The sequence below is a fragment of the Aestuariivirga sp. genome (assembly GCF_020252405.1).
Lineage (GTDB): Bacteria > Pseudomonadota > Alphaproteobacteria > Rhizobiales > Aestuariivirgaceae > Aestuariivirga.
This window is the reverse complement of sequence record NZ_JADCDA010000033.1, coordinates 1-57671: the sequence shown is the minus strand read 5'-3', so window position 1 is coordinate 57671 and position 57671 is coordinate 1. Positions and strand designations below refer to the sequence as shown.

Here is a 57671-nt window from a genome sequence, read left to right as displayed (position 1 = left end):
GGACACTGGCGTCTCCTCGAAGCCGCTCGCCGGGGCCGCATCGCGGCCTCCATCTTACGATTATTCGAAATCCTACCAGGCGCCCCAGTATCGCCAGCCCGCAGCGCCCGCGGTGGCTGCCGCTGGCGGCACTGTCACGGTCGGCCCGGGCATGACGCTTTACTCGGTGGCCCGCGCCAACAATCTCTCGGTGGCCGAACTCGCGGCGGCCAATGGCATCCAGGCGCCTTACTCGGTGCATACGGGCCAGTTGCTTAAGCTTCCCGGCGCCGCCGCAGGGGCCGCACCGCGCGTGGCCTCGCAGAACGGCATCCCGCCGGACAACACCAGCTTCGCCGAGCCCTCGACCACGCCGATCGCGCCGAAGCCCGGAACACCCGCCTCCACCGCCGCCGCCAAGCCCTTCAAAACCGGCCCGTCGGTCGCCGCCACCTCCACCGGCGAGATGCACACGGTTGCCTCCGGCGAAACGCTTTTCTCGCTCGGCCGCAAATTCGGCCTTTCGCCCTATGCCATCGCCGATGCCAACGGCCTGCCGCACAATGCCCAGCTGGCGCTGGGCCAGAAGGTGCGCATCCCCGCCGGCGGCGAGGCTGCTCCGGCGGTTGCCGACGCAAAACCCGCGGCACCCAGCGCCACCACCGCGGCTGCCGGCGCCATGCCCGCCGCCACGGGCGAGGAAGGCACGGGCCAGAAGACCGCCGCAACCACCGCCGCACCCGCGCCGCAGCCGATCCCCGGCCCGGACCAGAATGCGGCCGCCTCCGCTCCGCCCCCCGCGCCTGAAGCCGGTGGCCAGCAGGTGGCCGAAGGCGCGCCGATTGCCGGCACCCCCGGCATGCGCTGGCCGGTGCGCGGCAAGATCATCTCGGGCTTCGGGCCCAAGGCCAACGGGCTGAAGAACGAGGGCATCAACATCGCCGTGCCGGAGGGCACCTCGATCCGCGCCGCCGCCGATGGCGTGGTCGCCTATTCCGGCAACGAGCTGAAGGGCTATGGCAACCTCGTGCTCATCCGCCACGAGGATGGCTACGTCACGGCCTATGCCCATGCCAGCGAGCTGTTCGTCAAGCGCGGCGACACGGTGAAGCGCGGCGACGTGATCGCTAAGGCGGGCCAGACCGGCTCTGTGTCCAGCCCGCAGCTCCACTTCGAGGTGCGCAAGGGCGCGGTGGCGCTGGACCCGATGAAGTTCCTCTCGCAGAACACCGCGTCCGCCAACTGAATTTTTGCTCCCGGTTGAACCGGAGGCCCGGAGGCTGCTCCGGGCCTCTTGTTTTTGCGCGGCGATGGCGCCTGCTCGAGGCCCAGCCAAGGAGCATGGCCATGATCACCGTGAGGGGGCGGCGCAATTCCGTCAATGTCCAGAAGGTGCTGTGGGCGCTGGAGGAACTGGATGTGCCCCACGCCCGCGAGAATGTCGGCGGCAGCTTCGGCGACATCGTGATGGGCGCATTGCCGTGGCGCGACAGGGGCGTCCTCTTCGCAACGCAAGAAAAGGATGCGCGGGTCAAGCCCGCGCAAGGTGAGTGGTGCGGCGGGTATGAATGCGGACCGCCTTTTTGGGGAGGTAGCTCGAGTTTTTTGCAGAAGTTTTCACCTTGCCCCGGCTTGACCGGGGCATCCTTTTCGCGCCCACTCGGAGCATGCCGAGTGGTTTCTGCTACATCATGACCAACCGTCCCCGGGGCGTCCTCTACGTCGGCGCGACGACTGACCTGCCGCGCCGCGCCTACGAGCATCGCATGGGCTTCAGGGATGGCTTCACAAGCAGATACGGGCTGATACGCCTTGTGTTCTTCGAGGAGTACCAGCTTTTCATGGGTGCTTTCGGGCGGGAGAAAGCGATCAAGCATTGGTCCCGGCAATGGAAGATCGAACTTGTGGAGAAGAACAATCCGGAGTGGCTGGATCTGTATGATCATCTGATATGACGGCTGACCTCTGGATCATGCTCAAGCTATCGAGCCGACGCATGTTCTTATCGATCAGGTCATTCCTCCCGATCAGAACATGCGCTGGTTCTTCCGCGATCCCATCCAATCACCTTGCGCGGGCTTGACCCGCGCATCCTTTGCTGGTGGCGCCAAAAGGATGCCCCGGTCAAGCCGTGGCAAGGTGAACCCACGGCGGCGGCCCCGGGCCTACTCCAGCCGCTGTCCCAGCCTGCCCGCCAAATCCTGGATATACTGCCACGCCACGCGGCCCGAGCGGCTGCCGCGGGTGGCCTGCCATTCGATGGCGCCGGCGCGCAGCGTTTCCGCGTCCACCTTCAGGCCGTAATGCGCCGCATAGCCCGCGATCATCTCCAGGAACTCGTCCTGCGAGCAATTGTGGAAGCCGAGCCACAGGCCGAAGCGGTCTGACAGCGAGACCTTCTCCTGCACCGCTTCGGAGGGGTTGATGGCGGTCGAACGCTCGTTCTCGATCATGTCGCGCGGCAGCAGGTGGCGGCGGTTGGACGTCGCATAGAAGATCATGTTGGAGGGTCTGCCCTCGATGCCGCCGTCAAGCGCCGCCTTCAGCGACTTGTAGGAGGTGTCACCGGCATCGAAGGACAGGTCGTCGCAGAATACGATGAAGCGGTAATCTGGCCTCTTGCGGATCATGTTCATCAGAACGGGAAGGCTCTCGATATCCTCGCGGTGGATTTCGACGAGCCTGAGCATGCCGCCCGAGGCCTCGTTGATGGCGTGATGGGCCGCCTTGACGAGGGACGACTTGCCCATGCCGCGCGCCCCCCAGAGCAGCGCATTGTTGGCGGGCAGGCCCTTCGCGAAGCGCCCGGTGTTCTCGATCAGGATATCGCGCGTCAGGTCGATGCCGCGCAGCAGCGACAGGTCCACCCGGTTGACGCGGGGGACGGGCTCCAGTTCTGGCGGCGCGGCATGCCAGACGAAGGCGGAAGCGCCCTGAAGGTCGGGCTCCCGCGGCCTGGCGGGCGCCAGCCGTTCCAGCGCCTCGGCGATGCGGGTGAGCGGCGAATGATCGATTTCCTGTGCCATTGTGCAGTCTTAGCCGAGGGGCCTGGGGCCGTAAAGAAGCGCCAATCGATTGGTTGCAATAGGGGCAACCATCGCTATATTCCGCCCAAACTTCGGTTCGGGAGACTCCCTTGTTCATCACTCCGGCCTTTGCCCAGGCCGCCGGCGCCCCCGCCGGCGCGGGCGACCTCATCGGCATGGTGCTGCCGCTCGTCCTCATCATGGGCGTGTTCTATTTCCTGCTCATCCGCCCGCAGCAGCGGAAAATGAAGGAGCATCAGGAGATGCTCAAGAAGGTGGGCAAGGGCGACACCATCATCACCAATGGCGGCCTGATCGGCCGCGTCGTCAAGGTGATCGACGACAACGAGCTGCAGGTGGAGATCGGCGAGAACATCAAGGTGCGCGTGCTGCGCACCGGCATCGCCGACGTGCGCGCCAAGGGCGAGCCCGTCAAGACCGAAGCCAAGTAAGCCCCGATGCTGCATTTCAGCAAGTGGAAGCAGCTGGGCATTCTGCTCGCGGTGCTGATCTCCGTCATCATGGCGCTGCCCAACGTGCTGCCCGCCAGGTATCAGGACATGCTGCGCCCCTATGGCCTGCGGCCCATCACGCTGGGCCTCGATCTGCAGGGCGGCGTCAACATCCTGCTCGAGATCGACCGTGAAGATCTGAAGAAGCGGCTGACCGAGCAGCTGGTGGGCGACATCCGGTCCACGCTGCGCGAGGCCAAGATCGGCTACAACGGCATCAACCGCGGGCCTGATGGCGTGCGCGTGCGCATCACCAGGCCGGAAGACATGGACAGGGCCGTGACCGGCCTGCGCAAGCTCGCGCAGCCCGTCGAAGCGGGCGGCCTGTTCGGCGCGGGCGCCGCCACCGCGCTGTTCGACGTCGGCATCGACGGCCAGCAGGTGAACTTCACCTTCAACGAACAGGGCATCGACAACAAGATCCAGCAGGCGGTCAGCCAGTCGATCAAGATCGTCGAAAAGCGCGTCAACCCCGATGGCGTGGTGGAAGCGACGATCCAGCAGCAGGGCAAGGACCGCATCGTGGTGCAGCTCCCCGGCGTGCAGGACAGCCAGGAAGTGAAGAGCCGGCTGGACCGCACCGCCAAGCTCACCTTCCAGCTGGTGTGCGAGGCTCAGCCGTCAGCGGCGGGCCAGAACCCGCCGCCGGAATGCAAGGCGCTGCCGATGAAGGACGATCCGAACAACATCCTGTGGGTCCAGACATCGAGCCGCGCCACCGTGGACGGCGCGGACCTCACCGATGCGCGCGGCGCCTTCGACCAGAACAACAGTCCCGTCGTCTCCTTCCGCTTCAACCAGAAAGGGGCGGAGCGCTTCGGCAAGATGACGCGCGACAATGTCGGCAAGCCCTTCGCCATCGTGCTGGACGAGATGGTGATGAGCGCGCCGCGCATCAACGAGCCCATTCTGGGCGGCTCCGGCCAGATTTCCGGCAGCTTCACGGTGGAGGAGACCAACAACCTCGCGGTGGTGCTGCGCTCCGGCGCGCTTCCCGCCAGGCTTTCCATCGTCGAGGAGCGCACCGTGGGTCCGAGCCTCGGCTCGGACTCGATCAAGGCCGGCGTCAATGCATCGATCATCGGCCTCGTCCTGGTCGTCGGCTTCATGATCATGTCCTACGGCCTGTTCGGCGTCTTCGCCAATATTGCGCTGCTGGTGAACCTCATCATGCTGATCGCCGTCATGAGCTTCTTCGGCTTCACCATGACGCTGCCGGGCATCGCGGCCATCGTGCTCACCATGGGCATGGCGGTCGACTCCAACGTCATCATCTTCGAGCGCATGCGCGAGGAGTGGCGGAACGGCCGCTCGGCGATGAGCGCCATCGAGACCGGCTTCAAGTCGGCCTTCGGCACGATTTTCGACTCGAACTTCACCGCCCTCATCGCCGCCGTGGTGCTGTTCGGCGTCGGTTCCGGCCCGGTGAGGGGCTTCGCCATCACCCACGCCATCGGCATCCTCACCACGGTGTTCACCGCCTATACGGTGACGCGCTACATCGTGTCGCTGTGGGTCGCCCGGACGAAGCCCAGGGAGGTTCCGCTCTGAGGGCGGAGGTCACACCATGAAATTCAAGCCCATCCGCTTCATTCCGGACGACACCCGCTTCCCAATCATGCGATTGAGCCGCTTCGGCTTCTTCGTCTCGGGCCTCCTGTCGCTCGCCTCGGTGCTGCTCTTCATCTTCGTCGGCCTCAATGTCGGCGTCGATTTCAAGGGCGGCACGGTGATGACCATCCGCACCGCCCAGCCCGCCAACATCGAGCAGCTGCGTGCCCAGGTGAATTCGCTCGGCCTCGGCAATGCCGAAATCCAGGAATTCGGCTCGCCCAACGACGTGCTGATCCGCCTGCCCGCCGCGGAGGGCGGCGAGGATGCCCAGCAGACGGCGATCGCGAGGGTCAAGCAGGCGCTGGGCTCCGGCGTCGAGTTCCGCTCCGTCGAGGTCGTGGGCCCCAAGGTCTCGGCGGAACTCGCCGAGCAGGGCATCATCGCGGTGGTCTCGGCCATCATCGGCATCCTGCTTTATGTGTGGTTCCGCTTCGAGTGGCAGTTCGCGGCGGGCGCGGTGCTGTCGCTGCTGCATGACGTGCTGATCACCATCGGCGTGTTCTGCCTGCTCAGAATCGAGTTCAACCTTCAGATCATCGCGGCGATCCTGACGATCGTCGGCTATTCGCTGAACGACACCGTGGTGGTGTTCGACCGCATCCGCGAATACATGCGCAAGTATAAGTCGATGAACCTCGCCGACCTGATCGACTTCTCGATCAACTCGGTCTTCCCGCGCACCATCCTCACCTCGGTGACCACGATGCTGGCGCTGATCGCGCTTTACATTTTCGGCGGCGAGGTGCTCCGCGGCTTCACCTTCACCATGATCCTCGGCGTGCTGATCGGCACCTATTCCTCGATCTTCATCGCGTCCCCCGTGCTGATCCTCCTCGGCACGGTGATGAGCGAGAAGAAGGCGCCGGACGCGCGCGCCAGGGCCGCGGCCGCCCGGCCGTGACCGCGCATTATCCGGGCCGCGCCGCCATCGAAACCTACGGTGCGGGCGGCTTCGGCTTCGCGGGCATGTCGCACCGCGGTTCGATTCTGGCGCTGCCCTCGGGGATTTATGCCTGGCGCGCGGATCCGCGGGCGCTCAGCCCAGCGGACTTCGACATGGCAATCGCCGAGAAGGCCGGGATCGACCTTTTGCTCATCGGCATGGGCGCTGTCATGGCGCGCCCCCCGAAGCCGGTGCGCGCCGCGCTGGAGGCCGCCGGCCTGATGTATGATCCGATGGCCACGGGCCACGCGGTCTCCACCTACAACCTGCTGCTGGAAGAGAAACGCCGCGTCGCGGCCGCCTTCATTGCCGTTGATTTCAGCGCATGAGCGGGGTGGAGGACATCGTCCGTGCGCGGGACCGCGACCGCTATCTCTCGACCTTCTTCGCGCCCGACGACAAGCGCCTGCATCTCCTCGCACTTTACGCCTTCAACGCCGAAGTCCTGAAGGTGCGCGACACGGTGAGCGAACCCCACCTCGGCATGATCCGCCTGCAATGGTGGCGCGATGCCATCGACAGCATTTATTCCGGCAACGCCGCGCCCGGCCATCCGGTGGCGGAGGCGCTGGCGCTTGCCATCGCCGAAGGCAGGCTGCCGCGGCAGGCGCTCATCGATCTCATCACCGCGCATGAGTTCGACCTGTTCGATGACCGGATGCCGGGCCTCGCCGACCTCGAAGCCTGTCTGGGCGAGGTCTGTTCGCGCCTTATCCTGATGGCGGCGATGATCCTCGACCGCGATCAGGCTCCGAAGGCCAGCGAATGCGCAGGCCTTGCGGGCGTCGCGCAGGGGCTGGCGCTGGTGCTGGGCGATCCCGCCCACCGCGATCCCTTCCTGCCCGAAGGCATGGACGTGAGGGGGGCCATCGCCCACGCGCAGAACCGCCTCGCGCAGGCGATGACGCTGCTGCCCGGCCTGCCGACATCCGTGCTGCCGGCCTTCCTGCCGCTGAGCCTGACGGGGATGTATCTGCGGGCGGTGGAGAGGCACCCCGATCGCCCACTGGCGATTTCACCGCTCAGGCGGCTGCTCACCATGTGGTGGACGGCGCGGCGCTGGGGCTGATGTTTCCGCTTTCCCTTCTCCAACTGCGTCGCAACGGGAGAAGGGAATTTATTCGGCGGCCTTCAGTGCGGCGCTTCCGAGCCAGCGGTCGAAATCCGCCATGGCCCGCGCGGTATAGGCGCGCTTGCGGTCCACTGCCTGTTCGGCGTGCCTGATGCGCCTGCCGTCCCTGATCTTCACCTTGTCGATGGGCGGGAAGAGGCCGAAATTCACGTTCATCGGCTGGAAGGACGATTTCTGGCCGTCGGAGGTCTCGATATGGCCGCCGGTGATGTGATTGATGAGGGCCCCATGCGCCGTGGTGGGCGGCGGCGCGCGGAAGGGCATTCCCAGCGCCTCCGCCGCGGCCATGCGGCCCGCCATCAGCCCCATGGCGGCGCTTTCGACATAGCCTTCGACTCCGGTCACCTGGCCGGCAAAGCGCAGCCGCGGCTGCGCCTTTAGCCGCAGCATCCCATCGAGCACGCGCGGGCTGTTGAGGAAGCTGTTGCGGTGCAGGCCCCCGAGCCTCGCGAACTCCGCATTCTCCAGCCCCGGAATGCTGCGGAACACCTTCACCTGCCCGGCGTATTTCAGCTTCGTCTGGAAGCCCACCATGTTGTAGAGCGTGCCGAGCTTGTTGTCCTGGCGCAGCTGGACGACGGCATAGGGCTTCTCGTCGGGCTTGTGCGCATTGGTGAGGCCCCTGGGCTTCATCGGACCGTGGCGCAGCGTCTCGGGGCCGCGCTCCGCCATCACCTCGATGGGCAGGCAGCCGTCGAAATAGGGGGTGGATTTCTCCCACTCCCTGAAGTCCGTCTTCTCGCCATCCATCAGTGCACGGACGAAATCCTCGTACTGCGCGCGGTTCATCGGGCAGTTGATATAGTCCTTGCCGGTGCCGCCCGGCCCCGCCTTGTCATAGCGGGACTGGAACCACGCCGTTGCCATGTCGATCGTCTCGCGGTGCACGATGGGCGCTATGGCGTCGAAGAAGGCGAGCTGATCCTCGCCCGTCAACGACCGGATCGCCTGCGCCAGCGCGGGCGACGTCAAGGGCCCGGTGGCGATGATGACGCTTGTCCACGCCTCCGGCGGAAGCGCGGCCACTTCGCCTTCCACCACGGTGACCAGCGGGTGGCTTCTCAGCGTCTCCGTCACCCCGGCCGAAAAGGCGTCGCGGTCCACCGCCAGCGCGCCGCCGGCCGGCACCTGGTGGCGGTCGGCCATCGCCATGATGAGCGAACCGCAGCGCCGCATCTCCCAGTGCAGCAGCCCCACCGCATTCTGCTGGGCATCGTCCGAGCGGAAGGAGTTGGAGCAGACGAGTTCGGCAAAGCCCGCCGTGCGGTGCGCTTCGGTGCCAACCTTCGGGCGCATCTCGTGCAGGATCACGGGCACGCCGAGCCTCACCGCCTGCCAGGCGGCTTCGGCGCCCGCCATGCCGGCGCCGATGATGTGGATGGGCTTTGTCATGGCGCCGCTGGTAGCACGCCGTGGCGGGGCCTTCAAATCAAGTCGGGTGTGCGCCCGCGAGTCCTTCTCCCGTTGGCGACGCCAATGGGAGAAGGTGCCCGAAGGGCGGATGAGGGCCTCTCTCCGCGGGTGCTTCCGCCAGACGTCCTGCCATGCCGAACCAGCCCTCATCCGGCCTGTTGGCCACCTTCTCCCATCGCGCCGCGACGGGAGAAGGACTCCGGTGAAAGACTTCGACCCTTCTTTGCCGGCCCGGACCGGGCTAGCATCCGGTCATGAGCAGCACCCTTCACGACATTTCATCCGAACTCGACGCCATCCGCGCCCAGTCGCTGTGGAAGCTGGAGCGCCCCATCCTCGGCCGCCAGTCCGCCCATATCCGCGTGAACAGCGGCGAGGTGCTGAACTTCTGCGCCAACAATTATCTGGGGCTCGCGGACCATCCGGACCTGGTGAAGGCGGCGCATGAGGCGCTGGATACCCACGGCCTCGGCATGGCCTCCGTGCGCTTCATCTGCGGCACGTCGGACCTCCACCTCGCGCTGGAGCGCCGCCTCGCGGACTATCTCGGCTTGGATGACTCGATCCTCTTCGCCGCCTGCTTCGATGCCAATGGCGCGGTGTTCGAGCCCCTGTTCGGCGAGCAGGACGCGATCGTCTCGGACGCGCTCAACCATGCCTCCATCATCGATGGCATCAGGCTTTCGAAGGCCAGGCGCTTGCGCTTCGCCAATGGCGACATGAACGAGCTCGAGGCCCAGCTCAGGGCGGCGCGCGAGGGAGGCGCCCGGCGCATCGTCATCGTCACCGATGGCGTGTTCTCGATGGACGGCTATTTCGCGAAGCTGGCCGAGATCCGCGCGCTGGCCGACCGCTTCGACGCGCTGGTCATGGTGGATGACTGCCACGCCACCGGCTTCATAGGCCCTGAAGGCCGCGGCACGCCGCAGCGCGCCGGGGTGAAGGCCGATATCCTCACCGGCACGCTGGGCAAGGCTTTGGGCGGCTCGGCCGGGGGCTACATCGCCGCGAGCCAGCCCATCGTGGACCTGATGCGCCAGCGCGCCAGGCCCTATCTCTTCTCCAACGCGCTGCCGCCGCCCATCGTGGCGGCCGGTATCAAGGCCATCGACATGGCGGAGCGGGGCGATGATCTGCGGGCGAAACTTTCCGACAATGCCAGGCGCTTCCGCGCGGGCATGGGTGCGGCGGGCTTCACGCTGCTTCCCGGAGAGCACCCGATCATTCCCGTCATGCTGGGCGAGGCGAAGCTGGCGCAGGACATGGCGGCGAAGCTCTATGACAAGGGCGTCTACGTCACGGGTTTCTTTTTCCCCGTGGTGCCCAGGGGCCAGGCGCGCATCCGCACCCAGATGTCGGCGGCGCATTCCCCGCAGGACATCGACACGGCGATTGCCGCCTTCACGGCGGCGGGCCGCGAACTGGGAGTGATCTGACATGCGGGCACTGGTGAAGGCCGAGCGCGCCGAAGGCCTGGTGATGCGGGACGAGCCCGTGCCGCGGATCGGGCCGGACGACATCCTGATCAAGGTGGCGAAAACCGGCATCTGCGGCACCGATCTCCACATCTGGAAGTGGGACGAATGGGCGGAGAAGACCATCCCCGTGCCCATGGTGGTGGGCCATGAATTCGCCGGCGTGGTGACGGAGGTCGGTTCCCACGTGCGCAGCGTGAAGGTGGGCGACCGCGTCTCTGGCGAGGGTCACCTGATCGGCATGAAGAGCCGCATGGCGCGGGCCGGGCACTTCCACCTCGATCCGGAAACCAGGGGCATCGGCGTCAACCTGCCCGGCGCCTTCGCGGACTACCTCAGGATCCCCGCCTTCAATGCCATCCATCTGCCGCCGGAGGTGGACGACGAGATCGGCGCCATCCTCGATCCGCTGGGCAATGCGGTGCACACGGCCCTGTCCTTCGATCTCGTGGGCGAGGACGTGCTGATCACCGGGGCGGGTCCCATCGGCATCATGGCCGCCGCCGTCTGCCGCCACGCCGGCGCGCGCCATATCGTGGTGACGGACATCAACGATTACCGCCTCGATCTCTGCGGCAAGGTGACGGATGCGGTGACGGTCAATGTCTCCCGCGAGGATTTGGGCGATGTGATGCACCGCCTGCGCATGAGCGAGGGCTTCGACATCGGCCTTGAAATGTCAGGCGCGCCCAAGGCCCTCGACCAGATGGTGGACCGCATGATCATGGGCGGCAGGATCGCCATGCTGGGCATTCCCTCGGGCCCCACCACGGTCGACTGGAACCGGGTGATCTTCAAATCCCTCACCATCAAGGGCATCTACGGCCGCGAGATGTTCGAGACCTGGTACAAGATGATCGCCATGCTGCAGTCCGGCCTCGACGTGCGCAAAGTGATCACCCACCGCATGAAGGCCGCCGATTACGCGCAGGGCTTCGCGCTGATGAAGCAGGGAAGCTGCGGCAAGGTGGTGCTGGACTGGGGTTGAAGTCCGCTCCGGCCCCACGGGTTCTTCTCCCGTTGGCGAAGCCAATGGGAGAAGGGGCCCGAAGGGCGGATGAGGGCCTCCATCCGCATTGCCGGGCCGCCGGTTCAGGGAGACGTCGGCCTCTCCAGCACGGCCACCGACAGTCCTTGCGGCGCAGCCGAGGCGAGACGGCTCACTGCGAGCTTAAGCGCGGCAAGTTCGGCTTCGAACTTCGCCTCCGCCGCTGTCAACCTCGCCTCCGCCGCTGAAAGCTTGGCCTTCGTGGCCTCCAGTTCCCGCGCCTGCTTCTGATATTCGTTGAGCAGCAGGCTGGGCAGGATTTCGTAGGACACCGAGTCCGGACGGCCCTGTTCGTCATAGACCACGAGGGCGGGCATTACCTTGTCCACTTCCTCGGCGATCAGGCCATACTGCACAGGCTTGCTGCCGTCAGCCTCGGCCTGTTTGTAGCGGTAGGTGACGGGGCGGAGGCCCATCAGCGCATTGCTGGCATCGCCCATGCTGTGGACGTCTTCCTTGTAGCGCAAGGAGCTCCGCGAGGTGGCGAGCTGGCCATTGGCGTCCACCAGCACCGGGCGCGAGCCCTTGGCCGCCTTCGTGGCGAAAATGCCGGCCACGAAGGCGCGGGTCTGCGTCGTGCCGCCGATGCGGATGGTGTTCGACTCGTCCGCCACGCCCACATTGCCGATGGCGATGTTGTTCGCGCCGCTGGTCCAGCTCTTGCCCGCCTCATAGCCCAGCGCGGTGTTGTTGGAGCCCGTGGTGTTGGCGGACATCGCGCCGGCACCGCTGGCGGTGTTGTTGCCGCCGGTGGTGTTCTGGTTCAGCGCGTTGACGCCCGACGCGGTGTTGTTGTTGCCGGTGGTGTTCTTGTTCAGCGCGTTGACGCCCGAGGTCGTGTTATTGCTGCCCGTGGTGTTCTGCTGCAGCGACAAGGCGCCCGAGGCGGTGTTGTTGCCGCCGGTGGTGTTCTGGTTCAGCGCATTCATGCCAGCCGCCGTGTTGTTGATGCCGCCCGCCTGGTTGCTGGCGAGCGCGCCCGCGCCGATCATGGTGATGTTCTCGCCGGGAATGACCGGCGCGACGCCAAGCTGGCCGTTCCCGTTGATCATCACCGTCCGGCCATCGGCGATCGAATTGCCGACAACACCCGCCATGAAAGCCCGGGTCTGCGTGCCAGCCGTGCCGATGCGGATCGTCTTGTCGTCACCCGCCACGCCCGCATTGCCGAGCGCGATGTTGTTCGAGCCCGTGGTCAACTGCGAACCGGCCTGATAGCCCACGGCGATATTGTTGCTGCCCGTGGTGTTGTTTTGGAGCGCATAAGTCCCGGTGGCGATGTTGTTGCTGCCCGTGGTGTTGTACACGAGCGCAGCATGCCCGGTGGCGCTGTTTCTGTCGCCCGTGGTGTTGGAAGACAGCGCAGAAACACCGGTGGCGCTGTTGAAGTTGCCCGTGGTGTTGTAATACAGCGCTGATGCACCGGTGGCGCTGTTGTAGCTGCCCGTGGTGTTGGACATCAGCGCAAAAATCCCGGTGGCGCTGTTGGAGTCGCCCGTGGTGTTGTAATACAGCGCTGATGCACCGGTGGCGCTGTTGCCGCCGCCCGTGGTGTTGGAATACAGCGCAAAACTCCCGGTGGCGCTGTTGGCGCCGCCCGTGGTGTTGGAAGATAGCGCACGAAACCCGACGGAGATGTTGTTGCTGCCCGTGGTGTTGGAAGACAGCGCATAAGTCCCGGTGGCGCTGTTGTTGCCGCCCGTGGTGTTGTTCGTCAAGGCGCCCGTGCCGATGCAGGTGTTCGAGCCCGTGCTGCCGGTCCCAAGAACGCAGGGGTCGGCCAGGGCGGCCTTGGGGAGGCCTGCGAGGGCGGTGAGGGTGAGAAGGGCGGCGGCGAGTGCGCGGCGGGGCATGGAAGGTCTCCTTGTGGGTTGGTGTTGCTGGTCAGGCACGGCATGGACCGCGGGAGCAGCCCGGCAGAAAGTCAGGTATTCACAAGTCTATATGATGAAGACCTCTTGCGGCAAGCGGCTTTGACTCGCCCTGATGTTGAATGACCAAGCGGCATGCCGCGTCACCGGTTGCCGCGATGGCCAGGCGGATCGCAATTCCCTCATCCCGGCAAAGCCGGACATAAGCAGGCCGGAGTCCGGCCCTCGCCGGACTGACGGTCGGTTCACGTCAGCGCCCGCGGTGATGCCCGGATCAGGTCCGGGCGCCAGCGGGGTGTTTCCTCACGGCTGGCTGGCGGCCACCTTCACGGCGGGAAGCCGCCGGTCCGCCTTGCCATTCCTCCCGGCGAGGGCTAGGGAGGGAACGGAAATCCCCTTCGCTCCCCATCGGGTCCATCCCATGCTGAATGTCTATGGCGCGGCCAATGGCTGCCTGACCGAATTCCCGGCCGATCCGTCGGAGCTGCCGCCCGATGCCGTGTGGATCGACCTGGTCGAGCCCACCGCCAATGAGGAATCCAAGGTCGAGGGCGTGCTGGGGATCGACATCCCGACGCGCGAGGAGCTGGCCGAGATCGAGGCATCTTCCCGGCTCTACCAGGAGGATGGCGCGGTGTTCATGACCGCGAACTTGATCCGCCGCGGCGACAATGACGAGGCGGAATCCTCCCCCGTCACCTTCATCGTCAAGGACAACACGCTCATCACCGTGCGCTACCACCACCCGCAGGCCTTTCCGGCCTATGTGAGGCGGGCGATGAAGTCGCAGTCCGCCTCGATGAGCGGCTGGGGCATCCTGATCTCGCTGCTCGAAGCGGTGATCGACCGCGCCGCCGACCACCTCGAACGCGCCGGTCAGATCGTTGACGAGACCTCGAAAAAGACCTTCCGCGCCAAGCGCACGCTGGCCGGCGTTCACAAGCAGAACCCGAGGAAGGGCGTCAACCTGCAGGAGCTGATCGAGAACATCGGCGAGGAGGGCGACTTCGTCTCCAAAATGCGCGAGAGCCTGGTCTCCATCGGCCGGGCCGTGGCCTTCATGCAGGCCATCGTCGACCAGCAGTTCGACAAGAAGCAGGCCAAGGAAAACATCGGCCACATCAAGATCCTGCAGCGCGACATCGTGTCCCTCACCGACCATGCCACATTCCTCTCGGGCAAGATCAGCTTCCTGCTCGACGCCGTGCTGGGCCTCATCTCCATCGAGCAGAACGGCATCATCAAGATCTTCTCGGTGGCCGCCGTCGTCTTCCTGCCGCCCACGCTGGTCGCCTCGATCTATGGCATGAACTTCGAATTCATGCCGGAGCTGCAATGGCAATGGGGCTATCCCCTGGCGCTCGGCCTCATGGTGCTCTCCGCGGTGCTTCCCTATTACTATTTCAAGGTCAAGGGCTGGCTTTGATGCCGGTGGTGTTCTGGGTGGCGCTCGGCGGCGCCATCGGCTCGGCGGCGCGCTATGGCGTCAATGTCTGGTCCGGGCGGATGTTCGGCACGGAGTTTCCGTGGCAGACGCTGATCGTCAACACACTCGGCTGCTTCGTCATGGGCGTTCTCGCCGAGATGATGGCGCTGAAGCTGAACGCCGGGCAGGAAACCCGCGCCTTCCTGACCACCGGCATTCTTGGCGGCTTCACCACTTTCTCCGCCTTCTCGCTCGACGTCGCCTATCTGGTGGAGAGAAAGCAGGTCATGGCGGCGGGCGGCTATGCCATCGCCTCTGTGGCGATCCCGCTCCTCGCCGTGTTCGCCGGCATAAACCTCGTCCGCACGCTTTACGCATGAGCGAGGTCAGGCGGCACGAGGTCTCGGCGGAGGAGGCCGGCATGCGGCTCGACCGCTGGTTCAGGGCGCATTTTCCGCAGGTGACCTTCGCCTATCTCAACAAGCTCACCCGCACCGGCCAGGTGCGCGTGGCCGGCGCGCGCGCCAGGACCAACACCAGGCTCGAGGCCGGGCAGGAAATCCGCGTGCCGCCCCTGGCCTTCGACACGCGCCCCGCCGATGCGCCCAGGGGCGTGGTGAAACCCCTGACCCCGCCGGAGCGCCGGTTGTTCGACTCCATGGTGCTCCACGAGGACCGCGACATCTTCGTTCTCAACAAACCTTCGGGCTTCGCGGTGCAGGGTGGAAGCAAGACGCATCATCACCTCGACGGCCTGCTGATGGGGCTGGGCGCGGAGCTGGGCGAGCGCCCCTTGCTCGTTCACCGGCTGGACCGTGACACCTCGGGCGTGATCGTGATTGCGAGGCGCCGCGCGGTTGCCGCGGCTCTCGGCAAGCTCTTCGCCACAAGGGCGGTGAAGAAGACCTACTGGGCCGTGGTCAAGGGCGTGCCGGAGCCCGCGCAGGGCCGCATCGAGGTGGCCCTCATCAAGGCCAAGGGTCCGGAAGGCGACCGCATGCGCGCCTCGCGCGAAGGCGAGGAGGAGGACGAGCAGCGCGCCGTCACCTTCTACAACGTGCTCGACCGCTCAGCCCCCGTTGCCGCCTGGGTGTCCTTGAAGCCCGTCACCGGCCGCCAGCATCAACTCCGCGCCCACATGGCGCATATCGGCACGCCGATCTGGGGCGACGGGAAATATGGCGGGCTCGAGGGCCTGCCGGAGGGCATGGACAGGAAGCTCCACCTCCACGCCCGGCGCATCGTCTTCCCGCATCCGCGCGAGGGGACGGTCGATATCTCCGCGCCGCTGCCGGAGCATTTCCTCAAGACCTTCGCGCTCTTCGACTTCGACGCCGGCCGCTTCGCGGAAGGCCAGGCCTGACATGACCGCGCGCCGCCGCTTCTACAAGGATGTGACCGTTACGGGGGAACTCGGCATCGCGCTTGACGGGCGGCCGGTGAAGACCCCGATGAAGGCGCCGCTGAGGCTTCCCACCCGGGCGCTCGCCCGCATCGTCGCCGCCGAATGGGCGGAGCAGGGCGATGAGATCACGCCCGCCACGATGTATTTCACCAAGCTCGCCAACACGGCGATCGACCGGGTGGCCAAGCATCGCGCGGCAATCGTGCGGGAGGCGGTTGACTATGCCAATTCGGACCTCGTCTGCTACCGCACCGACCGGCCGCCGGAACTGGTGGCGCGCCACGTCGGGGCCTGGGACCCGATCATCGACTGGGCCATGACCGATCTCGACGCCCCCTTCGAGGTGACCGTCGGCATTCTCCACCGCCCGCAGCCCCAGGCGGCGCTGGCCGCCTTCGGCGAGGCGGTGAAGGCCTTGAGCGACTTCGAACTGGCCGCCTTCCATTCGATCATGACGCTCACCGGTTCGGCGCTCATCGCCATGATGCTGGCCCGCCAGGCGGCCACGCCCGAAGCGGCCTGGGCCGCCGCCCATGTGGACGAGGACTATCAGACCGGGCACTGGGGTGAGGACGCCGAGGCCCAGGCCCGCCGCGCCGCCCGCCATGCCGAGTTCATGGCCTGCTGCCGGTTCATGGCACTGGCCAGGGGGTAGCCTTAAGGCTGATTTGACGGGGTGCTCCGGCGGCCTTAACACCGGAGAAACACAGGAATTCAGCGGAGTGCGCCATGCAGGATATCCTTGAGAAGCTTGAAGCCCGCCGCGTCCGGGCGCGGGCCGGTGGCGGGGAGAAGCGTGTCGCCGCGCAGCATGCCAAGGGCAAGCTGACGGCCCGTGAGCGCATCGATCTGCTGCTCGACGAAGGCTCGTTTGAGGAGTTCGACATGTTCGTCGAGCACCGCTGCACTGACTTTGGCATGGAAGACCAGAAGCTTCCGGGCGATGGCGTGGTGACGGGCTGGGGCACGGTCAATGGCCGCGTGGTCTATGTCTTCGCCAAGGACTTCACGGTGTTCGGCGGCTCGCTTTCGGAGGCGCATGCCCGCAAGATCACCAAGATCCAGGACATAGCGCTGCGCAACCGCGCCCCCATCATCGGCCTGTTCGACGCCGGCGGCGCCCGCATCCAGGAGGGTGTGAACGCCTTGGGAGGCTATGGCGAGGTGTTTCAGCGCAACGTGCTCTCCTCCGGCGTCATCCCGCAGATTTCCGTCATCATGGGCCCCTGCGCGGGCGGCGACGTCTATTCGCCCGCCATGACGGATTTCATCTTCATGGTGCGCGACACGAGCTACATGTTCGTCACCGGCCCTGACGTGGTGAAGACCGTCACCAACGAGACAGTGACGGCGGAAGAGCTCGGCGGCTCCTCCGTCCACACCACGAAATCCTCGATTGCCGACAAGGGTTACGAGAACGACGTCGAAGCCCTGCTGCAGATGCGCCGGCTGCTCGATTTCCTGCCGTCCTCCAACACCTCGGCCCTGCCGGAGCTCCCCGGCTTCGACAGCCCCGAGCGCATCGACCACTCGCTCGACACGCTGATCCCGGCCAATCCGAACCAGCCCTATGACATGAAGGAGCTGATCCTGAAGGTGGCCGACGAGGGCGACTTCTTCGAGATCCAGGAGGCGCATGCCCGCAACATCATCACAGGGTTCGCCCGCATCAACGGGCGCACCGTGGGCATTGTGGCGAACCAGCCGATGGTGCTGGCGGGCGTGCTGGACAGCGACGCGGGCCGCAAGGGCGCGCGGTTCGTGCGCTTCTGCGACTGCTTCAACATCCCGATCGTGACGCTGGTGGACGTGCCCGGCTTCCTGCCCGGCACGGCGCAGGAATATGGCGGCCTCATCAAGCACGGCGCCAAGCTGCTCTTCGCCTATGCCGAGGCGACCGTTCCCAAGATCACCGTCATCACCCGCAAGGCCTATGGCGGGGCCTATGTCGTCATGGCCTCGAAGCACCTGCGGGGCGACGTGAACTATGCCTGGCCCACCGCCGAAATCGCCGTCATGGGCTCCAGGGGCGCGGCCGAGATCATCTACCGCGGCGAACTCTCGGATGCGGCCAGGATCCAGGCCCGCGTGAAGGACTATGAGCAGCGCTTCGCCAATCCCTTCGTCGCCGCCGAGCGCGGCTTCCTCGACGAGGTGATCATGCCGCATTCGACAAGGAAGCGCATCGCCCGGGCGCTCGACATGCTGCGCCACAAGGAACTGCAGAACCCCTGGAAGAAGCACGACAACATTCCGTTGTGATTCCGGCTTGACGAAACGTCATGGCGGGTTCATTACTGCCGGGGAGGGCTCCGTTGTGGCCCGGCTTGCATCGTGAAGGTGCTTTTCTCTTGCCAACGAGGGGCGGTCCATGGCGGTTGAACAACTCAACATCAGGCCTCTGTTCCGCGCGACCGAAGTGCCCTGTGACGGGCAAGCCGGAGACGTGCTGATCGTAACGCCCCTGTCCGAAAAGGACGTGGACCCGGACAAGCCTGGCAATGTGCAGGTCTTCATCTGCACACGCGCGTCCAATGCCGAGACGGGGCCCGCCATATGGTCGCGCCTGCGCTTTGATGGCTACGCCACCTGTAAGCGCCCCTTGCCCAAGCCAGTGAAGGACATACCCGAGCTGGCGGGCGGCTGACGCCGCGCCGTTCCATGACGTGCAGCCCCGCAACGTACCGATCACCGGAGGATGGCCATGGCCAAGCTGACGATCAGGACTGACACCAAGGAAATTACAATCAACGCCGTCTCGGATGGCCCCGGCCTGGTGGCCGAGACGTCGTCGGCGGCAATGGACCCTGCGATCTCCGGCGTGGCCACCAATCCTGCAGGCAGCGGTGCCGGTCTCATCGGGCAGACTTTCGGCAGCGGCGCGGGCGTGGTCGGCCTAGGCAACGACAGAGGCCTCGGGGGCTTTTTCCAAAGCGTCACGCGCGGGGCGCTGGTGTGCGAAACGCGATCCGCGGTGGAAGCCGCCGCTGCCGTGTTCCAGAAGAATCCTGCCGGTGTCTCGGCCCTGCATGTGGAGCACATCACGGATGGCACGGCCGCCTTCTTCAAAGGTAATGTGATCGTCACCGGCGACGTGTCGTTTCCCGGCGCCGACTGCGCTGAGGAGTTCGCCGTCGCCGATGCCGCCCCGGCCGAGGCCGGCAGCGTCATGGTCATGGCGGCGGACGGGCGTCTGCTGCCATGCACCGAGGCCTATGACCGTGCGGTGGCCGGTGTGGTGGCCGGTGCGGGCAGCCTGCGTCCCGGCATCGTCATGGGGCGGGATCCGGCTGACACCCGCCCGCGCTCGCCGATTGCGCTGGTCGGGCGCACCTTCTGCAAGGTCGATGCGGCGTACGGCGCAATCGCCGCGGGGGACCTGCTGACCTCCTCGGCCACGCCGGGCCATGCAATGAAGGCCGCCGACCCCGCGCGGGCCTTCGGCGCCGTCATCGGCAAGGCCATGGCGCCGCTCGCTGCGGGCACGGGCCTCATTCCGATACTTGTCGCGCTGCAGTGAGGGCTGCGTGCCATGCGCAATGTCCGGGCCTTCGTCGAACGCAGCGGCAATTCCAGCCTGCGGGGCTATTTCGGCTCGGATGCGGTGGACTTCGATCCGCCAAGCCTGAGCCTGCGCCAGAACATCCGCAAGGACCTGGCCAAGCGCGTCTATGACCTTGCCTCCGGTGCCACCGGCGACGACGAGGAGGACGAGATCCGGGACCTCATGGCGGGGGCGGTTAATTCCTATGAACTGATCCGCATGATGCAGGCGATCGGCGGCTGGCCGGGGCTCGACGATGAATTGCCCGAAAGCCATCTTGACGACATCGCGCAGCGTCTCATGCGTGTGCTGGACCAGCGGGATTATGCGCCCCATCGCCTGGGGCGGCGGCATCTCACCGTGCTCGACTACGACGCTCCGCCCACGCTGGACCAATGCTTCCGCCACTTCCTGCTGGCGTGGCCTGCACCGTTCCGCGGCGACGAAATCGACTTGATCCTGGCGGACAAGCAGCGCCTGCTGAAGGATGTGACGCGGGCAGCCCTGCGTGAGCGGGTGGTTATGGCGGGCGCTGCCACCATCGACCCCGCCACGGTTACCCAGTATGCCGGGGCCGGCTTGCACCGAGGGGGCGAATTGGTGGCGCTGATGCACGAGACGAGGTACACCCTGCGCATTTGCTCGGCCTTGGCTCGCCTCGATTACTTTCCGCTCTATGACGTTATTCTTGACATGGCGCGGCCGCTGCCAGTCACCACTGCCCAGCGCATCGCATGCCGTGACACATGCGTGCGCCTGCAGCCGGAGTTCGCCGCCGCTGCGCGGCTGGTCGCCCTCGCCGGCAGCGGCGAGGCCAAGGCCACGGTCAACCGCTTCACCAATGCGCTGCAGGCCGCCATCGACAATTTCCCGGCGGCGCCCAATCCTGGCATACTCAATGCTGTTGCAGCGGCGCTGAACGGCGTGGCCGGCAGCATCGCCGATTTGGTGACGCTGGTGTCCAATTTGCCGGAGGCGCTGCTTGGCGAGATCTCCGTTGCCTCCATTCTGGGGACTGACGAGGATGACAAAGCCCGGCTGATCGCCAGCGAGCTCCACGCGCTTTCGCTCCTGGGACAGGCACCATTCCGGGTCAAAACTGCCATGATCAACGCGCTGCTCAGCGGATCGACCGACGATGATGACGAGATCGCCATCATCCGTATCCTGGAAGAGAGCCGCGCCCTGTGCCAGGCCGAAGTCTACCAGCTGTCCGCGGCGGCCACCTGGGAGTCTCTTTATTCATGTGTGGATGGTGACGAGTACGACATTCTGGAAAGCGTGCTCGACGAACCGGCCTGACGGCGCGAGACAGGTCCGTGGCCACTGCTGTAACATGCGGACATGGACATCACCCTTCTTGCCGCCCGCCTTGGCCTCGCGCTGGCGCTGGGCTTCGTGATCGGCCTCGATCGCGGCTGGAAGGAGCGGGACGAGGCGGAAGGCCAGCGTGCTGCCGGCATCCGCACCTTTTCGCTGATCGGCCTGCTGGGCGGGCTGTTCGGCGCGCTGTCGCTGGGCGGTGACCGCATTCTGCTGGCGGCAGGCTTCATTGCCACCTCCGCCGTGATGGCGGCCTTCATCTGGCGCGAGAATGCGCGCGAGGGCGTCTATAGCGCCACGTCCATGGTGGCCGTCCTCGTCACCTTCGCGTTGGGCGCCCTCGCCGTGCTTGGCGACATACGCATCGCCTCCGGAGCCGGCGTGGTGACTGTGGCGCTCCTGGCCCAAAAGCCGGCGCTGCACAGCTTCCTGTCGCGCCTCACCGCGCAGGAACTGCGCTCCGCCCTTCTGCTCGCGGCGATGACCTTCATTGCCCTGCCGCTGCTGCCCGACCGCGCCATCGATCCGTGGGGAGCGCTCAATCCACACCAGCTGTGGCTGATCACCATTCTCATCGCCGCTGTTTCTTTCGCAGGCTATGTCGCGGTCAAGCTCGCCGGGCCGTCACGCGGGCTGGTTCTGGCGGCGGGCATGGGCGGGCTTGTGTCCTCCACGGTGGTCAGCCTCACGCTCGCCCGCCTCGCCAGGGACAATGCCGCCCGCCTCGGGCTTCTCGCCGGGTGCATCCTGCTGGCGGGTGGCGTGATGATGGCGCGTGTGCTGGTGCTGGTGGGCGTCATCAATCTGCCGCTCGCGCTGGATCTCGCAGCACCGCTGCTGGGCGCGGCGCTGTTCCAGGGTCTTGCCGCCTGGCTGCTGATCGGCCGCGACGGCCGGGATGGCGGGGCCGGGCCCGAAGGCCTTGTCCACAAGAACCCCTTCCTGCTTTCCGAGGTGCTGAAGTTCGGCGCGCTGCTGGGCATCGTGATGCTCGCCGCGGGCATCGGCAAGACCATGTTCGGCAACAGCGGCCTCATGGCGGTGGCGGGAATATCCGGGCTGGCGGACGTCGATGCGCTCACCCTCTCCGTGGCCAATATGGTTCCCGTATCCCCTGTTGCCGTTGCGGCAATCCTCCTCTGCGTGGGCGTCAACACCGGCGCCAAAGCGGTCTATGCCGGGATCGTCGGCGGCATGAGGCTGGGGCTAATCCTCTTTGTGCTGAGCATGGCGGCCATGGCCGTGGCCGTGGCGAGCCATGTTCTGATACCGTCCCCACATTTCTGAGGGGGATTGCACCGTGCCTGACCGCCGCGCCGCTTGTCGCGCGGCAAGGGCTGCGCCTCTTGGGCGGTCAGGCGGGGCCCACCGCCGGAAGCCTTGCCCGCAGGCTGGCGGGCAGCAGCGCCATGACGGCGCGGCGCAGTGGCCGCCAGGCGGCGGAGAGCATCAGCACCACCGCGCCCACCGCCAGTGTCGATACGGCAAAGGATGCGGAGTGTAGGCCCACTGCGGTGATCAGCGTGCCAGCCGCATAGGCCAGATAGGCCAGTGAAGAGACGAGGATCGCCCGGCGGTCCACCACCAGCGCCACGATGGCCAGAACCAGGAAGACGATCATCACCTGAATAGCCGACGCGAGCGAGGCCTCATCCGCCATCATCGGCATCAGGATCGGGTGCACGATCAGCGGTGCGGCCAGCAGGTGCAGCCAGAAGGCGATGTCGGTGCGCCGCGTCTGGCGGGTGAGGTCCGAGGTATCGAACCACATGGCGAGCGCAAACACCGCGAGGCCCATCGGCACGAAGACCGCGATGGGGTAATCCGCGGGGAGGTTCGGCGCCACGATCTGGCACAACGCCAGCAGGATCGAGGCGAGGGCCGCTGCCCCGGCCGCGACGGTCACCGGCACATTGAAGCGCATCCAGTGCGCATAGGCGCCAAGTGCGGCGACCATGCCCGCTGCCAGCATCGCGCCGGGAGAGAGATCGTTCGGGAGCGCGTCGCTCACCACCAGCATGACGGCGAGAAAGACCGACGCGACGAAGCTGAAGAGCAGCGCGATGCTCGGCAGCGCCAGGCGGCGCTTCCGCGTGAAGAACTCCGCCAGCGCCCAGCTTGCGGCGGCAACAACCGGCGCCGCCAGCATCTCGCTGACAGTGAGAAGCAGATAGCTGAGCGCGCCAAGGAACATGACAAGCCCGATGGTGACGAAAATGTCGTTGAAGCCGGTCACGAGCCGCAGCTTCTCGTCATCCGGGTCGGCTGTGTCTGGCGGCGTTGCGTTGGTGGCAAGGAAGGGCTCCAGCCGCCGCGCCGTCTGCTGGTCAATCACGCCTGCGCGCACCGCGGCTGCAAGTCCCGCGCTTAAATCCCGATCATTCTTCATGACCAGCAGATTGTGTGGACTGCGCGATGAGGTCAAGCTGGTTTCATTCCTCTCCCCCATGAATGTGGGGGCGAGGGGGAAAGGGGAGTTAAACCCTCTCGCCCACCAGATCATATTCCTCCGCCCCGATGATCCGCACACGGACCATGTCGCCGGGCTTGAGGCCGGTCTCGCCAGGCAGGAACACGTTGCCGTCGATCTCCGGCGCATCCCAGGGCGAGCGGGCTATGGCTTCGTCGTTCTCCGTGTCGATTTCGTCGACGAGCACGTCGATTTCGCGGCCAACCTTGCCCTGGAGGATCTCCGCGGAGATTTCCTGCTGCGCCGCCATGAAGCGCTCCCAGCGCTCCTGCTTTACCCCGTCGGGCACCTGGGCCAGGCCCAGATCGTTGGCCGTCGCACCGGAGACCGGCTCATACTTGAAGCAGCCGGCGCGCTCGATGCGGGCTTCCCTCATCCACTGCAGCAGATAGTCGAAGTCCTCCTCCGTCTCGCCGGGGAAGCCGACGATGAAGGTGGAGCGGATGGCGATGTCCGGGCAGATCGACCGCCACATGGCGAGGCGGTCCAGCACCTTCTCCTGGTTCGCCGGGCGCTTCATCGCCTTCAGCACATTGGGGGCCGCGTGCTGGAAGGGGATGTCGAGATAGGGAAGGATCCTGCCCTCCGCCATCAGCGGGATCACCTCGTCGACATGCGGGTAGGGATAGACGTAATGCATGCGCACCCAGGCGCCGAGGCCGCCGAGTTCCCTCGCCATGTCGAAGAACTTCGCGCGCACCTCGCGGCCATGGAACTTTGATGTCTGATACTTGATGTCGACGCCATAGGCGGAGGTGTCCTGGCTGATGACGAGCAGTTCCTTCACACCCGCCTTCACCAGCCGCTCCGCCTCATGGAGCACCGAGGCGACGGGGCGCGAGGCGAGGTCGCCGCGGATCGAGGGGATGATGCAGAAGGAGCAGCGGTTGTTGCAGCCTTCGGAAATCTTCAGATAGGCATAATGTTTCGGCGTCAGGCGCAGGCCCTGCGGCGGCACGAGATCCGTCTTCGGGTCATGCACCGGCGGCAGCGCCTTGTGGACCGCGCCCACCACGGCCTCATACTGGTGCGGACCGGTGACGGCGAGAACGCCGGGATGAGCCTTCATGATGGTGTCGGCCTCCACCCCCATGCAACCGGTCACAATCACCCGGCCGTTCTCGGCCATGGCCTCGCCGATGGCGGCAAGCGACTCCGCCTTGGCGCTGTCCAGAAAGCCGCAGGTGTTGACGATCACCACGTCGGCATCGTCATAGCCGGGCGACATCACATAGCCCTCCGCGCGGAGCTGGGTGATGATGCGCTCGGAATCAACCAGCGCCTTGGGGCAGCCGAGGGAGACGAGGCCGATCTTGGGGACGTGCTTGTTCATGAGGCGGTGCATAGCGGAGGGGGGCGGAAAGCGCAATTCTCAGGCTCCCCGCGGCACTTCACGAACTGCTCGCCTTCGGGCATAATCCGGTTTATCGGCAAAAGTGCGTTGCAAATGCGATTTGCAGTGGGGAAAACGGGACATGATTTCGAGACGCAACATGATCATGGCGCTGGGCGCCGCACTGGCCCCCGCCGCGGCGCAGGCCGCCACCGGCCCCACGCCGTCGCCGGCAGAGAAGTCGAAGCCCGTCGCCAAGAAGCCGGCAGCTGCCAAGAAGCCGACACCCAACAAGCAGGCCGTCAAGAAAAAGGCCCCCCCGGCGCCCCCGCGCCTCATCATCACCGTCAATAAGGTGAGCCAGAAGATGACGGTGGAGCTCGACGGGGAGCAAATTTACAAGTGGCCAATCTCAACGGGTGCCGCCGGATACGACACGCCCTCGGGCACCTTCAGGCCCTTCCGCATGGAGAAGGAGCATTTCTCCAAGGAGTGGGACGATGCGCCCATGCCCTATTCGATCTTCTTCACCGGCGAGGGTCACGCGCTGCACGGCAGCTACCACGTGAAGAGCCTCGGCCGCCGCGCCTCCCACGGCTGCGTGCGCATCCTGCCGGAGAATGCGGCAAAGCTCTTCGCGCTGGTCCAGAAAACCGGCATGAGCAACACCCGCGTGGTGGTCAACGGCGGCTTCTTCGGCAACGGCGGCATCGGTTCCGACTGGCCGAAGAAGAACCCTTTCTCACTCTGGTTCGACTGAGCAAAGGGGGCCACGGCGCGGCTGCGCGGCGGAACGCCGGAACCGCCAGAGTGATTGGGAGAGCTCTTTCGTCCGAGGTGGTAACGCTTGGCCGTCAGGGATGTTGAAGCCATTGTGCAGCGGAGGCGGATTGCGGGAAAGCCGTTCCTTGACAAACCGCCCCCTCCATGCGCCTAAAGCATTTTCAGGCCAAGTGGACACCCGGTTGACCGTCGAAAATGCGACCAAACAAAGAGATAGATCAGGTTTCGATTTCGCTGAACCGAAACCTGCTCCAGCGCCCCGAACGTCCTGATTTGTGAGGATTTCAATGCACGCCTACCGCAGCCACACCTGTGGCCAGCTCCGCCCCGGCAATGCCGGGCAGGACATTCGCCTCTCCGGCTGGGTTCACCGTGTCCGTGATCATGGCGGCGTGCTGTTCATCGACCTGCGCGACCATTACGGCATGACCCAGGTGGTGGCGGACCCGGATTCGCCTGCCTTCAAGGCGGCTGAGAAGGTGCGCTCCGAATGGGTGATCCGGGTTGACGGCAAGGTGCGCCCGCGGCCCCCCGGCACCGAGAACCATGATATGCTGACCGGCCTGATCGAGATCTTCGCCACCGGCATTGAGGTGCTGGCCCAAGCGGCTGAACTGCCGCTGCCCGTGTTCGGCGACACCGAATATCCGGAGGACACCCGGCTGCGCTACCGCTTCCTCGATCTCCGCCGCGAGCGCATCCACAAGAACATCATGAAGCGTGGAGCAATCATCAATTCGCTTCGGCGGCGCATGGTGGAGCAGGGCTTCTTCGAGTTCCAGACGCCGATCCTCACCGCGTCCTCGCCCGAGGGTGCGCGCGACTTCCTCGTGCCGTCGCGCATCCACCCCGGCAAGTTCTATGCGTTGCCGCAGGCGCCGCAGCAGTTCAAGCAGCTGATCATGATGTCGGGCTTCGATCGCTATTTCCAGATCGCGCCCTGCTTCCGCGACGAGGACGCCCGCGCCGACCGCAGCCCGGGCGAGTTCTACCAGCTCGACATCGAGATGAGCTTCGTCACCCAGGACGACGTGTTCAACGCGGTGGAGCCGGTCTTGCGCGGCGTGTTCGAGGAATTCGGCGGCGGGCTTCCCGTGACGCAGAAATTTCCGCACATCGCCTACCGTGACGCGATCCGCTGGTATGGCTCCGACAAGCCGGACTTGCGCAACCCGATCAAGATGCAGGCCGTCACCGAGCACTTCAGGGATTCAGGCTTCAAGGTCTTCGCCGGCATGATCTCAGGCGATCCCAAGGTTGAGGTCTGGGCCATTCCGGCGCCCAAGGGCGGAAGCCGCGCCTTCTGCGACCGCATGAATTCCTATGCGCAAAGCCAAGGCCAGCCGGGTTTGGGCTATGTCTTCTGGCGCGAGGGTGAGGAGGGTGGCGCTGGCCCCATCGCCAAGAACATCGGCCCGGAGCGCACCGATGCGATCCGCAATCAGCTGGGCCTCGGCGTGGGCGACGCCTGCTTCTTCGTCGCCGGTCGTCCGGAGAAATTCTACAAATTCGCCGGCGAAGCGCGGAACAAGGTGGGCGAGGAACTGAACCTCACGGCCAAGGACCGCTTCGAGTTCTGTTGGATTGTCGACTTCCCGATGTATGAGTGGAATGAGGAGGAGAAGAAGGTTGACTTCTCGCACAACCCCTTCTCCATGCCGCAAGGGGGGCTGGAGGCGCTGGAGACGAAGGACCCGCTCGACATCCTCGCCTATCAGTACGACATCGTCTGCAACGGCGTGGAGCTGTCGTCGGGCGCCATCCGCAACCATCGCCCGGAGGTGATGAAGAAGGCCTTCGAGATCGCGGGTTATCCTGAGAGCGTGCTGCTCGAAAAATTCGGTGGCATGTACCGCGCCTTCCAATATGGCGCACCGCCGCATGGTGGCATCGCGCCGGGCGTGGACCGCATCGTCATGCTCCTCTGCAACGAGCCCAACATCCGCGAGGTGGTGCTGTTCCCCATGAACCAGCAGGCCGAGGACCTGCTGATGGGGGCACCCTCCGAGGTGACGCCCAAGCAACTGCGCGAACTCCACATCCGGCTGAACCTGCCGGAGGCGTGAGGGCGCTTGCCGCGAATGAGAAACGCCCGGGCGGGTGCCCGGGCGTTTTCGTTTGGTCAGCTGGAGCATGATCCGCAAAAGTGAAACCGGTTTTGCGATAAGATCATGCTCAAGCTTTTGATCTGGCGGATGTTCCGTCCAGGCGATTCCGCCTGAACGGAACATGCGCGAGGCCGGAGCCTCACTCGTTCGCCATCACCGTCACGCCCAGCCTGGTGATGGCGTCGCCGGGCTTGGCGGGGTCGAGCGCGCTGATTTCGGAGACCTTCATCGGGGCCGCCGGTTTGATGCTCAGCATCAGGCTCTTGGGGTCGGCGAGGAATTTGGTCACCGCGTCCACCGCCTGCTTTGTCAGCGCCTCGTTCTGGAACTGCACGAAGGTCAGCTGCACCGTGGGCGGAATGGAGGCCAGCAGCACCTTCTCGTCCATGCCCCGCGCGGCGGCGATCAGCGGCAGAACCTTCCTGGTGATCGAGGCGTCGTCAAAGCGCAGGGACGCGCCCTTGACCTCGACTCCCTGCAGCTGCGGCGAGAGGGCAGCGAGGTCGAGGCTCTTGCCGGCCATCTGGTCCTGCAGCATCCGGGCATAGGCGGCAACCGGCAGCCTGTCGATGGAGCCCATAAGGCTCAGCGATCCCACATCGCGCGCGCCGAACGACAGGCTGAAGCTGTAGGCAAGATCGTCGCCCGAGGCCGCCAGATCGCTCTTCGTGCTCAGGTCGATGCTGAGGCCGTCGTAGCCCAACTGCTTCCACATGTCGCCGCCGTCGAAGGAGGCGAGGGTGGAGCCGGGGATCGCAAGGTTGCCGACCTTCAGCGTATACTGGCCCATGCCGGTGGCGGAGTCGCCGTTCCAGGCGGTGTCGATGCTGTCGATCTTCACCGTCTGGCCGGAGGCGGTGATGGTGATCGGCCCGCTCGTCATCTTGTTGGCGAAGGTGATGTTGGAAAGCATCTCGTCCCTGGGCGCAGGCGAGGCAGGCAGGGCGCGGATGTACCAGCCCTCGGCCGAGGCGCCGGGAATGCTCATCGAGAGATTCGCGTCCTTGTCGGTGATCTCGACGGAGGTGTTGGTGAAGCGCGCCTCGCCCACCTTCCACAGCGAATTGCCCTGGTCTGCAATGCCGGTGAAGGTTACCTCCGCCGTCTTCACGCTCAGCGCCGCGTCATTGTCCCTGGCAGGCTTGCTGAGCGCCAGATTGGTGATGGTGACGTTGCCGCCGTCCACCTTCAGGCTGTCATAGGTCGGCGTGACCGAGGTCTGCCGCTGAAGGTTTTCGAGGAAGGCCTTGACCGCCGGGGGCGCCTCCTGCGCCTGGGCGAGGCCCGGCACAAGGGCGGCAGACGACAGGCAGGCGGCGGCGAGGCATTTACGGATCCGGTTCATGAAGACTCCTGGAGAAGGGCAAGGGTATGTTGATCGAGAATACGCGAACACCTCATCAACGTCACGACATTATGGCAGACTTGCACCGCCACCGTGGCCGTTGCTAAAGAAAGAAGGTAAGACTGGAGAGAGTTGAATGCGCATAATCCTCTTGGTTTTCATGCTGGCGCTGTTGTCGGCGGCCGGGTTGACGGCCCCGGCCTGTGCGGCCACAACGCCCGCGGCAAGCGAGCAGCAGCAGATTCCGCTGAAGAAGAAGCGGCAGGCCGCCGAGGCCAGGAAGAAGGTCGACGCAAAGAAGGCTGCGGACGCCAGGAAAGCGGCGGAGGCCAGAAAGGCCGCCGCAGCGCGCAAGCAAGCGGCGGCGCGGCGGCAAGCGAACCAGCTGGGCTGGGCCTGCGACGGCTTCCTCGAATGCCTGTTCCAGAACCGCAACAAGCCACGCGCCGGCGTGCAGCGCGCCTCAACGGGGGCCTCCTCCCGGGCTGTGCCGGACGAGGCCACGGGCGAGAACATCGTCTGGGCGCCCGCCTCCAAATACGCCATCGGCTCGATTGTCGTCTCCACACCGGAGCGCGCCCTTTACTTCGTCACGGGGCCCGGCCAGGCGCGGCGCTACAGCGTGGGCGTCGGCCGCGAGGGCTTCCAGTGGTCGGGCGCCTCCAGCATCGTCAGCAAGGCCGAGTGGCCGACCTGGCGGCCGCCGCCGGAGATGATCAGGCGTGAAGCGGCCAAGGGCAATATGCTGCCAACCGAGATGGCCGGGGGCCCCGAGAACCCGCTCGGTGCGCGCGCCTTGTATATCGGCGGCAAGATCTACCGCATCCACGGCACCAATGCGCCCTCCTCGATCGGCGCGGCGGCGTCATCGGGCTGCATCCGCATGATGAATGCCGATGTGGTCGAGCTCTATGACAAGGTGAGGATCGGCGCCAAGGTCTATGTTTACCAGTGATCCCGCCGGAGCGAACACGAAGGGCCGCGGCAAGCCGCGGCCCTTTTCGTTTGGGTGCAAGGGGCCCAAAAAGAACTGACCCCGGAGGCTTGCGCCGTCCGGGGTCCAGTCCTGAAGTCTCGTAAGACTACTTCTTGGCGGCCTTCTTGGCCGGCTTCTTGGCGGCCTTCTTAGCCGGCTTCTTGGCGACCTTCTTGGCGGCCTTCTTGGCAGGCTTCTTCGCAGCTTTCTTCGCAGCCATTGCTGTCTCTCCTAGAGTTGTTAGTGCCCCACAACGCAGGCAAGCCTCACACAGACGGGCAAGCTGGCATGTGCAATCCGTACTTGACCAGTCATCGTGGTGTTTTCTGCACCCGCTAGTGTGATTCGGCAATATGCCGAACGACGTTCGGCACCCTCGCGGATTCTCTCTAACAATCGGTAAACGCTCGGAAAAACCGCAAAACAATACGTATACGGACAAAATCCGCCGTTCACCGAAAAAACCCAATGAAACAAGGGGTTTTCCCACTCGTCAGCCTACGGACGAACTGCGCTTTCCGCGCCTCTGTCAGCAGCGGTTCCGTGTCAAGGCCGCCTGTGGGCGCGGCCAAGAATGTGTGGATAATTTTTCGGCGAGGAGGTTTTCGAAGTCCGCTTGAAGCAAGTCAGAAGGCCTCTGAACGCCCATCGGCCTATCACCGATGACGCGTCGTGCGCGCGTGAGAAGTTCTCCACCGCCCATCCTTGCGCGCAAAAGCAGAGAGGCCGGAACATGCCCGGCCTCTCCCGCGTCCCGCATTGTCTGCTTGCGATTACGAGCAGCCGCTGGTCGAGCCGCAGGTGTCGCACTTGAGGCATGTGCCGTTGCGCAGCATGGTGAAGTTGCCGCACTCGGAACAGCTCTCGCCCTCATAGCCCTTCATGCGCGCTTCGGCGCGGCGGTCGTTGGCCGCAATCAGCGAGGTGGTGGTCTCCACCGCCACCGCCAGTTCCTGGCGCGTCACCGTCACCTGGGCCGGCGCATCGGCAAGCGCCAGCGCACCGTCGGCGCGCGCGCTCGCCGCCTGCGCGCCTGACATCACCACCACGTTGGAGGAGGCGAGGTTGGGCTTCCTCACGAAACCGGAGGAGAGCACGCGCGATGCGGGCAGGCGCGGCGCATCGCCCGAGGCTTCGCCCTTGCCGAGCGAGTCGAAGCCCATTTCCGAGGGCTCGACATGCGCGAGGTCGGTGCGGCCGAGATAGGACACGGCCAGCTCGCGGAACACATAGTCGAGAATCGAGGTGGCGTTCTTGATCGAATCGTTGCCCTGCACCATGCCGGCGGGCTCGAACTTGGTGAAGGTGAAGGCGTCGACGAACTCCTCCAGCGGCACGCCGTACTGAAGGCCGACCGACACCGCGATGGCGAAATTGTTCATCATGGCGCGAAGGGCGGCACCTTCCTTGTGCATGTCGATGAAGATTTCGCCCAGCTTTCCGTCGTCATATTCGCCGGTGCGGAGATAGACCTTGTGGCCGCCCACCACCGACTTCTGGGTATAGCCCTTGCGCCGGTTGGGAAGCCTGAGGCGCGAGCGCTCCCGCTCCACCACGCGTTCCACGATCTTCTCGACCACCGTTTCGACCCGGGCGGCCACCGTCTTGGTCATCAGCGCCTCCGCCACATCGTCCGAATCCGCGTCATCATCGGCGAGCAGCTGCGAGGACAGCGGCTGGGACAGCTTGGAGCCGTCGCGGTAGAGGGCATTGGCCTTGATCGCCAGCTTCCACGACAGCATGTAGGCGTTGGCGCAGTCCTCCACGGTTGCGTCGTTCGGCATGTTGATGGTCTTGGAGATAGCACCCGAGATGAAGGGCTGACTCGCCGCCATCATGCGGATGTGGCTGTCGACCGAGAGATAGCGCTTGCCCAGCCTGCCGCAGGGGTTGGCGCAGTCGAACACCGGCAGGTGCCCGTCCTCGAGGCCGGGTGCGCCTTCCAGCGTCATCGCGCCGCAGACATGGATGTTGGCCTTGTCGATGTCGGCTCTGGAGAAGCCCAGATGCGCCAGCATGTCGAAGCCGAAGTCGTTGAGCTGCTCGTCCAGGACGCCCAGCGCCGTGCGGCAGAAGTCTTCGCCCAGCGTCCACTTGTTGAACACGAACTTGATGTCGAAGGCAGAGGCGAGGCCCGCCTCGATCCTGGCGATCTGCTCCTCGCCGAAGCCCCTGGCTTTGAGCGCCTTGTGGTCGATGCCGGGGGCATCGGCCAGCGAGCCATGGCCCACGGCATAGGCGATGATCTTCTCGATCTGCTCAGTCCCGTAGCCCAGCGTGCGCAGCGCCTCCGGCACCGCCTGGTTGATGATTTTGAAGTAGCCGCCGCCCGCCAGCTTCTTGAACTTCACCAGCGCGAAGTCGGGCTCGATGCCGGTGGTGTCGCAATCCATGACGAGGCCGATCGTGCCGGTGGGCGCGATGACGGTCGCCTGCGCGTTGCGGTAGCCATGCGCCTCGCCGAGCGAGACCGCGAGGTCCCAGGCGCGGCGGGCGGCGGCGGCCAGGTCCTTGTCCTTCAGGCCGGTCTCGTCAAGCGCCACCGGTCTGGTGCGGAGGCCCTCATAGCCCTCGGCTGCGCCATAGGCCGCGCGGCGGTGGTTGCGCATGACGCGCAGCATGTGCTCGCGGTTCCTGGCGAAGCCGTTGAAGGGACCCAGCTCCCTCGCCATTTCGGCGGAGGTCGCATAGGAGACACCCGTCATGATGGCGGAGATGGCGGCGCAGATGGCGCGTCCCTCGTGGCTGTCATAGGGGATGCCGGCGGTCATCAGCAGGCCGCCGATATTGGCGAAGCCCAGGCCCAGCGTGCGGAACTCGTAGGAGAGCCTGGCGATCTCCCTCGACGGGAACTGCGCCATCATCACCGAAATCTCGAGCACCATGGTCCACAGGCGGACGGCATGCTCGAAGGAGGCGATGTCGAACTTGCCCGTTGCCTGGTCGCGGAACTGCAGAAGGTTCAGCGAGGCGAGGTTGCAGGCCGTGTCGTCGAGGAACATGTATTCCGAGCACGGATTGGATGCGCGGATCGGACCCGAGGCCGGGCAGGTGTGCCAGTCGTTGATGGTGGAGTGATACTGGATGCCGGGGTCAGCCGAGGCCCAGGCGGCATAGGAGATCTTGTCCCACAGCGCCGCGGCCTTGACGGTTTTGGTCACCCTGGAGGTGAGGCGGGACTTCAGCTGCCAGTCAAGGCCGCGCTCGACGGCGAGCAGGAATTCGTCCGTCACGCGCACGGAATTGTTGGAGTTCTGGCCGGACACGGTGCGATAGGCCTCGCCGTCCCAGTCGGTGTCATAGGTGTCGAACGCGAGCTCGGTATAGCCCTGCCTGGCGAATTGGATGACGCGCCTGATGTAATTGTCGGAGACCAGCGCCTTGCGGGCGTCCTTCACCGCGCGCTTCAGCGCGGGGTTCTTGTCGATTTCGAAACAGTCGCCGTCCGGGCCGTCGCAGTTGACGCAGGCCTTCATCACCGCCTGCAGGTGCTTCTTGACCGTCCTGGAGCCGGTGACGAGGGCCGCCACCTTCTGTTCCTCGCGCACCTTCCAGTCGACGAATTCCTCAACGTCCGGATGGTCGACATCGACGATCACCATCTTGGCCGCACGCCTGGTGGTTCCGCCCGACTTGATGGCGCCCGCCGCGCGGTCGCCGATCTTGAGGAAGCTCATCAGGCCCGACGACTTGCCGCCGCCCGACAGCTTCTCGTTCTCGCCGCGCAGATCCGAGAAGTTGGAGCCGGTGCCGGAGCCGTATTTGAACAGGCGCGCCTCGCGCACCCACAGATCCATGATGCCGCCCTCGTTGACGAGGTCGTCGGCCACTGACTGGATGAAGCAGGCATGGGGCTGCGGATGCTCATAAGCCGACTTGGACTTGGTCATGCGGCCGGTTTCGGGATCGACATAATAGTGGCCCTGGCCCGGGCCGTCGATGCCATAGGCCCAGTGCAGCCCGGTGTTGAACCACTGCGGCGAGTTGGGGGCGCACTTCTGCGTGGCGAGCATGAAGCACATCTCGTCAAAAAAGGCGCGCGCGTCCTGCTCGGTGTCGAAATATCTGCCCTTCCAGCCCCAATAGGTCCAGGTGCCGGCGAGGCGGTTGAACACCTGGGTGGACGATTGCTCACCCGTATAGCGCTCCTTCTCGGGCAGCTTGGCGAGGGCCTCCGCGTCGGCCACCGAGCGCCACAGCCACGACGGCACGGTCTCTTCCTCGACGCGCTTCAATGCCGCCGGAACGCCCGCCTTGCGGAAATACTTCTGCGCCAGAATGTCAGTCGCCACCTGGCTCCAGGAGGAGGGGACGTCGATGTCCGCGAGGCGGAAGACAATCGATCCGTCCGGATTCTTGATCTCGCTGGTGGCGCGGCGAAAATCGAGATCGGCGTAAGCGTCCTGCCCTGCCTTGGTATAGCGGCGTTCAATGCGCATTCTTTTCAAGTCCCTCTGTAAAATCGTTGCCGCGAGCACACGAAAACTTATCCGAGCTGCTCCATCCACCCCGTTGCAAGACGCACACACCCGGTTCCCGGAAACTGCCGTCCCCGGCTTGTTCAGCCTGTTCTTTTGAGTGTTCCGCGGAGGATGCGGCTGCCCCCGCAGCCTTCTCCTCTCAACCCCTCAATCATTAACCGGAGTTTAGTCCCCCCAGCCGCCGGGCGTCAATACATAGTGTGTTAACGAAAGATTAACACCATATATTGTGGCACAACGTGCCAGACCTCAACGCAGATGGAAAGTTTCATACGATTCTGCTGGTAAGCTCAAGGACTCCTTCGGCTTATTCGCGCTGTCCACAGGCTGGCCCTCCTCCCCCGGATGGTAAATGACGCCGGAGTCATCGGCAGAAACGGAATGGCGGTGTCCCGGATTGGGCCGGTCATCACCGCTATCCACAGACGGAAACTCCAGTGCGGCTTTGGAGCAGGTTTCGATCAAACGGACTTAAAATATTGCTCTATCTATTTGTTTAGTAATGTTTTCTAGGTTCAGCCCGTTCCCACTTGACTGGCACATGCGCTAAAACTCCGCCTGCTGGCCCAGGAGAGCCCCGGGCTTCGGCTCCCGAATCGGACCCAGCATGACGAGCAGGACGAGGGCCGCAAGGGTGCAGCCCCCCATCAGCAGCCAGGCCTCGTTCACGGCAAGAGTCACCGCGCTTTCCTGGATCGTGTCCATGGCGCCGAGCAGGCCCATCGGATCGGTGGGGTCGGGCAGTTCGCTTGTGGCGATGTGCAGCAGGCGGGCGGCCGCTCGCGTCGCTCACCTTCTCCGGCGGCAGGCAGCCCATGGAGAAGCGTGTGACCGGCACGATGCACAGGCCCAGCGCCACGCCCAGGCAGGAATGCCAACCGAAACAAAACATGCGGCTTAAATCCGCTCAGCCGCAAGCCCTGTGGAAATGTGGACAAGGCTACGCCTTGCCCAGCGTCCCACAGGCCAACAAAACACAAAAAGCGGACATTTGATGTGCTCCCAAAACCGGACAAGTTGATTAGCTGTCGATATGCCCGAAAGGCAGTTGTGAGTCTTGTAATTGCCACACCGATTTCCTTAAGTGTTGTGGATGCGTCCACTGCTCACATGCCTGCCCGCCGGCGGCGACGGCCCCGCCCCGGCGATGAACCGGGGGGGACACGACGGCTGGCTGTCGGGGGGACTGGCCCGCAGCTATCGGCAGGCAGTGCCGCATGCCCACGGTCTGCTTCCGCAAAGGCAAGCCTTCTTCGGCGAAACCAGGAAGCGCGTGGCAAATCCCTGTGAGCGGATTCGATTGGAGGGGTCCGATTGTCACGCCCCGGAGGAAGAGCGGGAGGCCGGACGTTGAGGCTGCCATGACCCGCCCGCAACTTTCGTAAACCGCGACGACCAAGGAACCCGCTTCGCTGTGCTGGACATCATTCAACCCTATCTGGACTACTTCACTGTCCATCCGGAGTGGGCGCTCGTCATCATTTTCCTGATTGCGATGGGCGAGGCGCTGCTGATCATCGGCCTGTTCGTGCCCTCGACGGCGGTGCTGGTGGGGGCGGGCGTGCTGGTGGGAACGGGCCACCTCGGTTTCTGGCCGGTCGTCACCGTAACCGCCGTCGGCTGCATTGTGGGCGACCAGATTTCCTATTGGGCCGGCCGCCTGTTCGGCCAGCGGCTCAAGACCATGTGGCCGCTTCACCTCTATCCGCAGCTCGTCGCGAAGGGCGAGGATTTCGTGCGTCAGCATGGCGGCAAGTCGATCGCCATCGGGCGCTTCGTGCCCGGTGTTAAGTCAGTGGTGCCGGGCATCGTCGGCATGTTCGGCATGAACCAGCTGTTCTTCGTCTTCGTCAATGTGACGTCGGGCATCGTCTGGGCCTTCGCGCATGTCGTGCCGGGCGTGCTGATCGGGCGGGGACTGGCCTTCGCCGGGGAGTTGTCGGGCCGCTTGCTCGTGGTGCTGCTGGTGCTGCTCGTGCTGCTGGCTCTGGCGGGCTATGTGATCCGGCTTGCGGCGGCGGGCGTGTCGCCATTCCTCAACCATTTGCTGGCGCGGGTGTCCGCCTGGGCCAGGGCCAGGCGCGGCCGCTCCTGGCAGCGGTTCGCCAGGGCGGTGTCTCCCGGCAATCCGCGCTCGGTGATGATCGTGCTGTTCGCCGCCATTCTCTTCACCGGCCTTGTTGCGCTGGCCAACCTCGCTATCCGCGCGGCTTCCAGCGATGCCGTCTCCAACATCGATGTTTCGCTCGCCACCTTGATGCGCGAGTCGCGCAATGCGCCCGCCGACGAGCTGATGACGGTCATCACCATGATGGGCGACACAATTGTGTTGTCGGCGCTGGCGCTCGCCATCCTCGTCTGGCTGGTCTGGCACAAGGCCTACCGCGCCGCCTGGGCGGCGGGCATCGCCATCGTTGCGGCCAAGGCCTTCGAGCTTGCCATGAAGCTCGGCATACAGCGGGCCCGGCCCACCGAACTCTCCTATTCCGGCGCCAGCCTGTTCAGCTTCCCCTCGGGCCACGCCACCATGGCGGCGGTGATCTTCGGCATCCTTGCCGTGCTGGTGAGCCACTCCATGGGCCGCTGGGGCAGGGCGCTGGTCTATGCCACCTGCGCCATACTGGCCGTCGCCATTGCCTATTCGCGGCTCTATCTCGGGGCGCACTGGCTGTCGGACGTGCTGGCGGGCCTCACCTTCGGCGTCGTCATGATGGCGGCGTTCGGCGTCGCCATCGAGGCCATTCCGCCGCGCCGCATCAAACCGCACGGCCTGTTCGCCACCGCACTCGTGGTGTTTCTCGGCGCGGGCGCGCTGCATGTGGCGACCGGTTTCACGCGCGCCAGCGAAATGTACGCCGTGCAGGACCCGCTGACGCTCGTCCCCGTCGCGCAATGGATCGACAAGGACTGGGAGAAGCTGCCCGCCCGCCGCATTGATCTTGCGGGCAAGCCGGAGGAGAGCTTCATCGCGCAGTTTGCCGGCAACCTAGACCTGCTGGCGGCTCAGCTCGAAGCCGGCGGCTGGAGCGCGACGCCGGAGTGGACCTGGGGGCAGAGCCTGCCTTACCTCAACCCCAATGCGGCGCTGCCGGACCTCGCGCCGCGGCCGGCCCTGCACGAGGGCCTCAAGGCGAAACTCACGCTCACGCGGGCCGCGGCTGGCGACGGCGAGGGGCGCGAGGTGATCCGCATCTACAAGACCGGCCTCGCCGCGACCGAAGGCACGGCCTACAAGCCGATCTATCTCGTCAGCCTCACCCGCGAGGTGAGAACGCATGGCTTCGACCTCTACGCCATTCCCTCGCCCCGTCCGGCATCGGCTGCCGACATTGCCGATCTGCGGGGCGTGCTGTCACGCGCGGGGGGAATTGCCATCTTGTCCGGGCATGAACGCGGGGGTATCCGGCAGGACCTGATCACCGCCAGTCCCTGACGGGTGCAGGTGTTGCCGCTGCTGGTGCGGTGACCGGCGCACAGGCCAATTCGGCGCTGGACGGGGCTGGTCCGTTCCGCCATATTCCGCCAGAATTTCAGGGGGCCCGCTGGCCTGCAACGGACGATTCGACATGTTATTCCTGAAGCAGCTCTTTACCTGGTGGAACGGCCAGACGCTGAATACGAGGTTTTACACCTGGCGCAAGGGCAGTTATGTCGGCGCCGACCAGTTCGGCAACAAGTACTATCGCGCCAAGTCGGCGGTGCCGCGATCGATCAGTGAGCGCCGCTGGGTTGTCTACAACGGCTATTCCGAAGCCTCCACCATTCCGCCCGGCTGGCATGGCTGGATGCACCACCGCACCGATGTGCCGCCCACCGAGGAAGACTACACCCCGCGCGAGTGGCAGAAGCCCTTCGTTCCGAACCAGACCGGAACGCCCAATGCCTATCGGCCCAAGGGTTCGATCCTGTCAGGCGCACGGCCCGCGCCCAGCGCCCCTGACTATTCCGCCTGGCGGCCGGAGTAGGGGTCGCCATATTTCGGCTGGGGTTGGCAACTATCCCGGTTTGCCACTGAGAGGAGGGGCGGCGTGAAAAATTCGGCAGTGGAAACCCTGATCGGCGCCGTGGTGGTCATCATCGCGGCGGTCTTCTTCTTCTTTGCCTATCAGACCTCCGGCAAGGGCCATGCCTCCGGCGCTTATCGCCTCAGCGCCGAATTCGACAATGCCGAGGGCGTAAGCGTGGGCACCGATGTGCGCATTGCGGGGGTTAAGGTGGGCTCGGTCGTCGATTTCACGCTCAACACCGGGAACTTCCAGGCCAACACGGTCATGGAGATCGATCCCAAGGTGAAACTCACCGACGATGCCACCGCCAAGGTCACCTCCGAGGGCCTGCTCGGCTCGAAGTTCATTTCGCTGGAACAGGGCGGTTCGGAAATCATGCTGGCCGACGGCGGCGTCATTTCCAACACCCAGGGTGCCGTCGACATATGGTCGCTCATCAGCCAGGCGATGTTTGCCAACAAAGGCCCGGGTGACGGGGGCGCGGCACCGGCTGGCGGTGGCCAGGGCGTGCCCGCAACGGACACCAAGTCCCCCTGATGGCGGAAGCCCGGCCCGGCCCGCGCCGTCAGCAATGGTCCGCCGGATCCTATGGCACGCGCGCGCGCTTCGTCTCCGGCCTTGCCTCCGGCGCGATTCAATGGCTGGCGCCCAGGCCCGGCGAACGCAGTCCAGGCCTGGGGCATGATCCGCACGAGCGGCGCCGTTGGCAAATGGACGGCGGATTACATGCGCCGGATCAAGAGCTGAGTCATGCTCCAGCGCGCCGGGGCGGTGAAGGCATGAGAGCCGTTTTCCTCTGCGGCGCATCCATCGTTTTCGCCACGGCCATGGGTGGCGCCGCCCGGGCGGAGCGCATTGCCAATCCGATCGCCATGTTTGCGGGGCTGGACAAGATCACCGGCGTGACCACCACCTTCGAAATTCCCATCGGCGAGGAACGCCGCTTCGGCAGCGTGATCGTCAAGCCGGACGTCTGCTATACGCGTCCCGTCACCGAACAGCCCAAGACCACGGGCTTCGTGAAGATCGACCAGGTCGAGACCGACAATACGCGCAAACCCATCTTCTCCGGCTGGATGTTCGCCGAAAGCCCCGGCCTCAGCGCCATGGAACATGCCACCTATGATGTGTGGCTCACCGGCTGCCGCGACCCCAACGCCCCACCCCCCGCGGTCGAAACCACGCCAGCGCCCGACGCCACGGGCCAGCCCGAGAAACCAAAGGACGATCAGCCGGAAGACTGAGCCGGCGCATGTTCCGTTCAGGCGGACTCGCCTGAACGGAACATGCGCCAAGTCAAAAGCCTGAGAATGATCTTATCGCAAAAGCGGTTCCACTTTTGCGGATCATGTTCTATGACTTGCGCTTGCGCCGCTTGCGGTCCGCAACGGAGGCCTTCGCAGGCTTATCTGCTGGCCGTTGTCCCGCAGCCCGGCCCACGCTGTCTGTGGTTGTGATCGCATCGGCACGGATCGTGCCCTCCGGCAAGTCCTTGCCGATGTCGGCCTCGCGCACAAGATCGGGAAACGTCAGATGAGTCAGTTCCTCAATCCCGAGGACGGTGGTGCGGAATTCCTTCACGCGCGCCAGTTCCGGCAGGTCGTCATAGGCTTCCGGCGTGTTCTCGAAACTCTCCGGCACGCCCTCGGTGAGCTGATCCAGCACCTCGCGCTGGCTGGCGATCAGCGCTATTGACCGCGGTGTCCCGCCATCCGACCACACCACGATCTTCCAGAAGGCCATCGGAACCGGATGGCCCCGGTACACCGGATCATCGTCGGTAAACACAGGGCCCGCAAACACGCAGACCCGTTCCTTCTCTTCGACGGCATTGCGCAGCACATAGGTCTCGACGGCGCGCCAGCGCAGCTTGCCCTTCTCGCCCGGGTGCGTGTCACGGCTTCCCTGGTTGAAGTAGCCCAGCTGCGGCGCTGCGTTCGTGTAGAAAAAACTGTCCTGTTCGGCGGCGAGCGCCATCTCCCTCGTGCCCCAGGCCGGGTCGCTGCGCATGATGATGTGGCCCTTCTGGAACATCCGCGCGATGCGGTTGCGGTCCTGTGTGTCCGGGTAGCCCGGAACCTTCTGCTTTTCGTAGAACGCGGCACCCATCTGCTGGTCGGGATTGATCCGCCAATCGGTGCTGAAGTCGTCGCTGGCTTCCGGCCCCATGCTCTCGATCTGCAGGTCGGCCGCCGTCGGGTTCATGTTGACGGACTTGTCCCTGCGGTTGATGTGCCGCGTCAGCTTTCCATCGATGTTGCACGCGGTGTAATAGGCAAGCCGCCTGTCGCCGTTCATCACGATCGAGAAGTGATGATACTTGAGCTCGTGCGGGTCCTCGCCGATGCGCGCGTCGAGATTGCGCGCGGGCCTGCCCATTGACGTATCCCGCAAGACGGGCAGTGGCACGATGAAATCCGACAGGAAGCCCGGCTCATATCCGGCCCGGTCAGAAAAATCCTCATCCGATCTGTTGGCCATGCTGTGTCCTCGCTCCTGCTGCTCGACGCGTTGTTTGGGCGGCCGTGGCTGGCCGGAAATGACTGGGCGAGACACCACCGCCGGCATCCGGTCCCCGCTGTCCCAGAGGTCCAGTAGCGCGCGGATCTGGCGGTTTGCGGCATCGCTGCCGGAGGCGCGCGCCCGCAGGTTCCGGACGATGGAACTCACCCGCACCCCCTCATTGATGGCGGAGGGTGGATTACCCGGCATCGCCGCCAAGGCCATGGGACCGGGGCCGCCCCAGTGGTGAAGGGCGATCATTTGCCATTCATTGTTGAACACCGGCGATCCGGAAGAACCGCCCAGCGTGTCCGCCACATAGTGCAGCACGTCGTCGAGACGCGCCACGAGGCGGTTCTCGCGCAGCACCGCCTGTTTGAAATCGCCGCGCGGATGCTGGATGATGTTCGCCACTTCGCCCAGCATGTGCTTGTTCGGCATATCGGACAGCGGAACGAATGGAAATGATGAGAGCTCGCGCGGGCCGCTGCTCTTGACGCCCAGCGCCACGAGAGTGAAGTCGAGCCGGTCCCGCGGGTCGGTGACGAACAGCCGCCGGGGCTCAAGCTCGAAGGACGTGACTGGCGTCCTCTCTCCGCCGGCGTTCTTCTTGAAGCCGAATTCGACCACGAACTGCCCGGCATCGGCGGGCGAGGAGATGACGTGATTGTTCGTCATGATCACGCCGGGTGCGATCAGCACGCCGGTGCCCTGCGGCCGCCCGTCGCGGAACCTTATGCGCACGACGGCATCGGCGACCGCCCGGCCCCTGTCGAAGAAGGCGACCCCCACGAAGTCGAGTGAGGATCCGATCAGCGCCTCCATGTCGCCGGTCTTCTCCTCCCCATCGCCTGGCGATGGCGTCTCGCTCCTGATCCACTGGGCAAGGTCCCTGGCCTCCGCCTCGCTCAAGCCCGATTTCAGGCGCAAGCGGTCGACTAGCCGCTGATTGCTGGGTTCCGCGCCGAAGGGGTTGCCCCGGCTGACCTCGGCGAGACTATGGGCGATCTGGCCCGCGGCCTCGTCAAGCCTGCGGTCCACAGTTTCCGTCAGCAGATCGATCTGCATATCGTCCAACGGTCAGACGCTCCGGGAGATTAGCGGCCACCCTGAAACCGGACTTCGCTACACGAAAAACAACACTATTCTATTGGCGCAGTTTCGTGTCAGTTGCAAGAAGGGTTCTCTAGCGGCGTCCCGCCGCCCAGGCGAGTACTGTCTCCGGGTCATCATCCTTGTCGAAAGCGAAGAAATCCGCAGTCCTGTCGAGCAGCGGCTCGATCAGCCTGTGATATTCGGCGCGCGGCACCGCGATGGCGCCCAGGCGCTCGAGATGGGGGTTGACGAACTGCGCGTCGAGCAGGCCGAAGCCGCCGAAATTGAGCCGCGCCACGAGATGCACGAGGGCCACCTTGGAGGCATCGGTGGCGCGCGAGAACATGCTCTCGCCGAAAAACACCGCCCCGATGCGTACGCCATAGAGCCCGCCAACCAGCTCGCCGTCCTGCCGGCATTCCACGCTGTGGCAGCAGCCCATGCGGTGAAGCTGCGTGTAGAGCGCCACGATGCGGCTGTTGATCCAGGTTGAGCGGCGGTCCGGAGTCTTTTCCGCGCAGGCGGCGATGACGGCGGGAAAGTCAGCGTCCACCGTCACCTCGAAGAGCCCGCGGCGGAGGCTCTTTCTCAGCGAATGCGAGATCCTGAGGCCATCGAGCGGGATCACCCCGCGCTCTTCGGGCTCCACCCAGTAGAGCGCGTTGTCCTCCGCGCTCTCGGCCATCGGGAAGATTCCCGCCGCATAGGCGCGCAGCAGGACCTGTGGCGTGATCGCGCTCATCACGCCTGGCGGGCGAGATAATGCTCCAGCCAGTGGATGTCATAGTGGCCATCGATGATGTCGGGCTCGGCCAGAAGCTGCTGGAACAGCGGAATGGTCGTCTCGATTCCTTCCACCACGAATTCGCTGAGCGCGCGCTTGAGCCGCATCATGCATTCGGTGCGGCTCTTGCCGGAGACGATCAGCTTGCCGATGAGGCTGTCGTAGTAGGGCGGAATGCGATAGCCGGCATAAAGGGCGGAATCGACGCGCACGCCCAAGCCCCCGGGGAAATGCACCGCGTCAACGCGGCCCGGCGAGGGCGCGAAGGTCGTGGGGTTCTCGGCATTGATGCGGCACTCGATGGCATGGCCCGAGAACGAAATGTCGGACTGCGTATAGGCAAGGCCGGCGCCCGAGGCGACGCGCAGCTGCTCCTGCACGAGATCGAGGCCGGTGATGGCCTCGGTCACCGGGTGCTCCACCTGAAGCCTGGTGTTCATCTCGATGAAATAGAACTCGCCGTTCTCATACAGGAACTCGATGGTGCCCACGCCCTCATAGCCGAGCTTCTCCATGGCGCGCGCCACGCGGCCGCCGATCTCGTCGCGCTGGTGCGCGTTGAGCGCGGGCGAATTCGCCTCCTCCCAGATCTTCTGGTGGCGGCGCTGCAGCGAGCAGTCGCGCTCGCCCAGATGCACCGCGCGGCCCTTGCCGTCGCCCAGCACCTGGATCTCGATGTGGCGCGGCTTCTCGAGATATTTCTCGATATAGACATCGCCATTGCCGAAGGCCGCCCTGGCTTCCGACTGCGCGGTGCTCATGGCGATCTCGAGGTCGGCTTCCGAGCGCGCCACCTTCATGCCGCGGCCGCCGCCGCCGGCCGTGGCCTTGATGATGACGGGATAGCCGATATCCTTCGCCGCCCGCCTGGCCTCGTCGATTCCGCTGACGCCGCCTTCGGAGCCAGGCACCACCGGAATGCCCAGTTCCTGCGCGGTGAGCTTCGCGGTGATCTTGTCGCCCATGATGCGGATGTGCTCGGCCGAGGGGCCGATGAACTTCACCCCGTGCTCGGTGAGGATGTCGGCGAAGCGGGCGTTCTCGGAAAGGAAGCCGTAGCCCGGGTGCACGGCCTCCGCGCCGGTGATTTCGCAAGCCGCGACGATGGCCGGAATGTTGAGATAGCTGTCGCGCGCCGGAGGCGGTCCGATGCACACGCTCTCGTCTGCGAGACGCACATGCATGGCGTCGGCGTCGGCGGTCGAGTGCACGGCCACCGTCTGGATGCCGAGCTCGCGGCAGGCGCGCAACACGCGGAGTGCGATTTCACCCCGGTTGGCGATGAGGACCTTGTCGAACATCGCCCCTTACTCGATCGCCACAAGAGGTTCGCCGTATTCGACCGGGTGGCCGTTGTCGACATAGATCGCGGTGACCTTGCCCGCGCGCGGCGCGTGGATCTGGTTCATGGTCTTCATCGCCTCGATGATGAGCAGCGTCTGGCCCTCCTTCACACTCGCGCCGATCTCGATGAAGTTCGAGGCTCCGGGCGAGGGCGCCATGTAAACAGTGCCCACCATCGGCGATTTCACCGTGCCGGGATGATCGCCGGCGGACCTCGGGGCGGGCGCCTCAGGCGCCTCATGCGCGGATGCTGCATGGGCGTGCACCACCGGGGCGGGCGCCGGGGAGGCGGCGCTGGCCGCCACCGTCACCTGCCTGGCCACGCGGAACCTCGAGCCCTTGCGGTCAAGCTCGATCTCGCTCAATCCCGTGTCGTTCAGGATTTCGGCGAGGCTTGCGATCAGCTCGAGGTCAGGGTCGTTCGGTGCGGATTTGGCGGAAGCCTTCTTCGACGGGGGCATTGGTCAACCCTTTTTGGCGGCTGAGATGAGGCAGTGGAGCGCGGTGATCGCCAGGACATAGCTGTCGACGCCGAAGCCGCAGATCACGCCGTTCACCGCCGGAGCGATGAGGCTGACATGCCGGAAGGCCTCGCGCTTGTGGACGTTGGAAAGATGGAGTTCGACCGAGGGGATATCGGCGGCTTTCAGCGCATCGTGCAGGCCCACCGAGGTGTGGGTGTAGGCGCCCGCGTTGATGGCGATGGCGGACGCCTTGTCGCGCGCCTCGTGTATCCAGCCGATGAGGTCGCCCTCGTGGTTGCTCTGGCGGAAATCCACGCTCAGGCCGAGTGCGCGGGCGTGGTCGCGGCAGCGGCTCTCCACGTCCTTTAGCGTCGCGTCGCCGTAGATGGCGGGCTCGCGCAAGCCGAGAAGGTTCAGGTTCGGGCCGTTGAGCACAAAGACAGGTTTCATCGATCCCCACGAATCCCCTGAGCATGATCCGCAAAAGTGGAACCACTTTTGCGGATCATGCTCAAGCTTTTGATCTGGCGCTTGTTCCGTCCAGGCGAGTCCGCCCGAACGGAACAAGCGCCAGGGCAGACCGACGCTTATAGGCGGTCACGGCGCCGGTTGGAAGCAGCCAGGACCCAGGGGCCTCAGCAGAGCTTGCAGCCGCCGCCCTTGCGCACCTGATCGACGAGTTCCGCCAGCCCGTCGGCCGGCAGATAGCCGGGCGAGACCTTGTCGTCGATGATGAAGGCGGGGGTACCGCTGATCGCCAGCGCCTGGGCCAGTGCATGGTTGTCCGCCAGCTCCCTGGTCACCGCCGGGTCCTTCATGTCTTCCTTCATCCTGGCGACGTCGATACCCTGCCTGGCGGCAAGTTCGTCCACCGCCTCCTTGGTCACCTTGCCCTCATGCTGGAAAAGGGCCGTGTGCAGCTCCCAGTATTTGTTCTGCTTCCTGGCCGCGATGGCGGCCATGGCGGCATAATCGGAATCGCCGCCGAAAATCGGAAATTCCTTCAGCACGAAGCGCAGGTTCTTGTCCTTCTCCAGAAGCGTCATCACCTCGGAGAAGCCCTTCTTGCACCAGCCGCAATTATAGTCGAAGAACTCGACGATGGTGACGTCGCCCTTGGGGTTGCCGGCCACATAATCGGCGGGCGAGCGGAAGATCTGGTCGGCGCTGGATTGCAGCGCGGCGCCGCGCTGCTGGGCGTCCCGCTCCTGCTGTTTGGCCTCAAGCGCCTTGGAAACCTCGAGCAGCACGTCCGGGTTTTCCAGCAGATACTGCCGGACGATGCCGCCGATCTCCTTCTTCTGGGCGTCGTTGAAGCTGCCGTCGGCGAATGCGGCGGGCGCAAGGGCCAGCAGGGCGGCCGCGGCGGCGGCGAAGCGGAGGCGGAAGGTCATCAGGTGTCGTCCTCTTGGTTCGGATCATTTTTTGGCGCAAAGCGGCGCTTCAGTTCATCTCTGTCGGCGTCCGGCGAAGCTGATCACGTCACTGGCGCGCGTCCATTCGGGAGTTCCGGTCTTGAAGGCGGCCTGGGCGGAGCGCGCCTTTTCAAGAGCGAGTTTGGTGTCGCCCATCAGCAGGGCGGCCTGGGCGGTCGCGAGTTCGGCGCGCGGCACGTCCCCGGTCTGGGCATAGGCGCGGGCCATCAGGCGGAAAGTCTCCGGCGTCTCGCCCTCGGTGCGCTGCGCCTGGCGCAGCAGCTTGATGGCCTCCCTCGCATTGTCCGGCTTCTCTGTGTCGATATAGGCCTGCGCCGCCAGCATCTGGATCAGCCCGTTGCTTGGCAGCAGTTCCAGCGCCTTCCGGACCGGCACGGCAGCCTCCGCCGCGCGGCCGTTCTCCAGCAGAGCCTGGGCCTTCAGCTCCCAGAAATAGGGGTTTTCCGGCAGCTCCTTGATGAGGCCGTCGATGACCGGCAGGGCATTCTGGATGTCGCCCCGGCGGAACATGGCGATGGCCCGGGCATAGCGCGCCGGCATCGACTGGTCGGAGGAGGGGTATTTCTGCATCACTGCCTGGGCGCCGCCGATATAGCCCGCGAGCTTGGCCTGCACCAGCTGGTGGCGCAGCATCAGCGCCGGCGGGTCCTTGGCATCCCAGTAGGGAGATTTCCTGGCCTCGGCCTCGAGATTGCGGATGCGGTCCATCGGCATGGGGTGCGACATCACATACGGGTCGATGTCGGCGAGTGTTGCGATGTTCTCCCGCGCGAGGGTCTCGAACAGGGTGATCATCCCGCGCGCCGACTGGTGGGTCTCGTTAAGGTACTTCAGCGCCGCCTGGTCGGCGGAGGCCTCCATGCCGCGGGCATAGGTGAGGAAGTTGCGCTGCGCCAGGCCCTGGGTGCCGATCATCAGGCCCTGACCCGCCTGCGCCACCTCGCCTTTGCCGGAGGCCACGCCGCCGGCAATGGTGGCGAGGCCCAGCAGCATGCCGATGATCTGCGTGTAATTGGCCGCATCGACTTCGACGCCCATGCGCGCCAGGTGGCCGCCCGCGATATGGCCCGTCTCATGAGCCAGCACGCCGATCACATCGTTCGGCGTGTCGGCCCGCTCGATCAGCCCGGTGTTGATGAAGATGCGCTGCCCGCCGGCCACGAAGGCGTTGATGAGCCGGTCGTTGAGCACATAGACCTTCACAGCCTTGGGGTTGATGCCCGCCGCCTTGAAAACCGGCCGGGTATAAAGCCGCATGAGACCTTCGATTTCCGCGTCGCGGATGATCGGCAGCGGCTTGCCGCGCTGGGCGGCTTCGGTTTGCGGCAGGGCCACACTCATGAACGCCATGAGCGCCGCCGTCAGGCGGACCGTTGCGCGAAAGAACGAAGCGGGGCGGTGCATGAATTCTAAGCCTCTCGGTCCGTCCATCCGGTGAGATTGAGGCGAGTTTGAGGCCCAGCGGGACAGGGTCAATCGACCGGGGGCCAGCTGACCGATTTGTAACCTCAGCGCTTGCTCCACCAGCCGGACTTACGCTCCGCCGAGGCCGGGGTCACAGTGGGAGCCGGCGGTTGCCATCGGCGCGGCGTTTCTGCCGGGGCGGAGGCTTCCGCCACCGCATCGGCGGTGGTCACGGGCGCGGGTGGCGTGGCCGGAGCCGGACCGGGGGCGGACACCACGGACTCATCCGCGGCGGAGTCTTCGGCGCCGGATGTCCCGCCCGCCTCGGCGCCGGATGTCCCGCCCGCCTCGGCGCCGGTCTCCGGGCGCTCGTCGCGGCGCGGGCGCTCGCCACGGTCGCGGCCCCAGCGGTCACGGCGGCCACGGCCGCGGCGCGGCCGTTCGCCGTCTTCCGAAGGCTCCTCTCCCCCGGCCTCCGCAACGGCGCTCCCGCCGCCAGCCTCGGTCTGGTTCCCGCCTGTTTCGCGGTCGTCTTGGGAGTCGAAGTCCGGCTGTTCGCCAAGACCAGGCACGTCATCGCCCCGGCCATTCTGAAGCTGCTGTTCGTCGCGTCCGCGCCCGCCGCGGCGGCCACGGCGACGGCGGCGGCGCCCACCTTCGCGGTCACCGCCCTCGCGCTCGCTATTGCCGGACTGGCGCTCTTCTCCGGCCTCCCCGGCGCCGTTCTCCGCCTCGATCTCGACCTCGGCCTCGGCCTCGGTCTGGCCGTTCTCCTCGTCCTCCTCTTCGAAGGCGGAGTCGATGCGCACCGGCGCCGCCATCACCCGGCGTGGCGGAATGTTGCGCTCCGGCGCCCGCTCGATCAGCGCCTGCGAGCCCTTAAGCTCGTCGCTCGGCGTGATGAACACCGAGATGCCGTAGGCGGTCTCGATGCTGAGCAGATTGTCGCGCTTCTCGTTGAGGATGTAGAAGGCGATCTCGCGCGGGCACTTGACGGTGAGGTTCTCAGGCTTGCGCGCAATCAGCTGCTCCTCGACCGCCCGCAGCACCGAGAGGCCGCAGGACGAGACCGAACGCACCACGCCGCGGCCCTCGCAATGCGGGCAGCTGCGCGAGGAACCTTCCAGCAGGCCGGGACGCAGCCGCTGGCGCGACATTTCGAGCAGGCCGAAATGGCTGATGTGGCCGACCTGGATGCGCGCCCGGTCGTTCTTCAGCGCGTCCTTGAGGCGGCGCTCGACATTCCGGTTGTTGCGCTTCTCCTCCATGTCGATGAAGTCGATGACGACGAGGCCCGCGAGGTCGCGCAGGCGCAGCTGGCGGGCGATTTCGTCGGCGGCTTCGAGATTGGTCTTGTAGGCCGTATCCTCGATATTGTGTTCGCGCGTCGCCTTGCCGGAGTTGATGTCGACCGAGACGAGGGCTTCCGTCTGGTTGATCACCATGTAGCCGCCCGACGGCAGCGTGACGGTGGGCGAATAGAGCCCGTCAAGCTGGCTCTCCGCCTGCCAGCGCGAGAACAGCGGGCGCGAATCCTTGTAGGGCTTAACGTTCCTGGCGTGGCTCGGCATAAGCATTTTCATGAAGTCCTTCACTTCACGGTATGCCTCGTCGCCCTCGACGATCACCTCGTCGACGTCCTTGGTGTAAAGGTCGCGGATTGCCCGCTTCACCAGGCTCCCTTCCTCATAGACGAGCGCCGGCGCCTGGCTCTTCAGCGTCAGGTCGCGGACACTCTCCCACAGGCGGAGCAGATAGTCATAGTCCCGCTTGATCTCGGTCTTGGTGCGCTGCGCGCCCGCGGTGCGGACGATGAGGCCCATGCCCTGCGGCACCTCGATCTCCTTCACCATCTCCTTCAGGCGGCGGCGGTCTCCTGACTCGGTGATCTTGCGCGAGATGCCGCCGCCCCGCGCGGTGTTGGGCATCAGCACGCAATAGCGGCCGGCGAGCGAGAGATAGGTGGTGAGAGCGGCGCCCTTGTTGCCGCGCTCTTCCTTCACCACCTGAACGAGGATCACCTGGCGGCGCTTGATCACTTCCTGGATCGTGTACTGCTTGCGCTGCACCTTACGGCGGCGCTGCGGCACTTCCTCGAGCGCGTCCTCAGCGCCGATCTCCTCGACGCGGACGGCGTCCGGGTCCTCGCCCACTTCCTCAACGCCATTGCCGAGTTCGCCCGGAATGCCGTGCTGGACGGTGGGTGCGGGGGCCGCGGCCTCCATCCCGGCCTCGTCCGGCGGCCCGGCGGCGGGTTCGGCAAGGCGGGCCTCGATCCGGGCCTCCGGTTCTGAGGGTTCCGAACCGGCCCCGACCGGCTCGGACAGCGACGGGTCGTCGTGGCTCGCCGACATCGGCGCGGCGCGCGGCGGCGTGTCGTCGCCGTCATCATCCGCCTCGTCATGGTGTTCGACGGCCTCGCCCCCGGTCAATTCGGAGGAAACGTCGAGGACGTGCGACTCCGGGCTTTCCCCTTCATTGGTCTCGGGGCCGTGGTCCCCGGCGAAGGAGTCGTCTCCCGCGGCATACGCATCCTCGGCATATTCGGGCTCGGAGATTTCCTCCACCCCGCCGTCGGTGTTTTCCTCGCCGCGCGAGGCCCTGCGTCCGCCCCGGCCCCGGTCACGACCGCGCCGGCGGCGGCCACTGCCTTCGCCCTCGTCGTCCTCGTCCTCGGCCTCCCGCGCGTGCTCCTCCTCCTCGGCCTGAAGCAGGGCCAGCCGGTCGGCGAGCGGGATCTGGTAATAGTCTGGGTGGATTTCCGAGAATGCAAGGAAGCCATGGCGATTGCCGCCATACTCCACGAAGGCCGCCTGCAGCGACGGCTCAACGCGCGTCACCTTGGCGAGGTATATGTTGCCCTTCAGCTGCCGACGCGCGGCGCTTTCGAAATCGAATTCCTCGATGCGGTTTCCCTTGAGCACCACAACGCGGGTCTCTTCGGGGTGGCTGGCATCGATGAGCATCTTGCTGCCCATGAGTCACGTCCTCTGCGCCAGCCCGGCAAATGTGCCGATAGGTTCTCCGCTCCGGTGAGGAGACGCCTGTTGGAGATGCGGGTGCTGCAGCGCGAATGGGGCATGCGGGTCCAGCCAGCGGACACGGGCAAACAGGCGACCAGAGCCGGTCTTGCCCGGTTCTCGTTCAGCGCGCTCGTCGTGGCGTGGGACATGCCCAGGATTTCCTTATGTTCCGGTTCACGGAACGGTTCTAAATGGCTGATCCGGCACAGGATCCAGCTCTTGGACTGCGTCGAGCGGGGCTGGCAGAAACTGCCTCCGGATCCCCCGCTTCCCGCGAAAACTCCACCCGCAGCCGATTCTGCCGCAGAGTCGCGGCCCTGACCACAGGAGACGGTTCCTTCTTATGAGGCAGGTTGCCAAAATGCAAGCTTTCCTCTGAAGGGCGCATGGCAACCATTGATTAACCCTGGAGGCCCTAGCCTGCGACCACCGAGTTCCCAACCCGCAGTGCCGCCGGTCCATGACGCCTGAAACAGCCAGTCCTCGCCGCTTGGCAGCAGCCCGCCTGCTGCCCGTGCTGTTTCTGGCCGTGCTGTTTCTGGCCTCCGGCTACCGCCTGCCCGTGGCGGATGCCGCCGATAGATCCGCCATGACCGTCGCCACGGCGGCGCGGGTGGCCGGCGACAAGACCCGCACGCGTTTCGTGGCCGATCTGTCGGCGCCCGTGGGATACACCGTCTATGTGCTGGCCAATCCCTACCGGGTGATGATCGACCTGCCGCAGGTGTCGTTTTCGCTTCGGGAAGGCGCGGGGGACAGCACCCGGGGCCTGGTGACGCAATATCGCTTTGGCCCGGTGGACGATGCGCATTCCCGCATCGTTCTCGACACCGACGGCCCGGTGCTCATCGACAAGGCCTTTCTGCTCAAGCCGAAGGATGGCCAGCCGGCGCGCATCGTCGTCGACATCGTCAGAACCACCAAGCAGGCCTTCGACGCGCGGCTGGCAGCCGATGCGGCCAGCGCCACGGCCAGCGCCGCCCCCGCCGTGGAGACCCCGCCCGGCTCCGGCGGCGCCGCCCCGCGCGTGCGCAAGCTCGTCGTCATTGACCCCGGCCACGGCGGCATCGATCCCGGCGCCATCGGCCTCAGCAACACGCGCGAGAAGGATGTCGTCCTCGCCTTCGGCCTGAAGCTGAAGAAGGTGCTTGAAGCGACCGGCGCAATCGATGTGGTGATGACCCGCTCGGACGACACATTCCTGACCCTCCGCGACCGCGTGAGGATCGCGCGCGAAAAAGAGGCGGACCTGTTCATCGCCATCCATGCCGACACGGTGAGGGGCGGCGACGCCCGCGGCGCCACCATTTACACCCTTTCCGAAAAAGCCTCCGACGCCGAGGCCGAGGCCCTGGCCCACAAGGAGAATCGCGCCGACATCATCGCCGGCGTCGACCTCGAGGCCGAGAACCAGGAAGTGACCGACATCCTGATCGACCTCGCCCAGCGCGAATCGAAAACCCACTCGCTGGTCTTCGCCAGGAAGGCGGTGGCGGAGATGGCGCCGGTCACAGTCTTCACCGGCAAGCCGATGCGCTCGGCGGGCTTCATGGTGCTGAAGGCGGCGGACGTGCCCTCGGTGCTGATCGAACTGGGCTTCCTGTCAAGCAGGCAGGATGAAAGCCAGCTCACCTCGCCGGAGTGGCAGCAGAAGGTCGCTGCCGCCATGGGCCGCGCCGTCGAGACGTATTTTGCCACCCAGATGGCCGCCAAGACGCCCTGAAGGCCAAGACAAGATTCAACGAAAAGGCAGCTGGTTCGCCTGTCTCGCCCGGCGTGGCGCGGGGGCCGGGTTCCCGCCACCCAAGGGCCACAATCGGCTTCTAGAAAATTTTCAGGTCAAGTGGACACCGGTTGACCGTCGAAAATGCGACCAAACAAAGAAACAGATCAGGCTTCGATTCCACTGAACCGAAACCTGATCTAGCGAATTAATTATAGATGGGCCTCGGGGCTGTGTTATCCGGCGGGCCGCAACAGGCAGGTGTCGTTTCGTAGAATGCTTCGTTTCCTCGGGTGGTTGTTCGCGGTCGGTTTCATGCTGTTCGTCGCCGGCGCGGCGGGCGTGGGCTATGTGCTCTGGACCGCCTCGAAGGACCTGCCCGACTACACCCAGCTTGCCAATTACGCCCCTCCGGTGATGACCCGCATCTATGCCGCCGACGGCTCCATGCTGGCGGAATATGCGGAGGAGCGCCGCCTCTTCGTGCCCGTCAGCCAGATGCCGAAGCCCTTGATCGACGCCTTCACCTCGGCCGAGGACAAGACCTTCTTCACCCATGGCGGGCTTGACTGGATGGGCATTGCCGCCGCCGCCTGGCGCTTTGCCCAGGTCAAGCTGACCGGCAAGGGCCAGATCGTCGGCGCCTCGACCATCACGCAGCAGGTGGCCAAGAACTTCCTTCTCACCAACGAACGCTCGCTCGACCGCAAGCTGAAGGAGGCGATCCTCGTCCGCCGCATCGAGCAGACCTTCACCAAGGACCAGATCCTCGAGCTCTATCTCAACGAGATCTTCTTGGGGCTGAATTCCTATGGCGTGGCCGCCGCCTCGCTCAACTATTTCGGCAAGTCGCTCGACCAGCTGTCGCTGGAGGAGATGGCCTATCTCGCGGCGCTGCCCAAGGGCCCCAACAACTACCATCCATTCCGCCAGAAGGAACGCGCCATCGAGCGCCGCAACTGGGTGCTGGTGCAGATGCGGGAGAACGGCTACATCACCGAAGACCAGATGAAGGAGGCGCAGGCCAAACCCCTGGTCGTAACGCCGCGCCCCTTCGGCGCGCAGCTCTTCAACGCCGAGAGCTTCGCCGAGGAAGTGCGCCGCGAGCTGATCGGTCTCTACGGCAAGGACAAGATGGAAAAGGGCGGCCTCTCGGTCCGCACCACGCTCGATCCCAAGCTGCAGCTGTATGCCCGCCAGTCTCTGGCCCGCGGCCTTATCAACTTCGACCGCAAGCGCGGTTACCGCGGCCCCATCGCAAACGCCGATCTGGGCGCGGCGGCGGACTGGGCGCTGCTCATCAAGAACAGGAAGGCGCCGGAGGACATGGCGCCCTGGCGCATCGCCGTGGTGCTCGATGTCAATGACGGCGAAGCCACCATTGGTCTGCAGCCCAATACCCAGCCTGACGGCGTGCTGGCGCCGGAGCGCGAGACCGGCAAGATCCCGCTGGCGCTGATGAGCTGGGCACGCGCCTATATCGACGGCACGGCGCTCGGCCCCGAGGTTAAGAAGGCATCGGATGTGCTGAAGCCGGGTGACATCGTCTATGTGGCCCCCAACAAGGATACCGGCCAGTATCATCTGATGCAGGCGCCGGAGATCGACGGCGCCATGATCGCCATGGACCCGCACACCGGCCGGGTGCTGGCCCTTGTCGGGGGCTTCTCCTATGGGCGGAGCCAGTTCAACCGCGCCGTTCAGGCGCTGCGCCAGCCGGGCTCATCCTTCAAGCCCATCGTCTATGCGGCCGCCCTCGACAATGGCTATTCCCCCGCTTCCGTCATCATGGATGCGCCCATCGAGTTCAAGATGCCGGACGGCTCGATGTGGAAGCCCAAGAATTATCAGAACAAGTTTTTCGGTCCCTCGACGCTGCGCCGCGGCATCGAACAGTCGCGCAACGTGATGACGGTCAGGCTCGCCAGCGAGCTCGGCATGGCCAAGATCATTGACCTCGCGACCCGTCTCGGCATCTATGACAAGCTGCCCGCCGAACTCGCCATGGCGCTGGGCGCGGGCGAGACCACGCTCATGAAAATGGTCACCGCCTATGCCATGATCGACAACAGCGGCAAGCGGGTCGAACCCACCCTGATCGACCGTATCCAGGACCGCTACGGCAAGACGATCTATAAACACGACAAGCGCGACTGCGCCAATTGCCAGGCCCCCGGCTGGAGCCCCGACCTGCCGGAGCCGGACCTGGTCGATGTGAGCGAGCAGGTGATGAACCCCTATACCGCCTATCAGATCACGTCGATGATGGAAGGTGTGGTCCAGCGCGGCACCGGCAAGAAAATTCTGGCGGTGGGCAAGCCCGTGGCCGGCAAGACGGGCACGTCGAACGACGAGCGCGATGCCTGGTTCATCGGCTTCACGCCGGACATGGTGGTGGGCTGCTACGTCGGCTTCGACAACCCGAAGCCCATGGGCAAGGGCCGCACCGGCGGCGAGCTGGTCGCGCCCATCGTCGCCGACTTCATGAAGCTCGCCTTGAAGGACAAGCCGGCGACACCCTTCCGCGTGCCGCGCGCCATCGAGCTGATCCCCATCGACGCCAAGAGCGGCAAGCGCGGCATCTTCGGTCAGCCTGGCGTCATTCTCGATGCCTTCAAACCGGGCGACGAGCCGCCGGATTCGACCAAGATCATCGGCGAAGGCGCCATTGCGGCCGCCGGAACCGCCGCCAGTGGCGGCGTGATGCTGGTGCCGCCCGGTCAGGGCGACTCGGGCGGGGTTATATCCGCCGCGCCCGCGCCACAACAGCCTTCGGCCAGTGGCGGGTTGACGGGGCAGGGCGGCGGCCTCTATTGAACCCCGCAACGTCACTCTGTTGTTTGAGCAGGAATCATGCGCGCTGAAATCTCGTCGATGGTCGACGACATGAAGCAGTCCATCGGGCTGCTGAGGAGGCATCTTTGACTGGGACAATGCGCTGCGCCGTCTCGCCGAACTGAACGCAAAGTCCGAGGACCCCTCGATCTGGAATGACCCGCAGAAGGCGCAGAAGCTGATGCGCGAGCGCCAGGACCTCGACAAGCGCATCGCCATGATCCGCGGCCTCGAGCAGTCGATCGCCGACAATACCGAGCTGATCCAGATGGGCGAGAGCGAGGGCGACGAGTCGATCATTGCCGAGGCCGAGACGTCGCTGCAGGCGCTGCGGCCCAAGGTGGCCGAGACCGAGATCGAGACGCTGCTCTCGGGCGAGGCCGACGCCAACGACGCCTATCTGCAGATCAACGCCGGCGCCGGCGGCACCGAAAGCCAGGACTGGGCCTCGATGCTGATGCGCATGTATCTGCGCTACGCCAACAAATACGGCTTCAAGGCCGAGGTGCTGGACGAGCATGCGGGCGAAGAGGCGGGCATCAAGTCCTGCACCATGCAGATCAGGGGCCACAATGCCTATGGCAAGCTCAAGACCGAGTCGGGCGTGCACCGCCTGGTGCGCATCTCGCCCTATGATTCGAACGCGCGCCGCCACACCTCCTTCTCCTCCGTCTGGGTCTATCCGGTGGTGGACGACAACATCGACATCGTGGTGGTGGACTCGGATCTGAAGGTTGACACCTACCGCGCCTCAGGCGCCGGCGGCCAGCACGTGAACACCACCGATTCGGCGGTTCGCATCACCCATATCCCGACCGGCATCATCGTCGCCTGCCAGGCCGAGCGCTCGCAGCACAAGAACCGCGCCACCGCCCTCAAGATGCTGAAGGCCCGCCTCTATGAAATGGAACTGCAGAAACAGCAGGAGAAGGTCGACGCGGCCAACGCCAAGAAGACCGATATCGGCTGGGGCCACCAGATCCGCTCCTACGTTCTGCAGCCCTACCAGCTGGTGAAGGACCTGCGCACCGGCCACACCTCCACCGCCCCCGGCGACGTGCTGGACGGCGAAGTCGAAGACTTCATCCAGGCATCGCTCGCCCATAAGGTGAAGGGCGGCGGCGACCAGGTGATCGAGGATATCGAATAGGGCAACAACTGGCCCGATCGAAGCCGCGCTGCGGTCTGCGGCGTCAGCCCAGCACCTCAACCGACACCGGCCGCGAATCCGCCCCCAGCCGATAGACCACCGGCACGCCGGTTTCGAGTTCGCGTTTCAGGATCTGCTCGGGGCTCAGCCCCTCGATGGCCATGATCAGTGAACGGATGGAATTGCCATGCGCCGCCACCAGCACGCGCCTGCCCGAGAGAACGTCCGGCTGGATGTGCTTCATATAGTAGGGCAGGGCGCGGGCCAGCGTGTCCTTCAGGCTCTCGCCGCCGGGCGGGGCAATGTCATAGGAGCGGCGCCAGATGTGCACCTGTTCCTCGCCCCACTTCTTGCGGGCATCGTCCTTGTTGAGGCCGGTGAGATCGCCATAGTCGCGCTCGTTCAGCGCCTGGTCCCTCACCGTCTCGAGGTCCGGCTGGCCGAGCTCGTCGAGCATGATCTTCAACGTATGCTGGGCGCGGGTCAGCGCGCTGGTATATGCGATATCGAAGTGAAAGCCCCTGGCCTTCAGCTTCTGGCCGGCGGCATGCGCCTCGGCTAAGCCCTGTTCTGTCAGGCCGGGGTCCTTCCAGCCGGTGAACAGGTTCTTGAGGTTCCATTCGCTCTGCCCATGGCGGACGAGCACGAGAAGACGGTCCACGTCCTGCATGATGTGTCACTCCAGTCCCAATACGTCGATCATCGAATAAAGCCCCGGCGTCCTGTCGAAGCCCCACAGCGCGGCCTTCACCGCGCCGCGTGCGAAAATGTCCCGGCTCTCGGCCTTGTGGGCAAGCTCGATGCGCTCGGCGGGCCCGGCGAACATCACCGTATGCTCGCCCACCACCGATCCGCCGCGCAGCGTGGCAAAACCGATGTCGCCCGGCGTTCTTGCCCCGGTGTGGCCGTCGCGGCTGCGTACAGAGCGGGACTTGAGGTCGATTTTGCGGCCATCGGCGGCCGCCTGGCCCAGAAGCAGGGCGGTGCCCGAGGGCGCGTCGATCTTGTGCTTGTGGTGCATCTCCAGCACCTCGATGTCGAAATCCTCGCCCAGTGCCGCGGCCACCTTCCTCACCATCACGGACAGCAGATTGACGCCGAGGCTCATATTGCCGGACTTGATGATGCGCGCATGCCGCGCCGCGGCCTTGATGTTCGCCTCGCCTGCCTCGTCGATCCCCGTCGTGCCGATCACATGCACGATACGCGCCTGGGCGGCGAGCTCCGCCAGCGCCAGCGTCGCCGCCGGCACGGTGAAGTCGATGACGCCGTCGATATGGGTGAGGAGGGCGACCGGGTCATCGGTGACCGCCACGTTCAGCCGCCCGATGCCGGCGAGTTCGCCCATGTCGGCTCCCACATGGGGTGAACCCCTGGGCTCCAGCCCGCCCGCCACCTCGGCACCCGGCGTTTCATTGACGATGCGCGTCAGCACCCGGCCCATCCGGCCCGCTGCCCCGGCAATTGCTAGCTTCATAGGTCTCACCCTTCGTTAGACCCGGCTTTAGCAACGGACCCCGGTGATGGAAAGCGCCCAGCGCATGATCCGGTCAGGTAGAACCACCCGATCGATAAGAAGATGCGCCAGATCAGAGGCTTGAGCATGATCTTATCGCAAAAGCGGTTCAACTTTTGCGGATCACGCTCCGGAGCATCTTCAGGTCAAGTGGACACCGGCTGACCGTCGAAAATGCGAC

General features: G+C 65.3%; 46 protein-coding genes and 1 pseudogene (1 of these 47 running past the window's edge). 29 read left to right on the top strand and 18 right to left on the bottom strand.

The features are described from left to right. From IOC69_RS06370 to IOC69_RS06360, 3 genes are all read left to right on the top strand, one after another. A protein-coding gene (locus tag IOC69_RS06370) for a peptidoglycan DD-metalloendopeptidase family protein (protein ID WP_290542704.1) crosses the window boundary here: on the top strand, positions 1 to 1225 show its 3' portion. Its footprint begins 194 nt before the window's first position; 1225 of the gene's 1419 nt are visible here — the last part of the coding sequence; its start codon lies beyond the left edge, outside the window; its stop codon occupies positions 1223 to 1225. A 101-nt stretch (positions 1226 to 1326) separates the two neighbouring features. Then, complete coding sequence (locus IOC69_RS06365) at positions 1327 to 1674, top strand: hypothetical protein (protein WP_290542703.1); 348 nt, start codon at positions 1327 to 1329, stop codon at positions 1672 to 1674. Then, complete coding sequence (locus IOC69_RS06360) at positions 1671 to 1934, top strand: GIY-YIG nuclease family protein (RefSeq protein WP_290542702.1); 264 nt, start codon at positions 1671 to 1673, stop codon at positions 1932 to 1934. Before IOC69_RS06365 ends, IOC69_RS06360 begins: the two co-directional genes overlap by 4 nt. Positions 1935 to 2144: 210 nt before the next feature. Here the strand turns inward: IOC69_RS06360 and IOC69_RS06355 are convergent, their stop codons facing one another. Then, positions 2145 to 3005, bottom strand: a complete 861-nt coding sequence (locus IOC69_RS06355; protein WP_290542701.1) for an ATP-binding protein — start codon at positions 3003 to 3005, stop codon at positions 2145 to 2147. 110 nt (positions 3006 to 3115) lie between these two features. Here IOC69_RS06355 and yajC point away from each other — a divergent pair, with 110 nt between their 5' ends. Genes yajC through IOC69_RS06330 form a run of 5 tightly spaced genes read left to right on the top strand, consistent with a single transcriptional unit; the run spans position 3116 to position 7143 of the window. Then, a complete protein-coding gene (gene yajC, locus IOC69_RS06350) occupies positions 3116 to 3457 on the top strand; it encodes a preprotein translocase subunit YajC (protein WP_290542700.1) in 342 nt (113 codons plus the stop codon). 6 nt (positions 3458 to 3463) lie between these two features. After that, complete coding sequence (secD, locus tag IOC69_RS06345; protein ID WP_290542699.1) at positions 3464 to 5068, top strand: protein translocase subunit SecD; 1605 nt, start codon at positions 3464 to 3466, stop codon at positions 5066 to 5068. Between the two features lie 16 nt (positions 5069 to 5084). Continuing rightward, the gene (gene secF / locus IOC69_RS06340) at positions 5085 to 6032 is read left to right on the top strand and encodes a protein translocase subunit SecF (RefSeq protein WP_290542698.1); all 948 of its coding nucleotides are present in this window, start codon (positions 5085 to 5087) and stop codon (positions 6030 to 6032) included. Continuing rightward, positions 6029 to 6403, top strand: a complete 375-nt coding sequence (locus tag IOC69_RS06335) for an MTH938/NDUFAF3 family protein (protein ID WP_290542697.1) — start codon at positions 6029 to 6031, stop codon at positions 6401 to 6403. Before secF ends, IOC69_RS06335 begins: the two co-directional genes overlap by 4 nt. Next, entirely contained in the window at positions 6400 to 7143 is a 744-nt protein-coding gene (locus IOC69_RS06330) for a squalene/phytoene synthase family protein (RefSeq protein WP_290542696.1), read from the top strand. The genes IOC69_RS06335 and IOC69_RS06330 overlap by 4 nt, the downstream gene beginning before the upstream one ends. Positions 7144 to 7191: 48 nt before the next feature. On the opposite strand, the gene trmFO is transcribed toward IOC69_RS06330, so the two are convergent. Next, a complete protein-coding gene (gene trmFO, locus IOC69_RS06325; protein ID WP_290542695.1) occupies positions 7192 to 8598 on the bottom strand; it encodes a methylenetetrahydrofolate--tRNA-(uracil(54)-C(5))-methyltransferase (FADH(2)-oxidizing) TrmFO in 1407 nt (468 codons plus the stop codon). 275 nt (positions 8599 to 8873) lie between these two features. Here trmFO and IOC69_RS06320 point away from each other — a divergent pair, with 275 nt between their 5' ends. Next, positions 8874 to 10055, top strand: coding sequence for a glycine C-acetyltransferase (locus IOC69_RS06320; protein WP_290542694.1), 1182 nt, complete (start codon positions 8874 to 8876; stop codon positions 10053 to 10055). Position 10056: 1 nt separating this feature from the next. Further along, positions 10057 to 11082 (top strand): L-threonine 3-dehydrogenase, encoded by a 1026-nt coding sequence (gene tdh / locus IOC69_RS06315; RefSeq protein WP_290542693.1) that lies wholly within the window; start codon positions 10057 to 10059, stop codon positions 11080 to 11082. A gap of 104 nt (positions 11083 to 11186) precedes the next feature. On the opposite strand, the gene IOC69_RS06310 is transcribed toward tdh, so the two are convergent. After that, the gene (locus IOC69_RS06310) at positions 11187 to 12995 is read right to left on the bottom strand and encodes a tail fiber domain-containing protein (protein WP_290542692.1); all 1809 of its coding nucleotides are present in this window, start codon (positions 12993 to 12995) and stop codon (positions 11187 to 11189) included. A 439-nt stretch (positions 12996 to 13434) separates the two neighbouring features. Between IOC69_RS06310 and corA the strand changes: the two genes are divergently transcribed. The 9 genes from corA to IOC69_RS06265 all read left to right on the top strand — a co-directional run bounded on the left by corA (position 13435) and on the right by IOC69_RS06265 (position 21998). Next, positions 13435 to 14439 carry a magnesium/cobalt transporter CorA gene (corA, locus tag IOC69_RS06305; RefSeq protein WP_290542691.1) on the top strand — a complete coding sequence of 335 codons (1005 nt, stop codon included), beginning with the start codon at positions 13435 to 13437 and terminating at the stop codon, positions 14437 to 14439. Then, positions 14439 to 14819 carry a fluoride efflux transporter CrcB gene (gene crcB, locus IOC69_RS06300; RefSeq protein WP_290542690.1) on the top strand — a complete coding sequence of 127 codons (381 nt, stop codon included), beginning with the start codon at positions 14439 to 14441 and terminating at the stop codon, positions 14817 to 14819. Before corA ends, crcB begins: the two co-directional genes overlap by 1 nt. Beyond that, a complete protein-coding gene (locus IOC69_RS06295) occupies positions 14816 to 15802 on the top strand; it encodes an RluA family pseudouridine synthase (RefSeq protein ID WP_290542689.1) in 987 nt (328 codons plus the stop codon). The genes crcB and IOC69_RS06295 overlap by 4 nt, the downstream gene beginning before the upstream one ends. A 1-nt stretch (position 15803) precedes the next feature. After that, positions 15804 to 16499 carry an ATP12 family chaperone protein gene (locus IOC69_RS06290; protein WP_290542688.1) on the top strand — a complete coding sequence of 232 codons (696 nt, stop codon included), beginning with the start codon at positions 15804 to 15806 and terminating at the stop codon, positions 16497 to 16499. 74 nt (positions 16500 to 16573) lie between these two features. Continuing rightward, positions 16574 to 18106, top strand: coding sequence for an acyl-CoA carboxylase subunit beta (locus IOC69_RS06285; RefSeq protein ID WP_290542687.1), 1533 nt, complete (start codon positions 16574 to 16576; stop codon positions 18104 to 18106). A gap of 109 nt (positions 18107 to 18215) precedes the next feature. Further along, positions 18216 to 18491 (top strand): hypothetical protein, encoded by a 276-nt coding sequence (locus tag IOC69_RS06280; protein ID WP_290542686.1) that lies wholly within the window; start codon positions 18216 to 18218, stop codon positions 18489 to 18491. 57 nt (positions 18492 to 18548) lie between these two features. Continuing rightward, positions 18549 to 19364, top strand: coding sequence for a hypothetical protein (locus tag IOC69_RS06275; RefSeq protein ID WP_290542685.1), 816 nt, complete (start codon positions 18549 to 18551; stop codon positions 19362 to 19364). Positions 19365 to 19376: 12 nt separating this feature from the next. Then, positions 19377 to 20690, top strand: coding sequence for a hypothetical protein (locus IOC69_RS06270; RefSeq protein ID WP_290542684.1), 1314 nt, complete (start codon positions 19377 to 19379; stop codon positions 20688 to 20690). Positions 20691 to 20732: 42 nt separating this feature from the next. After that, complete coding sequence (locus IOC69_RS06265; RefSeq protein WP_290542683.1) at positions 20733 to 21998, top strand: DUF4010 domain-containing protein; 1266 nt, start codon at positions 20733 to 20735, stop codon at positions 21996 to 21998. Between the two features lie 67 nt (positions 21999 to 22065). Here IOC69_RS06265 and IOC69_RS06260 read toward each other — a convergent pair whose 3' ends face one another. Further along, complete coding sequence (locus IOC69_RS06260; RefSeq protein WP_290542682.1) at positions 22066 to 23100, bottom strand: hypothetical protein; 1035 nt, start codon at positions 23098 to 23100, stop codon at positions 22066 to 22068. 88 nt (positions 23101 to 23188) lie between these two features. Then, the gene (gene rimO / locus IOC69_RS06255) at positions 23189 to 24514 is read right to left on the bottom strand and encodes a 30S ribosomal protein S12 methylthiotransferase RimO (protein ID WP_290542681.1); all 1326 of its coding nucleotides are present in this window, start codon (positions 24512 to 24514) and stop codon (positions 23189 to 23191) included. Positions 24515 to 24848: 334 nt separating this feature from the next. Between rimO and IOC69_RS06250 the strand changes: the two are divergent. Continuing rightward, positions 24849 to 25202 (top strand): annotated as a pseudogene (locus tag IOC69_RS06250) (L,D-transpeptidase); the annotation flags it as partial. A gap of 382 nt (positions 25203 to 25584) precedes the next feature. Beyond that, complete coding sequence (aspS, locus tag IOC69_RS06245; protein ID WP_290542680.1) at positions 25585 to 27363, top strand: aspartate--tRNA ligase; 1779 nt, start codon at positions 25585 to 25587, stop codon at positions 27361 to 27363. A gap of 181 nt (positions 27364 to 27544) precedes the next feature. On the opposite strand, the gene IOC69_RS06240 is transcribed toward aspS, so the two are convergent. After that, on the bottom strand, positions 27545 to 28750 hold the full coding sequence (locus IOC69_RS06240) for a hypothetical protein (RefSeq protein WP_290542679.1): 1206 nt from the start codon (positions 28748 to 28750) through the stop codon (positions 27545 to 27547). Between the two features lie 136 nt (positions 28751 to 28886). Between IOC69_RS06240 and IOC69_RS06235 the strand changes: the two genes are divergently transcribed. Continuing rightward, positions 28887 to 29705 (top strand): L,D-transpeptidase, encoded by an 819-nt coding sequence (locus tag IOC69_RS06235; protein WP_290542678.1) that lies wholly within the window; start codon positions 28887 to 28889, stop codon positions 29703 to 29705. A gap of 794 nt (positions 29706 to 30499) precedes the next feature. Here IOC69_RS06235 and IOC69_RS06230 read toward each other — a convergent pair. Further along, positions 30500 to 34165, bottom strand: coding sequence for a vitamin B12-dependent ribonucleotide reductase (locus tag IOC69_RS06230; RefSeq protein ID WP_290542677.1), 3666 nt, complete (start codon positions 34163 to 34165; stop codon positions 30500 to 30502). 588 nt (positions 34166 to 34753) lie between these two features. Next, positions 34754 to 34912 (bottom strand): hypothetical protein, encoded by a 159-nt coding sequence (locus IOC69_RS06225; protein ID WP_290542676.1) that lies wholly within the window; start codon positions 34910 to 34912, stop codon positions 34754 to 34756. Between the two features lie 709 nt (positions 34913 to 35621). On the opposite strand from IOC69_RS06225, the gene IOC69_RS06220 reads away from it, so the two are divergent. The 4 genes from IOC69_RS06220 (at position 35622) to IOC69_RS06205 (ending at position 39458) form a co-directional block, all read left to right on the top strand. Continuing rightward, the gene (locus IOC69_RS06220) at positions 35622 to 37640 is read left to right on the top strand and encodes a bifunctional DedA family/phosphatase PAP2 family protein (RefSeq protein ID WP_290542675.1); all 2019 of its coding nucleotides are present in this window, start codon (positions 35622 to 35624) and stop codon (positions 37638 to 37640) included. Positions 37641 to 37773: 133 nt separating this feature from the next. Then, the gene (locus IOC69_RS06215; protein WP_290542674.1) at positions 37774 to 38172 is read left to right on the top strand and encodes an NADH:ubiquinone oxidoreductase subunit NDUFA12; all 399 of its coding nucleotides are present in this window, start codon (positions 37774 to 37776) and stop codon (positions 38170 to 38172) included. A 63-nt stretch (positions 38173 to 38235) separates the two neighbouring features. Next, complete coding sequence (gene mlaD / locus IOC69_RS06210; protein ID WP_290542673.1) at positions 38236 to 38751, top strand: outer membrane lipid asymmetry maintenance protein MlaD; 516 nt, start codon at positions 38236 to 38238, stop codon at positions 38749 to 38751. A 242-nt stretch (positions 38752 to 38993) separates the two neighbouring features. Further along, positions 38994 to 39458, top strand: a complete 465-nt coding sequence (locus IOC69_RS06205) for a DUF2155 domain-containing protein (protein WP_290542672.1) — start codon at positions 38994 to 38996, stop codon at positions 39456 to 39458. 109 nt (positions 39459 to 39567) lie between these two features. Here the strand turns inward: IOC69_RS06205 and IOC69_RS06200 are convergent, their stop codons facing one another. The 8 genes from IOC69_RS06200 to IOC69_RS06165 form a co-directional block, all read right to left on the bottom strand. Further along, positions 39568 to 41784, bottom strand: a complete 2217-nt coding sequence (locus IOC69_RS06200; protein WP_290542671.1) for a DNA/RNA non-specific endonuclease — start codon at positions 41782 to 41784, stop codon at positions 39568 to 39570. A gap of 118 nt (positions 41785 to 41902) precedes the next feature. After that, positions 41903 to 42553 (bottom strand): leucyl/phenylalanyl-tRNA--protein transferase, encoded by a 651-nt coding sequence (gene aat / locus IOC69_RS06195; protein WP_290542670.1) that lies wholly within the window; start codon positions 42551 to 42553, stop codon positions 41903 to 41905. Continuing rightward, complete coding sequence (gene accC / locus IOC69_RS06190; RefSeq protein ID WP_290542669.1) at positions 42553 to 43896, bottom strand: acetyl-CoA carboxylase biotin carboxylase subunit; 1344 nt, start codon at positions 43894 to 43896, stop codon at positions 42553 to 42555. The genes aat and accC overlap by 1 nt, the downstream gene beginning before the upstream one ends. Positions 43897 to 43902: 6 nt before the next feature. Continuing rightward, the gene (gene accB / locus IOC69_RS06185) at positions 43903 to 44400 is read right to left on the bottom strand and encodes an acetyl-CoA carboxylase biotin carboxyl carrier protein (RefSeq protein ID WP_290542668.1); all 498 of its coding nucleotides are present in this window, start codon (positions 44398 to 44400) and stop codon (positions 43903 to 43905) included. A gap of 3 nt (positions 44401 to 44403) precedes the next feature. Next, positions 44404 to 44853: a type II 3-dehydroquinate dehydratase gene (gene aroQ, locus IOC69_RS06180; RefSeq protein ID WP_290542667.1), complete on the bottom strand. Its 450-nt coding sequence runs from the start codon at positions 44851 to 44853 to the stop codon at positions 44404 to 44406. A 185-nt stretch (positions 44854 to 45038) separates the two neighbouring features. Then, positions 45039 to 45797, bottom strand: coding sequence for a DsbA family protein (locus tag IOC69_RS06175; protein ID WP_290542666.1), 759 nt, complete (start codon positions 45795 to 45797; stop codon positions 45039 to 45041). A 54-nt stretch (positions 45798 to 45851) separates the two neighbouring features. Further along, positions 45852 to 47189 (bottom strand): M48 family metalloprotease, encoded by a 1338-nt coding sequence (locus tag IOC69_RS06170; RefSeq protein ID WP_290542665.1) that lies wholly within the window; start codon positions 47187 to 47189, stop codon positions 45852 to 45854. Positions 47190 to 47347: 158 nt separating this feature from the next. Continuing rightward, positions 47348 to 50221 (bottom strand): Rne/Rng family ribonuclease, encoded by a 2874-nt coding sequence (locus tag IOC69_RS06165; protein WP_290542664.1) that lies wholly within the window; start codon positions 50219 to 50221, stop codon positions 47348 to 47350. A 535-nt stretch (positions 50222 to 50756) separates the two neighbouring features. On the opposite strand from IOC69_RS06165, the gene IOC69_RS06160 reads away from it, so the two are divergent. The 3 genes from IOC69_RS06160 to prfB all read left to right on the top strand — a co-directional run bounded on the left by IOC69_RS06160 (position 50757) and on the right by prfB (position 55974). Next, positions 50757 to 51989: an N-acetylmuramoyl-L-alanine amidase gene (locus IOC69_RS06160; RefSeq protein ID WP_290542663.1), complete on the top strand. Its 1233-nt coding sequence runs from the start codon at positions 50757 to 50759 to the stop codon at positions 51987 to 51989. 315 nt (positions 51990 to 52304) lie between these two features. Continuing rightward, positions 52305 to 54806, top strand: coding sequence for a penicillin-binding protein 1A (locus IOC69_RS06155; protein WP_290542662.1), 2502 nt, complete (start codon positions 52305 to 52307; stop codon positions 54804 to 54806). 36 nt (positions 54807 to 54842) lie between these two features. Continuing rightward, positions 54843 to 55974 (top strand): peptide chain release factor 2 gene (gene prfB, locus IOC69_RS06150; protein WP_290542661.1). Its coding sequence is split into 2 segments (ribosomal slippage): positions 54843 to 54911 and positions 54913 to 55974, totalling 1131 coding nucleotides; the frame shifts between segments, so codons are not numbered across the junction. 43 nt (positions 55975 to 56017) lie between these two features. Here prfB and IOC69_RS06145 read toward each other — a convergent pair. Together IOC69_RS06145 and dapB are read right to left on the bottom strand one after the other, a co-directional pair. Beyond that, positions 56018 to 56635, bottom strand: a complete 618-nt coding sequence (locus IOC69_RS06145) for a 2,3-bisphosphoglycerate-dependent phosphoglycerate mutase (RefSeq protein WP_290542727.1) — start codon at positions 56633 to 56635, stop codon at positions 56018 to 56020. Between the two features lie 15 nt (positions 56636 to 56650). Then, positions 56651 to 57451: a 4-hydroxy-tetrahydrodipicolinate reductase gene (gene dapB / locus IOC69_RS06140; protein WP_290542660.1), complete on the bottom strand. Its 801-nt coding sequence runs from the start codon at positions 57449 to 57451 to the stop codon at positions 56651 to 56653. Positions 57452 to 57671 lie beyond the last annotated feature (220 nt).

Bases quoted from the DNA above. Each gene is read 5' to 3' on its own strand.
- IOC69_RS06265 (WP_290542683.1), top strand. From the start codon at position 20,733: ATGGACATCACCCTTCTTGCCGCCCGCCTTGGCCTCGCGCTGGCGCTG.
- IOC69_RS06235 (WP_290542678.1), top strand. From the start codon at position 28,887: ATGCGCATAATCCTCTTGGTTTTCATGCTGGCGCTGTTGTCGGCGGCC.
- IOC69_RS06320 (WP_290542694.1), top strand. From the start codon at position 8,874: ATGAGCAGCACCCTTCACGACATTTCATCCGAACTCGACGCCATCCGC.
- IOC69_RS06270 (WP_290542684.1), top strand. From the start codon at position 19,377: ATGCGCAATGTCCGGGCCTTCGTCGAACGCAGCGGCAATTCCAGCCTG.
- IOC69_RS06275 (WP_290542685.1), top strand. From the start codon at position 18,549: ATGGCCAAGCTGACGATCAGGACTGACACCAAGGAAATTACAATCAAC.
- IOC69_RS06365 (WP_290542703.1), top strand. From the start codon at position 1,327: ATGATCACCGTGAGGGGGCGGCGCAATTCCGTCAATGTCCAGAAGGTG.
- crcB (WP_290542690.1), top strand. From the start codon at position 14,439: ATGCCGGTGGTGTTCTGGGTGGCGCTCGGCGGCGCCATCGGCTCGGCG.
- aat (WP_290542670.1), bottom strand. From the start codon at position 42,553: ATGAGCGCGATCACGCCACAGGTCCTGCTGCGCGCCTATGCGGCGGGA.
- IOC69_RS06310 (WP_290542692.1), bottom strand. From the start codon at position 12,995: ATGCCCCGCCGCGCACTCGCCGCCGCCCTTCTCACCCTCACCGCCCTC.
- IOC69_RS06295 (WP_290542689.1), top strand. From the start codon at position 14,816: ATGAGCGAGGTCAGGCGGCACGAGGTCTCGGCGGAGGAGGCCGGCATG.
- IOC69_RS06360 (WP_290542702.1), top strand. From the start codon at position 1,671: ATGACCAACCGTCCCCGGGGCGTCCTCTACGTCGGCGCGACGACTGAC.
- IOC69_RS06290 (WP_290542688.1), top strand. From the start codon at position 15,804: ATGACCGCGCGCCGCCGCTTCTACAAGGATGTGACCGTTACGGGGGAA.
- secF (WP_290542698.1), top strand. From the start codon at position 5,085: ATGAAATTCAAGCCCATCCGCTTCATTCCGGACGACACCCGCTTCCCA.
- IOC69_RS06230 (WP_290542677.1), bottom strand. From the start codon at position 34,165: ATGCGCATTGAACGCCGCTATACCAAGGCAGGGCAGGACGCTTACGCC.
- IOC69_RS06240 (WP_290542679.1), bottom strand. From the start codon at position 28,750: ATGAACCGGATCCGTAAATGCCTCGCCGCCGCCTGCCTGTCGTCTGCC.
- accC (WP_290542669.1), bottom strand. From the start codon at position 43,896: ATGTTCGACAAGGTCCTCATCGCCAACCGGGGTGAAATCGCACTCCGC.
- IOC69_RS06205 (WP_290542672.1), top strand. From the start codon at position 38,994: ATGAGAGCCGTTTTCCTCTGCGGCGCATCCATCGTTTTCGCCACGGCC.
- IOC69_RS06330 (WP_290542696.1), top strand. From the start codon at position 6,400: ATGAGCGGGGTGGAGGACATCGTCCGTGCGCGGGACCGCGACCGCTAT.
- IOC69_RS06215 (WP_290542674.1), top strand. From the start codon at position 37,774: ATGTTATTCCTGAAGCAGCTCTTTACCTGGTGGAACGGCCAGACGCTG.
- IOC69_RS06260 (WP_290542682.1), bottom strand. From the start codon at position 23,100: ATGAAGAATGATCGGGATTTAAGCGCGGGACTTGCAGCCGCGGTGCGC.
- aspS (WP_290542680.1), top strand. From the start codon at position 25,585: ATGCACGCCTACCGCAGCCACACCTGTGGCCAGCTCCGCCCCGGCAAT.
- IOC69_RS06285 (WP_290542687.1), top strand. From the start codon at position 16,574: ATGCAGGATATCCTTGAGAAGCTTGAAGCCCGCCGCGTCCGGGCGCGG.
- secD (WP_290542699.1), top strand. From the start codon at position 3,464: ATGCTGCATTTCAGCAAGTGGAAGCAGCTGGGCATTCTGCTCGCGGTG.
- IOC69_RS06175 (WP_290542666.1), bottom strand. From the start codon at position 45,797: ATGACCTTCCGCCTCCGCTTCGCCGCCGCCGCGGCCGCCCTGCTGGCC.
- rimO (WP_290542681.1), bottom strand. From the start codon at position 24,514: ATGAACAAGCACGTCCCCAAGATCGGCCTCGTCTCCCTCGGCTGCCCC.
- accB (WP_290542668.1), bottom strand. From the start codon at position 44,400: ATGCCCCCGTCGAAGAAGGCTTCCGCCAAATCCGCACCGAACGACCCT.
- IOC69_RS06165 (WP_290542664.1), bottom strand. From the start codon at position 50,221: ATGGGCAGCAAGATGCTCATCGATGCCAGCCACCCCGAAGAGACCCGC.
- IOC69_RS06170 (WP_290542665.1), bottom strand. From the start codon at position 47,189: ATGGCGTTCATGAGTGTGGCCCTGCCGCAAACCGAAGCCGCCCAGCGC.
- corA (WP_290542691.1), top strand. From the start codon at position 13,435: ATGCTGAATGTCTATGGCGCGGCCAATGGCTGCCTGACCGAATTCCCG.
- tdh (WP_290542693.1), top strand. From the start codon at position 10,057: ATGCGGGCACTGGTGAAGGCCGAGCGCGCCGAAGGCCTGGTGATGCGG.
- IOC69_RS06355 (WP_290542701.1), bottom strand. From the start codon at position 3,005: ATGGCACAGGAAATCGATCATTCGCCGCTCACCCGCATCGCCGAGGCG.
- IOC69_RS06200 (WP_290542671.1), bottom strand. From the start codon at position 41,784: ATGCAGATCGATCTGCTGACGGAAACTGTGGACCGCAGGCTTGACGAG.
- IOC69_RS06225 (WP_290542676.1), bottom strand. From the start codon at position 34,912: ATGGACACGATCCAGGAAAGCGCGGTGACTCTTGCCGTGAACGAGGCC.
- dapB (WP_290542660.1), bottom strand. From the start codon at position 57,451: ATGAAGCTAGCAATTGCCGGGGCAGCGGGCCGGATGGGCCGGGTGCTG.
- trmFO (WP_290542695.1), bottom strand. From the start codon at position 8,598: ATGACAAAGCCCATCCACATCATCGGCGCCGGCATGGCGGGCGCCGAA.
- aroQ (WP_290542667.1), bottom strand. From the start codon at position 44,853: ATGAAACCTGTCTTTGTGCTCAACGGCCCGAACCTGAACCTTCTCGGC.
- IOC69_RS06155 (WP_290542662.1), top strand. From the start codon at position 52,305: ATGCTGTTCGTCGCCGGCGCGGCGGGCGTGGGCTATGTGCTCTGGACC.
- IOC69_RS06280 (WP_290542686.1), top strand. From the start codon at position 18,216: ATGGCGGTTGAACAACTCAACATCAGGCCTCTGTTCCGCGCGACCGAA.